Consider the following 57,671-nt stretch of genomic DNA (forward strand, 5'->3'; position numbering starts at 1 on the left):
CATTTGCACTCACCGATGGCAAATGTCTAGCGCGTGTCTAGTTTTCAAGAAGGTGCTACATCAGAGATATTTTCATATTGGTTTTGGATACCTTGAAAACCACTATCTACCTCAATTGGAATCTTATCAGGTATATTACCAACAACTTTTTCCTGGTCGTAAAACTTTTCGTGAATGTAACCTACCTTCTCGAGCCTGAGTTAATACTAGCTACTCGCTTGTTTTCATCTACTGCTACTAAATATTTTCGAGTATGACGCTTATTTTTTCCCCAATAATTTAGTTTTTGTTTCTCTGATTCAGAAGGAGAAATAGATAAAAATTGCGACCGTAGATAATGGTACTGGTATACCTCAAGAAATTCAAGAATGCTTCGAGCCTTTCTTGACAACTAAACCTGTTGGTAAAAAAACAGGAATGAGAATATATATCAGCTATCAAATTGTGACCGAAAGACATCAAGGTAAGTTGGAGTATTTTTCAAATATGGGAAAAGGAACAGAGTTTGTGATTTTAATTCCTGTGCAATAAACTGTTAATTATAATCAACTAACTTGAGCAAAATGTTGATCTTTTCTTTTATTTTTTAGTACGATGACGACTGCCTGAAGCACCAATTTTTGAGGAACTAGATTTACGAGTAGACTTACGTTGTCGTCTTTGAAGTTTGATTTGGGGGAGTAAGCCAGATAAACCTTTGGTTTGAAAGCGTTTGTAAGCAGAACTACTCCAGTCACTGAGGGAATGACTCATTGCACCAAATTCTATACCTACTAACAAAGCAATTACTTCTTGATAATGTTGGGAAAGCGATCGCCACAAACTTGCAACAAATCCTAAAGTTATCCCTTCTAAGCCCAATAATTCATCTATAATCAAACCCAATACTACCAAAACTGACAACCAAGTTAACAAGTATAGTAGTCGTAGTGCAGTACCAATTATTGGTCCATGAGATAAAAAAGACCGATGGTTAAGACTGGTTTGGTAGGGTCGCCAAAGCCACCTAAACCAACCCCAACGTTGGAATTGTCGAGAATTGATATCCAGATCTGGGCCGAACATTAGGCCACTAAATAAAAAGCCCCCAGACACAAATAAGGTTAAGTGGGTACTACGAACCAACCCAAAGCTTAAGCCAGTGACAATGGGCAAGCTCCACAAGGTTATCCGGTCATGGGTACTACCACTAGGCATAGGAGATTTAATGTAGGCCAAAAAATATATAATTTATATTTATCAAACTTAGCAGATAAAGGAAAATTTTTTTACTTGCATATTTAATAATATGTGTTATATTAATAAAAGTTGGGCGGTTAGCTCAGCGGTAGAGCGCCTGCCTTACAAGCAGGATGCCACTGGTTCAAATCCAGTACCGCCCATATAGTCAAATCTTTTAGTCGTATTAACTAGATATTGCTGATTAAATATCAAAGCCCTGACAGATAAATGTTAAACCATTTTTGTGTCGAAGAAATTCCAAGCTTTTTAGACCAAAAAGCTCAAAAAGTTAGTATTTAGGGCAGAAAAATCAAGGGACAATTATACCTCCTATATAATTCTGCTGACTCCTGAATCCTATTTTTACCATGCATTTTTCAGCAAATCTTAACTAGTGTTTAGTGATTAAATATAAAAACTTCTAGTATTTTTCATAGAAAAAAGTGCAAGCTTTTTATTTGCTAAACGTGAAAATGTGAGAATTTTTGGCAGACAAGGGCAAAAAAAATTCAGAGACAATTCTTCCTACCACATCCTCTCTAATTCTACTGAATCCTGACCCCTAAATCCTAGTCCCTTGTTCATTATATTATTCATCTGTTGTTTTTTCTTGAACTCCTTGAATAATTCTAGATAACTCACTTTTCTCATTAACTGTAATTCTAGTTGGAGAACCACTAATAATTCCTTCATAGCTACGGAAGGAGTCTTTTATCTTAGGACCTTGGGCTGTAACTGTATATTCTCTAATTCCTTTATCATGCCATGAACCACGCATTTTAAAGACGTTAATAGCCCGGGACATTTCCCCACGAATTTCGACATATTGTAGCATGAGAATAGTATCAGTAATAGTAGAAATATGGGAATCTGTAATAGAATTAGACCCCATAAATTGATCGGTAGTGTTAGTAAAAAAGCCTGTTATTTCTTCTTGCTTGGCGAAACCAGTTACCCCAATAACAAATTGTCTAAAAGCATTATTACTTACTCCTCTTGCCAAAGCAGATAAAGAGTCAATAGCTATTCTAGATGGTTTGAAATCGGCAATTTCTGATTTAATAATTTGTAGGTGGTCTTCTAAACCAGCTGATTCTGGGTAGCTACAGAGAATTCTTAATAGTCCTTTTTTTTCTAGATCTTCAAAATCTATACCCCAAGAAGAGGCATTACGGAATAATTGAGCCCGGGATTCTTCATAAGCAAAAAGCAACGCAGGTTCATTATTCATACAACCATTTTCTAAAAATTTACTTACTAAAAGAGTTTTTCCTGTACCTGTAGCCCCAGTTGCTAATATAATTGAATCTTTAAAGAAACCGCCACCACACATTTGATCGAGAATTTCATCCCCAGAAGAAACCCTAACATTAGAAGAACGTTGAGTTAATCGCATCGCTCCCAGCGGGAATATATTTACACCATCATTAGTAATAGTAAATGGATATTCACCCTTCATGTGGGTTGTACCCCTAAGTTTAAGAATTTCTATTGTCCGACGTCTACGTTCACCTTCAAGAGCATTACGCACAATAACAACATTATCAGATACAAATTCTTCTACTCCAAATCTGGCTACAGGGCCATATTCTTCTACTCTTTCTGTGGTCATAATAGTTGTTGCCCCAACTTGTTTCAGTCGTGCAACTAAACGAAATATTTCTCTTCTCACTACTGAAGCAGCATCATATTGTTGAAATACAGCAGTTACTGAATCAATAGAAACTCTTCTAGCTTTGTACTTACGAATCGCATATTGAATTCTTTCTATTAAAGCAGATAAGTCAAAATTACCTACTATGTCCTGTCCCTCTGGATCAGGAGAAGCGTCTAATATAAATAATTTCCCATCATCAACTAATTGCTGTAAATTCCAACCAAAACTATGGGCATTTTTAATAATATCCTGGGGAGATTCTTCAAAAGTTACAAATACTCCTGGCTCATCAAAATAAGTAATTCCATTATAAAGAAATTGAATAGCAAACAATGTTTTACCAGTTCCAGATGTACCACTCACTAGTGTTGTTCTGCCAACTGGCATCCCTCCATGACTGATGTCGTCAAAACCCTCAATCATGGTTTTAATTTTCTCAACTCCTACTGTTGCTATTCTGTCCTTTTTAATAGACTCACTATTTTCATTCATATCTTTAAAATCTTTAATATTAGAAAAATTTGGCTAGGGGTAAAAACAGAAGCTGAAATCTTACCTCAATATAATCAAACATACTTTTTTTCCAATTTTAAACCTCATCCTCGAAAGACGGGGTTTTTGTGGTAGATAGTCAAGCTTATGTTATTATAAAATCAGTAGCTAAAGTTCCCATTGGGTAAATTTGGGTAAGTTCAGCAGAACGGCTTCCTGATATATACCCTGAACATTTATATCACACAATACTAAAGTTAAAAGGCTAAATAATTTATAGATAAAGGCTTTTAGAGTTAATCAGCAAGCCCTATTTATACCAAATTCAAACAAAGATATTTACAGTAAAGTTTGGAAAAAAATCTTAAGAGATTTACTTGCAAGGTAGGCGCTATAAATTAAATTATGCTGTTTGCTAAAAAAAATCTTATACTTTAAAATATTATTTTTTCTTAAATTTTTGCTATATTTGACTATCATAAAAAGTAAATATTATGAATTATTATATCCTGAATTATGACTGCTGACTCCTACCAAAAAAGCTAGCTAACATAGCAACATTTTATGGAATTAGCATCATAACAGTTTGATAAATGTTTGGTACAAATAAAGCAGCGTCATAATAACTGCTGATTTTTTGTATAAAGTTATTGTCTGAATTGAGGTAAAAAATCCATCATTTTCCTTCCTTCTTTCTTACCTTCTTCCTTCTTATTTCTTCCTTATCTACATTATTTTTTCAAAAAACTATTATAGATCATATTCGTCTTCGTTGAGTTCTTCATAAAGTAGATCCAATCCAATTAATACCTTCTCTCGGTCTGAAAGATCACCAATGATTTTTCTTACAGGTGGAGGTAATATTTTTGACAAAGTTGGTGTAGCCAAGATTTTGTCTTCTTCTGCTAGCTGAGGATTTTTCAGTACATCTATTACTTTTAATGCATAAACCCCCTGAAATTCTTGTTCAAGAATTTCTTTGAGTGTTTTTAATGCCCGCACAGAATTAGGAGTATTTCCAGCAACGTATAACTTCAAAACATAGGTTTTCTTCAGAGGACTCATAGTTATTCTCAAGTAGTTTTTTTCAGCTTGTTTGAATAGTGTTTACTTGATTAGGTAATAGTTTTAATGATGTTTTAATCTTACTTCCAATAGAGTTTTATTTTAATTAAGGGATTAATTTTCTCATTAAATATATTGACAGATCAAAGTATTAAGTCTTCTTAATAAGAAATAATTAATATTTTAGGTACTAATATTACAATTTATATTACAAATAAAAATAAGGGTTATCTGTCGATCTTTTTAAATACTTTAGAAGTTCTTAATATAACAAATATTTACATTAACATTGCTTTATCAGAATATTTGGTTAGTTAATTTTTATTTTATAATTCAGGTATCAAGATTCTCTAGGAATAGAACGTCGGTACATTTCACACAGGTGTGCTATTGTATCTATAAGAGTTAATCGATAATCCAGCAACATTTCCTCACTACGTCCTTCTAACTTTAGTTGTTTAGCAAATTCATCCATTAAATCCATATGGATTTCTACAATTTGTGTCACAGGAATATCTGAGAAAAAACATAAGTTAACAAACTCATCTATTTTATTATTCAGGGAATTATCCTGAGAAAAATATTTGAGAACAATGTGACGATATTCTAACTTGAGTTGGTCTACAAACTTGCGGCGCTCCCCTGGAGCCATATTTCTAATAAAATTTGTGGGATTCCTTTTGTAGTACACACCTAGGTATCCTAATCTTTCCCTTAATTTTGTATATAGTCTGTGTTGCTGTTGATGAAGTATATTTTTAGTATTCTCATCAGTACCTTGAGTAGATTTCTGAGATTCATATGTTGAGGAACTAGCAGCAGAAAGTGTCAGAAATTTTTGAATTGCCTGCTCAATATAAATATCTATTTGGCTCAGTTGATTGATTAATAATGGAACTTCTGCTTGATGGTAAATAAAATTTTGATAGTTTTTCTGGGAATTATATTTAGTTAAATTATCATTAACTAACTCTTGAGTTTCCAGAGAATTTTCTGACTCAGATTGTTTGATAATTACAGCAGGTAATAAAATAGATTTATTGTGTAGCTGATGTATCAAAGAAGTTAGTTCAGAATACTCTTGGAAGAGGAGACAATCTATGTTAGTATTCTCCTCAATAAGCTGGACAAATTCTCGGCGAGAATTAGTCAGTGCCACAAGATAGCGCTCTCTACTCAGTAACTTGGTTACTGAAGTAGCAAATTTATCATCATGCAAATATATACAGATAGATAGTTGAGTAGACAAAATGTTAGATACAGTAGCTAAGTCTGGGTTAGGTTGAAAATCTGTAATCTGAGAAATCTCCATTACAAAATAATTTTATTACATTTAAGAATTCAACAAATAATGTAATAAATATTAACATAGACAACCTCTATAGTTTTAGTAAGGAGGATAGCATGAAGAATGTAGCTATATATGGATATAGATTCAGCAAAATTATTTTGAATTTTCTCAGAAGACCTCCAGCATAGCATCAGCCTACAGGAGGACTATTAATCCTAATATCTGTATACTGCCATAAATATTCAATTCTGTCATCATTAGGATCAATGTCAAAATTTTAGCTAACTATGAGCTTAACGGGATTTTCCTACTAGATGTTGAAGTAGTTATTGTTCATCATCTGTGGACAGATGTAGGGATAAGGGTTTCCGTTCTGAATGGCCTAAATTATAGTCTGGTTAGTCAATATACCCTTAATGAATATATTTCAGCTTATATACCCGAACTGTCATGTTAATGCCCTACAAGACTTTAAAAAAATTTATATCTTCTATACCAGTATGCTTACAAACAGAAAATTTGCAGGTAGTATGGTCAATTTTCTCTATAGAAAAATGTAACGAGTTAGTAGTAGTAAATCATCAATACCAACCATTAGGATTAATTTACTGGCATAGTTTAATTCCTTATATAAATAAGGTTTCTATTTCTTCAGAGAAACCAGAACTTCAAACTCCTATTGGAAATTGGCAGGAAACTGTATCTGAAGTAAGTTCTTTGACACTGGGTAGTCTGAGAATTTTACCAGCAGATTTAACTGTTGAAAATTTATGGCCATATCTCCAGCCAAAATCTGAAAAGCAGATTAATCAAAAATCTTCTAGTTTACCTATTGCTGTAGTAGATCGAGAGGGTAAATTTTTAGGATTGCTAGATAGTTTGCGTCTATTAGAATTTATTTCTACAACTGAAGACCTCAAGCTAAATATCTCTGAACCAGAAAATTCCCCAGAAACGCAGCAAACAGTGATAAAAGATTTGGTTAATCAAGGAAAAGTAGAGACCTCTTCCTATCTCTGTTCATTAATAAAGCTTTTAGAAAAATTGCCTCTACCTCTAATGTTACAGAGTAATGACGGCAAAGTAATAAATCAGAATCTGGCATGGCGTTCTCAGATCGAAAAAGAATCGGAATTAATAGAAATTGTAGATGCAGTTGTAGGTTTATCTGCTAAAAATATTAAACAACAGCCGACAGAAGTAAAAATACCAGACTCTTTAGGTGTGCTGAGAGATAGTGTTGAATTTTCATGTCCAGGGACAACTAATGAAAAAATTTTCCCTACTGCACTTTTACAAAAACAAGCCAAAATACCAAAGTCACATTCTGCTTCTAGTTGGTGTTATAATACTCAGCCAGATACCTACGTTTGTACTTGTCCTCAAAAAAATGGTCAAGAGCGAGTATGGCAGTTTAGTAGTCAGCAATTTTTTGACCTAACATTAGTTTTAGCTCAGGATGTCACAGAACAACACCTAGTGGCAAAGGAATTACAAGCTAAAAATGCCGATCTGATTCAGCTTAATCGACTTAAGGATGAATTCTTAGCTTGTATTAGCCATGAATTGAAAACACCGTTAACTGCTGTACTGGGTTTATCTAGTTTATTGAAAGAGCAGACTCTGGGGACTCTCAATGAACGTCAAACCCGTTATGCTCAACTTATTCATCAAAGTGGTCGTCATTTGATGGCTGTAGTTAATGATATTCTAGATTTAACTCGCATGGAAACTGGTCAAATGGAGTTGACTCCAGAATCAGTTGAGATTCGGAATGTTTGCGATCGCGCTTTTCAGGAAGCTTTACAACTTCAGCACAAGCATCCTCAAGGTCAATCTTCTGCTCTATTTCCTGATTCTCTGCGAACCAAATATACCCTGGAAATAGAGACTGGTTTAAATATTTTAATTGCAGACGAATTGCGTTTGCGCCAGATGTTGGTAAATTTATTATCCAATGCTTTGAAGTTTACTCCAGCAGATGGCAAGATGGGATTGAAAGTAGCTAGATGGGAAAAGTGGATAACGTTTACTGTTTGGGATTTTGGAATTGGTATACCACCAGACAAGCAACATTTAATTTTTCAGAAGTTTCAACAATTAGAAAATACTCTCAGTCGTCAGTTTGAAGGAACTGGTTTAGGTTTAGTATTAACTCAACGTTTAGCTCGTTTACATGGTGGCGATGTTACTTTCATTTCCCAGGAAGGTAAAGGAAGTGAGTTTACCTTAATTTTACCACCTACTCCACCTCCAAAAGATTTAGGAAATGAGGAATGGGAAACAAATGATTATCTCAAACAGCAAGGATTAATTCCTACTCAAGAAAATGAAGTCCGTACCAAAAAAGATAGTAAATTACCTGTTCAGAATTACCAATTATCTGTCACCAATTATTCATCTCGTTTAGTTCTAATTGTTGAAGCAGTTCCACGATTTATTGAAGATTTAACAAATAAATTAACAGGTTTAGGTTATCGAGTTGTTATTGCACGTTCTGGCACAGAAGCAGTCGAAAAGGCACGAAAGTTACAACCAAAATTAATATTTCTCAATCCATTATTGCCACTTTTATCAGGTTGGGATGTCTTAACTCTGCTAAAAACGGATACTGATACTTGTCAGATTCCTGTAGTAATAACTTCCACTAGAGGAGAGAAAGAACGAGGGATAATTAATGGAGCGAATAAATTTTTAACTTTACCTGTAGAAAAATCGGCATTAGAAAAAATGTTGACAGAATTTACTGATTCACTATCACAAAAACACCATTATCAAAAATTAGTAATTCTCCGTTTAATTCCTGGTAAGTATGACTTTCAGCAGCATACTACAGAAGACTCGATCTATGAGGATAAGTTTCTTTCACTTCCTATTGAATACAGAATGATAGAAGCAGATGATTTAGCTCAAGCTAATTTACTTGCTAAGATTTGGCAGCCTAATGTAATTCTGATAGAAAGAGTAACTAATTCAGTCATTCCAGTTGAATTTATTAAAAAGTTAAGTCAATATTCCACCTTGGCTTCTATTCCTTTAGTAACTCTGGATTCAGGAACTACTCAAGCTGCTAATCAAGTAAAACAATTGTCTGTATTTCCTTGTTTGGCTTTTGAGAAAAATGACAATAATCTAACAGAAACAAAACTTGATTATGAGTGTTTAACTTCGGCGTTGTGGCAAGTAATTTCTATTGCTGCGGGTATGAGTTGGCTACCAACTATATTAGTTATGGATGTGGCAAATATTAAAGATTTTACAGTACCTTTAACAAATGTTTTGTCTGAGGAAGCTACAGTCAATTCTTCAGATTTTCCTGAAGAAAAAATAGAGCTAGATTTTCCAGACAAAACTTTTAATTCTTCGATTTTTCCTGCTTTTATTCCTAATTTAGAAGTTGGTAATCAAAATTTGACAGATTGTGAACAAATAAAATTACCGATTGACAGTACACAGGTATTAGTTCAATATATTCAAACTTCTGGATTTAAAGGTTTAATTGCTAAATCTTGGGTTGAAGTTTTACAGCAGTTGGAAAATCAGAGTGTAGATTTATTATTAATTTGTTTGCGGGGAAATTTACCGCCTGGTTTGGATAAAGCATTATCTGATTTAGAGGAAATAGTTACAAAACCTTCTATATTAGTTTTGGAAAATTCTGATTATCAATTACCAAAAAATCTGACGGCGGAAAATCTAAATTTAGTCTTGAACAAGGTAGCTACAAAAATTTTGCCTTCCGATTTATCAATAGTCGATTTATTCGAGGAAATTAAGGGTCATTTGATTTTTGAGGGAGTAAGGAGTAGGGAGTAGGGAGTAGGGAGTAGGGAGTCAGAAGTAATCCTTGACAGAATTTGAGCATTGATAAATGTTGGTGGTCTATTTGCTATTCATATATCTAGGATTTAATAACTAAGACCTTGCAGTTAGATAAATTTTCCACTCCACAGAAAGTTCCTGATTCTGGCCGACTCTAAAATCTCATAACTTGATGAAAATTTTCTATTTCCCATAGGTCTAGAGTCAGAGTCGTTTCATTTGCTGAAGCTCCCGGAGGTAGATGATGAAACCCACATTCCGCACGTCAAGTTGTAACATTAAAAGTAGTATTTAAAAAACTATAGGTTGGTAGGTATTTATACTATATAGCTCCTGCATTTGACCTTTCTGAAGAGTCAGACGAGGGGAAAAATATTAAGCATAAATACTCAATTACTTACTCCTCTTGACCACTATAATTATCTCCTGTCTCCCCCTCCTGGGAGGGGTTAGGGGTGGGTTGTCTCCTGTCTCCTATTTTTGGCACTACATTTTATCGTACTAAATGTAATATGAAAATTTTCTCTTCTCCATAAGTAAACAGCAAAAATCGTCTGAAGTTATTGTCAGTTAAGTGAAGAATGCAAATAAATATTCTTTTGTAATGATTTACTGCCTATAGAAACAAACTATATAAAAATTTGTCTGCTAGGTTGTCTTGCAGGGTCTGATGAAAATTCAGTATTTATAAATTCCACAGGATTATAAGTATTAATCCATAAGTGAGCGCCACATTTTGCGGGTTTGTAAGGTTCATAGACGATTTGACAAGGACCTGGAATATATAACTCATAACCATAATCGTTGCGTTTGCCGTCCTTAACAGAAACGACTGGTTCCAATTTCTCTGGAGGCTTACCCTTATTACCTTTAATTTTGCTTTGATTAACATGAATCATTTTAGGTTCGCTGGGTTTTTCCTTGTGCCAGATACCTTTCGGACCGCGCCGAGCCGGAATTATTACAGGCATTCCACTTTCAGAAACTGGTATTTCCCAGAATCTACCATTTTTCTCAGCATCTTTGACTCTTCCTTGAGCTAGTAAAACTAATAAACGTTGACGAGAGATACCTAATAAAAAAGATGCTTCTCTAGTACCCATGATTTTTTCCTCAACTGTTGGACAATAGTAAATTTTTAATATAAAGGTAACTTTCTCTCTCATTACCTAAGAACAAATGTAAATGAGATTATTGATTTTGTTTTCCTCTAAAATTTCAGACAAAAGACATTTGATATCATGTCCGGTAGCATCGGTATTGTATAGAGAAGTTAAGGAAGAAGGAAGAAGGAAGAAGAAAAGGAAAAGCCTTACATAAGGTAAATATTTCCCCAACTTTTACACAAACGATACCAGCGGACATGATATGAGAAATGAGAAATTTTTCACCACAGGTAAGCGCCTCATTCTCAGCGACTCGCAAATTTCAGAACTCAGAGGAATTTTACTCAATATTCCTCTCAATATTCTTTTCCCCCAGTCACTTTTCTTGGTTCGTTTTTTCCTTGGTGTGTAGCGCCGACAAAAACCTTTGTAGGAGTTCTGTATAAGACAACTGAAATGACTCCTTTTTCCTCCCTTAATTCTGACTCCTGACTCCTGACTCCTTCATAAAGAGACTTTTCGGAACTTTACCTAATTGATAAGCACCACGAGTGTCTAAATATTTATATTGCCCTGGTTGTAATCCGACATGAATAAACTTTTGTGGGTAGCCAATTAGTATAATATTACCAGAAGGGTCTTTTGGCACAATTTTTTCTAGATATTCTCTGGCATTTGTAGCGCGTCGAAAAAATTCGACTCGTTGCCTAGTATAAAAAACTAAACTAGGTTTTTCAAAGCTAATCATAATTATTTCTTCTCCTGGTTGTCTAACTTCAAGAATAGTTTGAGCTAATTGCCGTAAGGGTAATTGACGTTCTTGATCTACTAAAAACATCATTGGATTAATAGTAAAAATTAAACAAGCTACTAATCCAATAAAATTAGCACTCCAAATCCAAGAATTTTGTTTTTTTCTCCAAAGAAATCCAATGAATATTGCCGTGCTTATCAAGATTAATCCACCACGAATTAATAAACCTGAATTTCTAATTATTTCTGGAAAATATGGCATAGCTGGGTCTCTATCTAGCCAGTTAAAACTGTAGATAATTCCTAGAGCTAAAATTAGCAAAAAAATTATATTGGCAATAACTGAGAAAGATAAAAATCGACCTTTTGATTTAGAAGTATTTCTGACCGATCTGGGAACAAGTTTAACAGAATCATTTGTAGGGTTGACAAATGATTGTAAATTTTCAGATTTATTAGTCTGACTAGACAGAGAGTCTACATTAATAATAATATCACTCCAAAATAATCCTACTAATATTGCTGCAGCGGGCATTAATGGTAAAACATAACTAGGTAATTTAGTAGCGGAGATAGAGAAGAAAATAAAGATACAAATAAACCAGAAAAAAGCAAATAAACCTAACTGTTGAGTTCTAGGTTTACTACGCCAATAAAGGGGTTGCCAAAATTTAGTTTTAGCGATCGCTACTGGTAGATAAATAGACCAAGGGGCAAAACCAATTAGTACGACTAAAAAGTAAAAATACCAGGGGGCTTGATGGTGATTAACAACACTGGTAAAACGTTCAAAATTGTGATAACCAAAAAAACTATCAATATATTCTTTTCCATTGACTAAAGTAACGATAAAATACCAAGGGAATGTAATAGTAAAAAAAATTAAAATGCCACGCCAAATATTTATTTCTTGCCAGATTTGAAAAAATCTACCTACATATAATAAAAAGGAACCAATAATCATTCCCGGTAAAACAATGCCAATCGGACCTTTTGCGAGAACTGCTAAAGATATTAGTATATAAAAAGCTAAATACCACTTGTTAAATTTAGCAGGTTTAGTAATTTTTGATGCTTGATTTTTATTGGGCGCAGATAAAACCTTTTGTCTAAGAATTTTGCTATTTTTTTGGTTAGGAATGTGAGTATTTTGTGTTTGTGAAGCATATCCCATAAAAAAAGCTAATAGTGCCGAACACATACAGCCTGTTAATAACATATCAGAAACCCCTATACGTCCCCAAGCAATAGTTTCTGGATTTAAAGCTATCATCGCAGCGCCAATCCATGCTATTAATAATCTCACCGTTAAAGACTTATTTTTAAAGGTATATATCTGATAATTCAGGTGATAATAACCATATCTGTAGAGGACGTAAAAACCAAAACACATTAAGGCAGTTGCAGATATTGCTGAAGGGAGACGTACAGACCATTCATTAACACCAAAAAGATGATAAGCGATCGCCATTAACCAATAAATTAAAGGTGGCTTATCAAAGCGAGTTTCTCCATTAAAATAAGGTGTAATCCAATCTCCAGTTTCTACCATTTGACGAGCAGCTTCGGCAAAAAGTGGTTCTGTTTCATCAATTAAACCAATATTACCAAGGTTACAAAAGAAAGCGAGCCAAGCAAGTAAGGAAAGCCATAAAATAGAAAGTCCTAATATTAAAAGATGACTTTTTGTTTGAATTTTCAACCAATTGATAATTTCTAACTGTTGTATTAGTTTCATTCAGATAAGTTATCCCCGTAAGTTTTAAAGTTTAAACCCTAATTTAGATGGAAATTAGCAGAGTGGCCATTGATATTTTTTTCATAGCCTTAAAATTAACTGCCATTCTAATGTTTCTTTATTCCAAATAGGAAAGCTTGTTTCTCCAACAACATAAGGCCCCCAATATAAACGAGAGCCATCTTGAGCAAAGACAACTAAAATATCTCCTGGTTTTAAGGTTAATTTTGCTTCTGGTAAAGAGAGTATTAACCCTCTACCACTACCTTCTCCTGGAGCAAAATCCCAGTGAGCAGATTTTTGGTAAGATTGTTCTGAGGATTTGGCTAGTAATGCTATGCGAACTGGACGATATGTACAGTTACTAACTCGAATAGCTCCTCTATTGGTTTTGACTATAGATGATTCAGAAGTAATTATGGGAAGATTACATTCTTGGGTTTGTTTTGTTGAAGATTTTGGTAGGGGTGTCGGAGTAGGAATGTTTGATAAAGGAGGTTTAAAATTTGGTGAATATTTTGATATTTGTAATGTTTCAGAATCATTTTTTGTCCAGGATATTGTTAACTGAAACCTGCCAATGATTAGTCCTAATAAAAAGAATATTAAAGCAATAATAACTTTTGAGTAAGGTAGAAATTTCATTATTTTGTTTAACATGAAATATTACAGCTTGCTATTGTCAAAGTCAAAAGTCAGAAATCAGAAGTCAGAAGTTAAATGATTGCTGTGACTATATTTGATAATTTGAAAATGTCCTAACAAGAATAGCGACTGCCATATTCTGCCATGTTAAACTACATAATGTGTCACTACGCGGAAGTTAAAAGCGAGTGCGTAATTCTGAGGTCTCCTACGGGGCGCCTACTGTGCGGAAGTAATTCCGCACACAGCCCCTCCAGAATTTAAGACGCACTCACGAAAGTCAAAAGAATTGCTAAGGCTTTTAGGATTGTGTAACTAATGGGTTATTTCCAGTAGGCTGCACTAAAGTATTTCTAATTTAAAAATTATAGAAATTAAAAATATATTTATCATTAATTTTATCTATGCAAAGTACCCGTCTTAATAGATTGCTGAATGTTATTTTTGAGAGGTTTAAACAATGGTTACTTAATCCTTGGCGTCGAATTTCTCTATTAATTATTAGTTTATTGTTTGGTAATTTTGCAGCAACTGCCGTTTCGACTATCGCTGGTCAAGAAGGTTATTTAGATGTTTTATATGCTTTAATTTGTTTGTTAATTACTGAAATATTAAATTGGTTGGTTTATGGCAGTAGAGGAAAAATTGCACGTTCTTTGGGAATAGATATTTTGAATAGTTTTAAAATTGGTTTCACTTATGGTCTATTTTTGGAAGCTTTCAAATTAGGTTCTTAAAATCGGAAGTAGGGGGTAGGGCGAAATAATTGATTATTTCTGCTGAGGAAAGAACATCAATCAAAAATCTTATTAGTATCTATAATTTTTATACAATTTTTTTATCTATTCAGTTATTGGTTATCAGTGCCTCAGTAACTTGAGAAACTTTATAGCATCTATAATTTTTATGCAATTTTCTAACTTATCTCTAGGACAAACTTTACAGATTTTGCAGCAAGGTAATTCTCTAGGAAAAAAAGAATTAGAAATCTTAGCAAATCAGGAATTAATAGAGCAAAAACGTGCCGATGTTTTTAACATTACTTCTGCAAATGTGAGAGAAGTAATTATGGAGCGAGCGCTTCTTTTTCAGTCTGTAATTACTGACTATGATAAATTTCCTCTCAGAGATAAGCATACTTTAGAAACTTTATGGAAATTATGGTTGCCTTTAGGAATAAAATTAGCTAATAAACGTCAAAATTTAGGTTGTCCATTAGTTCAAGGAATTTTAGGCGCACAAGGAACTGGTAAAACTACTCTGGCAAAAATTTTAGTCTTAATTTTAGACAAGCTTGGCTACAAAACTATTAGTATTTCTATTGATGATATTTATAAAACTTACACCGAACGTCAACTTTTACAAGAGCAAGATTCTAGATTAATTTGGCGCGGACCTCCAGGCACTCATGATGTTAGTTTAGGAATAGAAATTTTAGATAAGTTACGTCAATCTGAAAATCAAAGTTCTGATAATTTAATTGCCATTCCTAGATTTAATAAGTCTCTTTTTCATGGTGCTGGAGATAGAATTGAACCAGAAATGGTAAGTAAAATTGATATTGTTTTATTTGAAGGTTGGTTTGTTGGAGTTCGACCAATTCTAGAGGAAAATTTTGATTTTGCACCACCACCAATTATTACAGAAGTAGATAAAAAATTTTCCCGTGATATGAATAAAAAATTAACAGAATATTCACCTCTGTGGAATAGGTTAGATAGTTTAATTGTTTTGTATCCGACTGATTATCGTTTTTCTAAACAATGGCGAAAAAAAGCAGAACAACAAATGATTGCTTCGGGAAAGTCAGGCATGAGTGATGATGAAATTGAAAAGTTTGTGGATTATTTTTGGAAAGCATTGCATCCAGAATTGTTTATTAAACCACTGATACAAAATCCTGAATTGGTAGATTTAGTGATAGAAATTAATTCCGATCATTCCCTGGGGAATATTTATCATCCAAACTATTAAATGGGAATTCATTTCAGTTACCAGTTATCAGTACCTCCGACCAAAGTATCTGGCTTGAAATACTGAGTTGAATATTTTTCTTGGTCGATTGGATATGGCGTTAACGAAGTGGCTCTGAAAGAGCGGGAAACCTCGCCATATCATCCTAACGGACTGCTCCGCATTCATGTCGGCGACAGCCGTTAACGAAATTTTGCGTTAGCTAAACGATCGCTTTTTCATCCTCTTAAAAGGGGAGGCTTTTGACCTCCTAGTTTTGGTAAATATGTTCCTTTTTTTACTTAAGTAATCAAACCAACAAAAAGACATTAATCAATAAATATTTTAATACAATAGTTTCAATTTTGTTGTGTAATACCAATCACTAAAAGTAATTATACGCTTCAGCTAGACTTCAAAAGTTAAATATTAACCAAGATTTAAAGTCTTTTTTTAACAATTATTAATCAGTTAGTATTGATTGTTCATACTTTTACTTCTCCCCTACACTTTCAACCCAATTAGATATAGTATTATTTTTGAGAAATGGTATAATTTCTACCCTATTTATGCTATGTTTTAGATGAATTGATAGCTAAATTTTTATGATTAAGTAAGGATAAACATGGGGAAGAAAAAATTAATAATTTGGCTGGCAACTATATGTTTAACAGTGATAGCAGTTATAGTTACTGCTAATTTTAACAGACAAAATCAAGAAAATATAACGATCGCGATCGCTGCTCCCTTAAGTAATGCCGGAGAAGTAACAGAAAAATTAGGCAAATCAATGGTTAGAGCGGCACAACTCTACATCAATAAGGTAAATAAAGCTGGCGGAGTTCAAGGCAAGCAGTTGCAACTTGAAATTTATGACGACCAAGGGAAAATAGATGTAGCTGAGAAAGTAGCTAGAGAGATTGTCCAATCTCCAGCAGTTGCCGTTATTGGTCACAATTATAGTAAGACATCTCTGGCAGCGGGAAAAATTTATCAAGCCGCTGGCATTCCAGCAATCAGTGGTTCAGCAACTGCCGATGCAGTAACCGCCGACAATGAGTGGTACTTCCGCACAATTTTTAACGACAGCTTTCAAGGCAAATTTATCGCTACTTACTTAAGAAAAATTCTAGGATATTCAAAAATTAGTATTATCCGGGGCTACGATGTTTATGGTTTAAACTTAGGTAAAAATATTGAAACAACTTTTCAGGAATTAGGAGGAGAGATAGTAGCTCAGTGGCAACTACCAAAAAACCAGAACCAAGCTACAGATAGGGTAATTATTGAGGAATTGCTGGAACTCAAAGAGTCCGACCAATTTCCACAAGCAATTGCCTTAGCTATTAGTCGCGACCAAGTGGCAAACTTACTGCGCGAAATCAAAAATCGCAATCTGAATTTATCCCTATTTGGTGGTGACGGTATAGGCTATTTAGGTATTGCTCAATCCTTTATTGACTTTCCTGAAGAAAAAGAAAGTCCTGGTTTCTTTACCAACGGCCTTTACACCGTAGTACCAATTATTTATGACGTGGCTAATGATCAAACTCAACAATTTAAGAAAACATTTGAAGAGGTTTACAAAACTTCCCCTGGCTGGGCTGCTGCTTCTTACTATGATGCTACCATTGCAGTTGTCGAAGCTATTCATCGCACTCTGTTAACGGAAAAAGATTTAGCAAAATCAGCGTTTACTGGTAAAGATATTAAAAACGATCGTTATAGAGTTAGAGAAGGTTTGCTTCAGATCGACAGCCCCGATACTGCTATTGAGACAGGAGCAAGAATATTTTACTTTGATAGGAATAATATTGTTACCGTTCCTCCTAGTATTGGTCTCTTTGACCGTCGTCAGATTGTATCAGCTTTTACCCAACTACAAATAATTCCTAATATCAAGACAATTTTAAATTCAGAGGCAAAAATTGCTAGTGGAAATATTTTACAAGTGGGGCAGCAATACTGGAACAAAACCGACATTGTTTATGTAGGTCTTGACATCAATGAAGTTAACTATCTAGATGAGAAAACTTCAACCTATGTTGTCGATTTTTATTTGTGGTTTAGATATCAGGGTAATCTAAATCCCGATCAAATTGAGTTTAGCAACTATGGGATAGAACGTTTAGACTCTGGAGAAAAGTTAACTCTCGAAGAACCAATAAAAAGCGGGGAAGAAAATGGAGTTAAGTATAAAATATATAGGATTAAAGCTGATTTTCAGGAAAAGTTTGATTTTCAAAATTATCCATTTGATAAACAGCGTTTAAGTGTAAGGTTTCGACATACAGAGGTAACAAGAGATCGGTTGATTTATGCTATTGACTTAATTGGTATGCAAAATATTACTGGAAAGGAATTATTTAACCAGTGGAAACAAAAAGTTTTTAAAGAAATTACCTCTTGGACACCTACAAAAATCACTTTTTTCCAAAATACTTTAGTCAATAATTCTACACTAGGCTATCGGAAATTGATCGACACTAAGTCAAATTTAGAATACTCCCAGTTCAATGCTGTCATTGATATCAAAAGGGAAATAGTCAGTTTCAGTATCAAAAATTTACTGCCTCTGTGGTTTTTTGTTCTTGTAGCATATCAGTTATTGTTTTTACCTTTCGATAAACTATCTGCCGAATTATTTAGTGGTATATTACTAGCTATTGTATTTTACCATCTGAGTTTATTAGAAGCTTTGCCTGATGGAATTGGTTATGTTGTTGCCCTTGATTATGCTTTTTATTTAGTCTATTTTTTATGTGGGTTAGAATTAGCGTTAGTAACAGCAGGGTCCAGTAGCAGATTTAAAAATAATAAAGCACAGCTTAGACAATTAATTGTATCAGCGAGGGTGCTATTTCCAGTTATTCTATTGATTGGATCTATATGGCTTTGTTTAGTGTATTTATAGTGTCACCTGTAGGAAAAGTCTGGTGATTTCAGTTATCAGTTATTAATAAGTCCGACTAAAGCATCAAGATTGAAATATGTATGGCGAATATTTTTTTCATCTCCTTAAAAGGGGGAGACTTTAGACTTAACATGATATTAGTGGATTAGTACCATTCGCCCAAAGTAATTGTTACAAAAATTATCATATTTTTGTATTGAATTTGTATTAAAATTTCTCTGTTATTACTAATTTAAAAATTAATGAAAACCATATATTTACCAAGACCAAGAGAGGCCGAAGGCACTTATTTGAGAATAGTCTCAATAAATGATGTTTACGACATCAAAAACTATCCTTATGTTGAAACAGTTATTAAATCTCTAAAACAGACAGCAGAAGATGCAGTAGTAATAGCTGCCCTTAGCGGAGATTTTCTTTCTCCCTGTTTATTAACTTCCTTGGATGGTGGTAAGTCAATGTTAGATGTCCTAAATGTGGTGGATATTGATTACCTTTGCTTTGGCAACCATGAATTTGATGTGAATCTAGATGTTTTACAAGAACGTTTCCAGACCTACCAAGGTAAGTGTCTAAATAGCAATATTTCCAACTTACCTATTGTCGGTCCAGAAAGAAATCCTCTGCCAAAATATGATGTTATACAAGTAGGAAGCCATAAAGTTGCATTAGCTGGATTTTGCACTGATAATACCGATATTTTCAGACCTGGAACAAACTTAACCATTCAACCTATTTTTGAAGCCTTAAAATCTACTTGGTCTGAATGTGCAGACGAAGCAACAATACTTATTCCTCTAACTCACCAAACCATTGCAGAAGACAGGGAACTAGCGACACAGATTGACCAAAATGACGAACTAAAAGGCAAAATACCAGTAATTATTGGTGGTCACGAACACGAAATCTACATTGAAGAAATTGCTCAAAGTTTTATTGTCAAAGCTGGTTCTGATGCTAAGAATGTTTTAGTTACAGATATCTGGTGGTCTACAGACGAGCAAGTTCATTCTGCCGTTCATCTGTTGCCAGCTAGTCACTTCGATGCAGATCCTAATGCACAAATGTTTGTGGAAAAAACAGAAAAATTTCTCGGTTCTCTGATGGATGTGGAAATTTTTCAGGTTAAAGAAACTATGTCCTCCAAAAGAACCAGATTTGAGCCAGAAAAAGTCGCATCAACTTTATGCTCTTATATCAAGAGAAGTTTACAAAATATAGATATTGTGATGCTTCAGGGAGGATGTGTCAGAGGCAAGCGCGACTATGAACAAGATACCTCTTTTACTTATGGGGATCTAATGGAAGAACTGCCATTTGAAACAGAAATTGCCCTGATACAAGTACCAGGAAAAGTCTTACAGGAGGCGATCGCTATTACCCGCAGTACCCCAGAGCAGGAAGCACCGAATTATTTACACGCAGACCTTGATGTTATTATTGAAGACTATCCCAGTTTAAAAATTGTCAGCATTAACCACGCACCTTTCGACCCTAACAAGATGTATAAGGTGGGAATTTATCAATTCTTACTAACAGGTTTAAACGAAATTAAACCCCTTCTTGATTATATGAATGCTCATGGCAAGGTACCTCCTTTAGAGCAGTGTCTTCCAGCCAAAAACTTAATCGTTGAAACCTGCATGAAAGATGCGTGGCGAATTCTGGTTAATTTTGATGAATGGGATAGTAACCGCGATGGGCAAATTTCTCATACAGAACTGGAAGCAGCAGTAAAGAAAGCATTTGCATATCTGGATAAAAACCAAGATGGGCAGATTTCTCCAGCAGAGTTACAAGCAGTTCTGGCAGAGAGAACAGGTAACGCAGACAAAGGTTTACTGAATATGATGTTTCAATCTCTCGATGCCAATAACGATGGTATGGTCTCTATGGATGAGCTAGCATCCTTAGCTATCTAATATCATTAGGCTCGTAGTATTGCTCTAGCCCTAATAATTGTAAGGGCTAGAGCAATACTACAAACAAAAACTTTGACCCCGATCTTTAACTTTGTATTTTTTTAGGAGAAAAAATGGTTAATACTCAAAACTCCCATAGCCCAATTATTATTGATACAGATGGCGGTGTTGATGATGCTCTAGCAATTATTATGGCTCTGAATTACGATCGCTTCGATTTAAAAGCCGTTACGGTACTTGCAGGAAATATTGATGTCCATCAAGCAGCTAATAACGTCCTGCGAGTAATTGATATTGTACAACCTGAAAATCCTCCCTTAGTGGCTAAAGGCTGTGAAAAACCTCTGGTGCGTCCTCCTTTCAATGCTGCTGGTATCCACGGATCTGATGGTCTCGGAGAACTACATCGTTTCCAAAATCCTGACGGCACGCCTCGTTATCCCCAACTCACTGTACAACCTTCTTCTGAGAATGCCATAGAAGTGTTGCTCAAAGCGGCTGAGGAATATGGTAATGACCTAACAATCGTAGCTTTAGGTCCCTTAACGAATATTGCAACTGCACTACAAACCAATCGCGACACTATGCAAAAGGTAGGACGTATTGTGATTATGGGGGGGGCGGTGATGGTTCCAGGTAATATCTCAGCAGCAGCAGAATTCAACTTTTTTGTCGATCCAGATGCAGCTCAAATAGTTATGGAGTCAGGTATTCCCTTAACCCTAGTAGGATTAGACGTGGCAATGAAAGCTCCCCTATCCCGTCAAGCTGTTGAAGATAATGCCAAACAGCATCCATCTGCGGTTTCTCAGTTAATTGCTGACTGTACTGAGATTTATATGGCTTTTTACCGAGATAATGAAGGGTTCTCTGGTTGCTACCTGCACGATCCTTTAGCTCTTGGGGTGGCGATTGACCCAAGTATCGTCTCTACTGAGTCAGTTTACATGGTAGTAGAAACAGAAGGAAAATTTACCTCTGGTATGTCGTTGGCAGATCGACGCGATCGTCGGGATGAAACAGCAGCACCTCCTAATGTGGATGCTTGTCTAGATGTAGATACCGATCGCTTTATGAAGTTGTTCTATGAATTGATATAACTGTTGGTTAATTAATATCATGTCCGGTAGCATCGGTATTGTAAAAGGGTAAGAATTTAGAATTCAGAATTCAGAATTCAGAAATTTGAGATGAAGGTTTTATTTAAGGGTATTAACCCTGAAAAAACTTAAATTTCCTGTAGATATTCACCCTTTGGTTTACACGCTCCGATACCAGCGGACATGATATAACTACCTATACTTTGCCCTTGGAAAAGGACTGAAGAGGAAAAAGAGTCCCCCCCTTTCCTACAAGGAATAGAGTTTTTGTTTGTAGTTTTGTTCTAGTCCTTTAAATAATTGTTTTAGGGCTAGAGCAAAAATACAATCGGAATTATAATTGTTCTACCAAACATTATAATGTCTGGATAATCAGCGATAGAACTCGATTCGGCTGATGCCAATGACGCCAACAAAAAGTTTTTGTTAGTAGTAGGGCTTTAGCCCTATCTATAGCTTAGGGCTGAAGCCCTACTACTAACTCTAATTATAACTATTTAACCGGACATGATATTGGTCATAGAAAACCTACTACGACTTCTAACTTCTGACTTGCATTATAGGCTCTATCATCACAAAATATTCTAAATAAATTCAGGAATCATCTCTAATGACTGATAACCAACCTTCTATCACAAATGAAGAAAGTTCTCCTTTACATGAGTTACTCTCACGCCTTCTAGAATCTGAAAAAGTATCTAATAGACGTCTATTCCCAGTGATGGGAACTTTGCAAGACCTAAATCAAACTCTAGAGCATCAACCAGCACTAGATTTTGTTAATGTTACTTTCCGGGGTGTGGGACAGATCGGATTTGCCAACAATCCGATCAGTGGTTTCCTCTTCGTTATCGCAGTTTTCATTCAATCTCCCTGGGTAGCATTAATGTTGTTAGTAGGAGTTGTTGGTGCTACCCTAACCGCTTATCAGTTAGGTTTGGATCGACCCAGTATTCGCAACGGTATTTTTGGCTTTAACGGAGGTTTAATAGGATTAGCATTAGGTACTTTTGGTAGTTGGGGAAATGGTAGTGGAAATCCATTGTGGTTACTCGCAGTTGTTGTGTGTGCTGGTTTAAGTACAGTTTTGATGCAGCGTGTGGGTTTGTGGATGGCTGTGAAACTAAAACTGCCAGCTATGGGAGTACCATTCATAACTTTAACCCTAACTTTTCTGGCGATCGCTCTATACCTTCCCCAACCATTTTTTCAATTTGGTCCACCACCACCATTTCCCAATATTACTGAAAATCTCAATGGTATTAGTTTCTTTTTTGCTGTGATTTTTGGTATCAGTCAAGTCTTCTTCTCAAGCAAGCTGCTATCAGCAATTTTGATTTTTGTCGGATTAATACTGTACAGCCCCATGGGAAGTATTTTTGCCCTATTGGGTTCGGCAATTGGACTACTAACAGGAATGGCGTTGGGAATAGATCACAATGTGCTTTATTTTGGACTATGGGGATACAACTCGACATTGACAGCGATCGCCACTGGAGGAATCTTTTATGCTCCTAACTTGAGGAGTCTAGGGTCATCCTCTGGAGCAGCCTTACTAACAGCACTAATCTGTTGGATAATGAATGTAATTATGACACCCATTGGTTTACCCATTTTGTCAATCCCCTTTCAGTTGGGGGCTTACATTTGCTTTTTAAGCACAAAACGATTACTTCCTTCTTTAGTTCCTGTAGCACCTTATGCTATTGCTAGTCCGGAAGAACATCGATTTCGCTATATTACTGCCAAAGAGGTGATTTCCAGGTTCCGAAAGCAATTAAAAGAGGCAATCGAAGGCAGGCATCATCGGGTATTATTTACTAATGCTTCACAAGAACTAAAAGGAGATATACGCTATATTTTTGATGGAATTGACAGCAACAATAGTGGTAGTTTGTCCCTAAATGAACTAAGTTACCATTTTCAAAGAGCAGGAAACCCCTTAAAACAAGACGAGTTAAATCTTATCTTTTCAAGCATGGATGTGGATAGTAGTGGTGAGATTGACTTTGAAGAATTTGGCGAACTAATGTTACGGCATCGCTATTTGATGTCAAGGTTTGAAGAATTTTCCACTTACTTTATTCCCATTGATGCCGACAAAAATGGTGTTTTAGATATCCGTGAAATGAATGTAGTATTGGCAAGTGTTGATGAGTCTCCTTTTTCAGAGGAGGAAATTGCATTTCTATATCAAAAAACAAGAGAAAAAGACTTCACTTGGGAAAGGTTTATTGAAGTCTTATTAGTAATTTAATATCCAGTGTTGTTATTAACAACACTGGATATTAATCTTCCAATTCTGCTAAAGCAGTTTTCACTTTTTCCTCACCCTCAGAATTATCCTGTTCCTCAAACAGTTTTAAAGCTGTTTCAAAAAATCTTAATGCTTCTCTTTTACGTTCTCTACCTTGAAGAGCTAACCCCATTTTATAATGAGCATCTGCATTATCGGGACTTCTCTTAATGACTTGCCGATACATAATTATGGCTTGTAAATAATCCTGCTGTTCTAAAAGTATCTCTGCAGCAGCAAACCTAGCTTCCATTAAATCAGGATTAGCATAAGTAGCTTTTTGATAAAATTTCAAAGCAGCTTGAGTATTATTCTGTGCTTGATAAATTTCCGCAATTTGAAACTGAATATCTCCATTTCTCGGTGCTAGACTAGAGGCTAATTTCAGAGCAGCTAAACCGCCTTTAGTATCTCCAGTAGCTAATAAAGCAGTTCCCAACTTGATTTGTATCCCTGCATCTCTCGGTGATAATTGCACAGCTTGTTGCACTGCTGCTAATGCTTCAGGAAAGCGCTCTTGCTTCAATAATACTAAACCCATTGCAGCATGAGCTTCAGCATTCTGAGGATTAGACTGAATTGCTACTTGATATGCAACGATCGCCTCATTATATTTCTCTTGGCGAAACAATGTAGCACCCAAACCTAAATGAGCATTAATATTATTGCGATCTAGCAAAGAAGCACGGCGATAAGCTTCAATTGCAGCCTGATAATTTTCTAATCTGGCCATACTATATCCCAAACCATATTGAAAATCTGCATTATGAGGATCTATGGCGATCGCTTGTTGATAAAACTGAGCTGCTGCTTGGAAATTTTTCTGGAGTGCTTCCAAGTAGGCAATACCGGAATATATTTGTGCATTCTTGGGGTCTAAACGTGCTGCCTGTTGATATATTGTTATGGCAAGTTGATAATTTCCAGCATCGGCTAATTCCCGTCCCTGGCGTAGTAGTTTATCTAACTTTGAATTTGCAGTTTGATTACCTTGAGCCAATAGTTTGACCCCACAGCAAGGAACTCCATAAGCAATAGAAGGAATAGTGGCTGTTATTGTGGCCACCATTAGACTACTAAGTATTGATATTGTTTGTTTGTACACGGCCAGTCTGAAATTAATAGTGTTTATAGAAATGACTAATCATAGCACTTTGTTCAGGAATAATTGATTCAGTTTCTGTAGTATTTTTACAGAGAACAATAAGGCTGAGTCAAAAAAAACAGGAGATAATAATAAAGATGATTGTAACTACAACTGATATAATCGAAGGCGCTGAAGTTCAAGAATATTTAGGAATTGTCACTGCTGAAGTAGTTTATGGTAGTAATGCTCTGAGAGATTTCTTTGCTGGAATTAGAGATATTATCGGAGGTCGTACTGGCAGTTATGAAGAAGTATTTAAAAAGGGTCAGGAAGATGCGATCGCGGAACTCGAAAAGCGTGCTAGACGTATGGGTGCTGATGGAGTTGTTGGAATAGAAATAGATACAGGTACTATTAATGTGGATGAAAAAGGGGCTTTGCTATTAATCACTGCAACTGGAACAGCAGTTAAGTTGGCATAAGTTTTATCAGCTTATAGCGGTTTTCATAATTAGTAGAACATGATAGGGATGTTCCATGGAACATCCCTACAAGATTTTAGTTGTGATGTGAGGTCATGTATTAGCAAAAGCTGTTTAAATTGCATATTTAGGTAGGAACCTATATCTGAAATGTTTCTACCTTAATTATTGTAGCTAGTGTGGGCAAAAGGTATTTTATGGCCAACAATAGTCTAAGCTTCTCCACAAAATGCTTTTCTTCTAGCTAAAACGCTGAGTTATGATTGCCTGATTTTAATGACCAATTTTGGGGAATTTCCCAGTCTCTAATTTCCTCTTTTCTCCCATTGATTATGATCGAACTTTACCTTATGGCCTAAAAGCTGATTTATAAAATAAATATTAAGAAGCTAAGTTCTTTGCTAGACCTAAATTTGGTGAGTAACAGTCTCTGAGAACCAATATCCCTCAAAACTAGGTGAAATAATAATTTCAGCGAAGTTTATCAATCACCTCTAAGTAAATGCAACATTCGAGTGGATAAATTTCCGAGTTTTATGAAGTTTTGATGAAGTTGTTAGAAATTTGGCAAACTTGCAGAAACTCCATATAACATCCTAAATAAATTCATCTGAAACCCTTGACCAAAAAGAACTACAGAAATTTACAATAGCCTGGTCAATTTTTTGGCCTTTATATTTTTTACTTAAATATTGCTACAAATAATTAATTTTTAATCATAGCCTTTTTCCTTATTAATACTTGTGCATATCAATCAGATTATATATCAATAAAACTCTATACCCACAACATATAAAATTAAGTGCTCAATCATCTTTCCGTCTCATTATCCCCCAATTATTTGTGCTTATATACAATTAAAATCACTATTAATTAAATTACTCAAAGTTTTTTATGGTTCAATAAATTTATTTTTTTACCATATATAAATTTAATATCATCTTGATTTTATTTATTTTTAGGCAATAAAAAATGTTAATTATTTGTAGTTAATATTTTAAGATAATGAATATTATTAATCTTCAGAAGAATTATGAAGGTTTGATGAAGTTGCGTAGAAGTACTTGATCTTGAAACAATTTCAGGATTAATATCTGTTTATATATACAAGTTATTAAAAAATTAATAGCCTCAATTTCTTCTAGTTTACTTAGACTATTGAGGTATAACACCTATTGTATTTTGTGATTATTAGGGGTAGAAATGTTGATAGAAAATACTTTGATGAAGGGTGGTCGGTCTACTATTGAGCGTCAGCTTAGGAAGAAAAAACTCAAATTTATCTCAAAAATATTAATATTGACAATTTTGTCTGCAGATGTGTTATTCTTAGTAGGATTTATTGGGTATCATTTATATGGTAAATGGGTTGAAGCTAATAAGAGTATATATCCTGTAGTAGTTCAAGAGAAGCAAAAGATATCTCCTACGTCAATTCCTTGGATTAAAAACAAAGCACAATGTTTACGCTCTAATAGAACGTGGGAAGATGATAAATGCTATGACTCCGAATGGAGCCATTTATTTTAAAGAATGCTATGACTCCGAATGGAGTCGTTTATTTTAAATATTGAAGCTATTTATCTATAATTATTAAATATAAATTATAATTATATTATATACATCTTTTTTAATCATCTTGTATAGAATTCCAAATAACTCTACACATTCTTTCATTTGGAATTGGAAGAACCGCAAAATTGATTGGCATTTATCCACCCTCTCTTTGAAAGGACATGATGATTAGGAGATAAGATAGGTAGCACAATTTTTTGTATTTCATAATTATCACTTGGCACAGAAAAAATTTATGTAACAGAGTCAGTCAAGATAGCCAACAGCATTTCTAACAGAAAATGGAAAGCTCTATCGGTTGTTAGCATTGTTCTGTGAGCAAATTTCAAGCTAATACTCAGCAGTTGTAGATTTATAGAAACAGAAAAATCTGCCACAATAGACTGTTTGTAAAAGGAATATTAAATCCAGGCTTAGGGTGGTTTAGCAAGGCAAACGCATCTAAATTCTGGAAACTTGTGCCGTTAAGCTTTAGAGAGATAATGAGTATAAATACTTAGAAGTCTGATATCCTTGCCCTGTCATAACTTCAAAATAAGATGCGTTTGCCCTGGGTGGTTTAGGCAGCAATACTTATGAATCGCCAACCAAAATCTTAACTGTCCGACGTAACCCACCGAACATACCGAAAATTAAGCACTCTAGCTATCTTAATCTTTGCTTGTGCATTCACTCTCTTAGAGCCTAAACCTGGCTTATTTCTCCTTGTCCTTCTTACTTACTTTGTCATCCTCCAAAATCAAACAGAACTGCTGCGAGAATAGAGAGGGTAGTTTTCAACCAATCTTTAGATAAAACTAAAAAAATTGTTGGTTTGTCAAGACTATTTTAGCTCAAATTTTCTTTTAGCCTCCTTCGTATTTTATGTGGTGCGATCGCTCCTTTCAATTAACTCATAATTTGGGTAGTAGCAAATTTTACGAGACTGACTCCTTCAAAAACAAATTTCTCTAATTGTTCTGCTCTTCCTGAGATGATTCCCAAAACTTATAAATAGGGCTTGCTGAAAAAGTCTTTTAGTAGGGGTAGGAGACAGGATACAGGAGATAAGATACAGGAGTAACGGGGAATTTAGATAAGGTAGAATTCAAGAATTGAGAATTGAGAATTAAGAATTACCTCTTCTTTTCAAGGAGAGGATTGACGAACAGGAAAATTTTGATTTATTATCCCCTTAAAACGGGAGGCTTTAAACCACAATATTTCGGTAAGAATTATCCATTGATTTTTCTGCCCAACTATGCGCCTAAAATACTAACTTTTTGAGCGTTTTAGACTGAAACAGGCGCACTTTTTTTGACCCAAAAAAGGCACTTGTCTTTATATCTCAATGCTTTTAAATTTAATCAGCCAGCCCTAGATATATTGAAGGAAATCTTGCCTTACCTAGTGGACAATCTTTGTTTTATGTTAGGATATTAACTATACCCTATTAAAGATTCATACCTATACGAGCAGAGTCGATCAAAATAATTGGCTGATTAATCCCACCCTTTAAGACGAAATGTTTTTGCAGGGTTGCTCACCCATCCACATCAAAAAAACAACTTCTGAATTCCTTAATATGTGGGACTTCAGAAAAAATAACTTTAAACCTCGCTTTTCCCTAAAATTATTCTGATAGTGCATTTCCTAATGACTATAGATACAATAGATACAATTATCAATATCCTCAGCCAATATCCTAGTATATTAGGTTTCCTCAAATAAGGACTATCCTTATATCATAAAATATTGGGAAAGTCAACCGAGTAAATGTCCAACTACCAAAAAAATAAATGAACTCAGCTTCAAAACAGTTTTCTTTTATTCAAAATATTTTATATAGTGGAGTGATAGCCACAACAGCAGCTTTATCTTTATTAACCCCTAGCTTGAGTAAGCCTGCTGAGGCAAATTTAGAAAATAGTCCCAAAGTAGTTTTGGACGAAGCATGGCAAATTGTTAACCGCGAGTATGTTGATGGTAGCTTTAATCATACAGATTGGCAAGCTACTAGGAAAAGTTTATTAGAGAGAAACTATACATCCCAAAAACAAGCTTACAAGGCATTACGTGAAGCTCTAGATAAACTGAATGACCCTTATACTCGTTTCTTAGACCCAGAACAGTTTAAAGCTCTAACAAATCAAACATCAGGGGAAATGTCTGGAGTGGGAATGCAACTAAAGCAGGAAGAACTTACCAAGGCGATCGCCGTGGTGGACGTTGTGGAAAACTCTCCAGCGATGAAGGCCGGTTTATTACCAGGAGACAAAATTGAAGCAATTGATGGTAAATCTACTGCTGGCTTAAGCGTATCAGCAGCAGCCAAGCTGATTCGAGGTGATGTAGGTACAAAGGTAGTGCTGCGAGTTATTCGCTCAGGAGATCAAGAGTTTGATGTGACTTTGACAAGGGCAAGAATTGAATTACAAGCAGTTCGTTATGACCTCAAGCGAGAAGGAAATCAGCGTATTGGATATATCCGTTTACAAGAATTTAGCGCCCATGCTGGAGAACAGATGGAAAAGGCGATAGAAGACCTGGATAATCAAAATCCTGATGGCTATGTTTTAGACTTGCGGGGTAACCCAGGGGGGTTATTGCGTATTAGTATAGATATTGCTCGGATGTGGATGGATAAAGGTGCTATTGTCAGCACAGTTGACCGAGATGGAGATAGACAAGAACTGCGGGCAAACCGTTCAGCTTTGACTGATAAACCGACAGTGGTTTTGGTAGATGGTGACTCAGCGAGTGCTAGTGAAATTCTGGCAGGAGCGCTAAAAGATAATGGTCGTGCCGTAATTATGGGAGACCAGACTTTTGGGAAAGCTTTGGTACAGTCAGTACATTCTTTATCAGATGGTTCTGGTTTGGCAGTAACTATTGCTCATTACTACACTCCGAAAGGAACTGATATTAGTAAAAAAGGTGTTACTCCTGATGTGGTTCTCAATTTGACAGACTCTCAAAAACGAAGGTTGTATCGCAAACCAGAAGCGATCGCTACTACATCAGATCCATATTACGCCCAAGCTGTTAATCTTTTGAAAAATAAAGTATTGTTGCGCCCTTTAGTATTAAAGGAACAAGAAAATTAAATCAATGAGTAACGAACAGGCAAGATGCACATTCTATAAATTTAGTCACACTCAGAATTTAACTTCTGACTTCAGCTATAAGTGGGATGGGCATCCTACCTATCTAACAAATATAATTAATAGGCATCTTTGCCTATTCTACAAAACTATTTTAACTTTTACGAAGTTGCAAAACTAAGTGAACTAATTCTGGTAATATTCGCTTTTCTACAGCAAGCCTGACAGCGTTAGTAGAACCTGGAAGTGAAAATACTAGTGCAGGATGACGGATTCTATAATAGAAGGATTGGCTAAAAGTAATTTTTTTATTTTTTTCCCTGAATGGAGAAACTTTATATCTTAATTTTTTGGTAAAGAATTAATCTGTTCAACTAGAGATTGTCAGAGCTGCTGTTATATTTAGGAGAAGTTAACAGTAAATTATTTGTTTTCTGTTTTAGGGAAGTCCACGGAAATAGCTAGACATCCCCAGGCTCAAAATCTACTAGCCTGGGGGAATCATCAAGCCTTATTAAATTCTAAACCATACTCTTTAGCATAACGCTCCATAAAACGCATAAAACGCTCCCATTCTTCCAGAGACTTCATAACATGATATCCCTCAAGGAATTTAGGCTCGCCATTGACAAATCTAGCCTTAACTTCGCGACTAGTAATTTGGCCTTCTTCATCAATCAGATACATCCCTGTAATTTCTTGAGTCACATCTTGGCCTAAAGCCTTGGGATTCTCAAAAATCAATGTGGCTGTTCCCTGATTACCACTACGAGAACGAGTTAGACGTACTTCTGGTATAGCCTCTTCATCCATACCTTGAATAAACTGAATTGCACTCATTAGTATTTTTTTAATCCTTAATAAATCCTTAAAATATTATTATAAACACAATCTTCATCAGACCAAAAGTTAAGTAGCTAAAATCTTTACTTGAAAATATGCTAAAAAATAATCAGTATAGAAACTGGGTTTGTATTAGAAGCCCTACTATATTGATATCTATCTCTCATAAACCTGGTTTCTTAAATACTCCAAAGCAAGCGTACTTGATATCATGTCCGGTAGCATTGGTATTGTATAGAGAAGGTAAGGAAGAAGGAAGAAGGAAGAAGCTTTGAGAGAAGAAAAAACCTTAAATATGGTGGATATTTTCCCGGCTTTTACACAAATGATACCAACGGACATGATATGATATGAAAACAGACAAAATCAGATTTAGCAAATAGTTCTTAACTATTTGTATTTGTAGGAATACCAAATTTTGAATATTTACTGACCGAATAAACGTTCTACATCATCTGTAGAAGAACTGCCACGACTAGAATTAACTCTTAAAGATGCTCTATCTTTAGATAAACTGTAAGTCAAAGGTTTAGTTTCAGAAATAAGTGCTCCACCTTCTTCTGCTAAAGATGTAGCTGGAAACTTGACCATCAAATCTTTAAAAGCTTCGATACGCTTAGGTACAGTAGGATGAGTTGTGTCAAATTCGGCACTTGGTGTTTGCCCGAAAACTTTCATTGCTCTTAAACAACCTTCTGCCTCAAAACCTGCCTTTGCTGAATATAAGTATCCCACTTCGTCAGCTTCAAATTCTCTTTGACGAGCTTCTTCAGCAAGAGTTTGTTCCAACTCTTCTTTTTTCTGGGCGACAATTTCATCTATTCTTTCTTGAGCTACCTTCGAGCGTTGACGACTAGCATTACCCAATATAGCAGCACCAAATCTTCCTACTCTTCCACCAAATATTCTTGCTGCACTACGTCCAATAGACATACCAGTTGCCTGTGCTTGAGCATTCTGCTTTTTTGCCAAAGCTTCTCGTTGAGCTTCTTGTTGAATTTGCTCAATTAAGGCCACTTTTTCCGAAGGAGATAAAGCTATATGCTTTTTAATATGATGACCCATTTCATGGGCAACTATACAAGCTATTGCTGAAGCATCCCCGGTAAGTTGCTCTAGAATACCATTGTAGATAGCAATCAGGTTAACGTCGGTAGCAAAAGCATTAATGTTGTACTCTGGAACAATTACGATCCGCCAAGGTTTTTCATCAAGTTTATTGGCCCTGGCAATGCGTTCCAGGATTCGATATAGTGCATAAAAGTCTTCAGGTAGTTCTTCTTTGGCCTGTTGGTATATACTTTTTGGTTGTTCCGTTGGGGGAGAATTTTCTGATGATGTGGGGTTTGCCTTAACCGATGGTTGATTGGTGGGTAGGAGAAGCGCTATTGCTGCTAATATACCTAGTATAGTTTTGATTTTCAACATGATATTTCAACCGAAAGTTAAACTAATTTTTTTCTGCCTCAAGATAGTTGGCATCTGGAGAAATTTTGGTTAAGACAATCATTGATAGTAAGCTTGAGATTGGTGTTGAAAAATACACAATAGTGAAAATTTATTCAATTAAATTATAAGTTATTATTTTTGTAAAATCAAAATAGTAGATGATTGGAAATATAAAAAGGAATTTTATTAAAAGTATGTTAATATTTAGTACCAATAATTGATAGGAAGATCGGGATATTCATAAGTAGCATCATATTTCATATTAGATATATAGGCAATGATTGGATAAAATAATTGTTATGGTTAAACAATTAATGATTTTTATGTTTGTGACAGCTATTTGTGTAGTATCACCAACTAAATACAATGAATAATTAATAATTAACTCTTATGGAATATAAGGATTGGTTAGAAAGAATTTATTTTCTTCTCTTGATAGTATATAGCCCAGAAAAAGTTGGTTAAGACATAGATTGATCATGCATCAGGTTATAAAATATTTTCCCAATACTCCCTGTTGTTTAGTTTACTTTAAATTATGTCTTGTTTAGTATCGAGCATCTATTCTCAAATCTCAAATATTCTTATTTGAAAACAAATTGTTTTTTAGAAATGTTTTGAGGCTGATTTCAGATTAAATTACTTTCTTTCACTCGCTATCAATTGCAGCAGACATAGTTATATTTAATTATACTTAGTGCCGGATGACGGAAATATGTTACCAGTGACAAAATACTCAAAGCCTTACCAATCAAAACTTCTAAATTCCCCTCCCAGGAGGGGTTAGGGGTGGGTTAACTCCTGAATTCAGACTTCCGCGTAGCGGTACTAGCTACTTAACTACGACTATCTTGTTTAATTTACTATAAAGTTTCCCAACCTTTGTGAGGTAAAGTTATTGTTCTTCTTTTCTGTATCCCTATTTCCTAAAAGTGATAAATTATTGTACCTCACCAGTACAATAATAGTTATATTAGAAATTAGAAATTAATTTTTAGGAATATAAATTTATAATGATTGAAGTTGAGAAGTTAAGCAAAATTTATGGTTCAACCTCAGCGTTGAAGGAAGTTTCTTTTGCTGTACAACAGGGAGAAATACTGGGTTTTTTGGGTCCTAATGGTGCAGGTAAAACTACAACAATGCGAATCTTAGCTGGATATTTGCCTGCTACAAGTGGTACGGCTAAAATTGCTGGTTATGATGTCCATGAAGATTCGATGGCAGTAAGACAATTGATTGGTTATTTGCCAGAAATACCACCATTATATTCAGAAATGACGGTGGAAGGATTTTTATTTTTTGTAACTAGAATTAAACAAGTTCCTGCAGGTGATCGCTCTGCTAGAGTTAAGTTGGCAATCAGAAGATGTGGGTTATTAGATAAGCAAAAAGTTTTGATTAGAAAACTATCAAAGGGATATAAACAAAGGGTTGGTATTGCTCAAGCTTTGGTACACGATCCCCAGGTAATTATATTAGATGAACCTACTGTTGGTCTTGATCCTAGACAAATTATTGAAGTAAGAAATTTAATTAAAAGTTTAGCTAATGACCATACAATTATTTTATCTACTCATATTTTGCCAGAAGTTAGTATGACTTGTAATCGAGTAGCGATTATTAATCAAGGTGAAATTGTAGCTACGGGTACTCCTGAAGAAATGAGTAATAAGTTAGCAAGTGGGTGGGGATATGAAGTAGAAATAGAAGGAGAAACTCAGCAGATAGAAACAGGGTTAAAATTATTAGCTGAAGTTCCGGGAATTGAATCTCTAGAAAAAATCAAGTCAGATAATGAAAGTCGCCTCAGATTACAAATAAAATGTAAACCTGAATTGGAACCAGGAAAAGAAATTTCTAATACTATTGTTACTGCTGGTTTGGGTTTATGTGAACTACGTCGAGTTCGTGCTAGTTTAGAAGATGTTTTCTTAGGTTTAACTACAGGTGAAGTTGCTATAAATTCAATGGTTAAAGTATCGACAAATTCTGTTATAGATGAGGAAAAATCTGAGAGAAATATTAAGCTAACAAAGGATAAAAGTCAATTACCTGACCCTTGGGAAAATTGAAGTGTATGATAAAATATTGTATTATATTCAGGTAATTAGGGCTGGCTGATTAATTATGAAAGTATTCACAGATAAAGACTTTAGGATTTTTTAGCCTTTAAAAAGTACCAGCTTTTTGGTGGATAGAGCTGCAAAAAGTTAGTATGCATGAGATGATTATGGCAGAAAAATTGAGGAATAATTTTTCGAGTACCTTCCCTATAATTCCCATTTATCCTGTCTCCTGTCTCCTGTCTCCTGACTCCTACCCTTACCCATAAAACTTTTGAGCGCAAACCCTAATTAGTAATAGATTCTTTTTGTTTGTAGTAAAGCTCTAGCTGATGAAATGTATCTTCTTGTTCAAGGAAAACTACTAGCTTCTAAATTATAACTATTCAAACGGATAAAATATTACAACCTATTTAGGTTTGCTATATCAGGAATTCAACTAATGCTAATAATAATAAGTAACATTATCGCAATTTACAGAAAAGAATTACAAGGATATTTTGCCTCACCATTAGCTTATTCAATTACAGGAATATTTTGGCTATTGGGAGGATATTTTTTAGTAGCTATTTTATTAGGACCAGATGGAATTATTCAACAAATTGCGACTAGAGACCAATTAGGAATTACAGAGCCTCCAGTCGATGCACCCTACGAATTTTTGAAAGCTTATCTAGGGATTATGGGTTCTCTATCTTTATTTTTATTGCCTATGTTATCCATGAATTTATATGCAGAAGAAAGAAAACGAGGTACTTTAGAATTATTAGCAACCTCACCCCTAACAAACTGGTCAGTAGCAACAGGAAAATTATTAGCTGTATTAACATTTTATATTTCGATGGTCTTGCCATTGTTAGGATTAGAAGCAATCGCTATTAATGCAGCAGAACCACCTATTTCGCCAGTGTTACTTTTGTTAGGACATGGAGGATTAATATTACTTGCTGCGGCAGTATTATCATTAGGAATGTTTGTTTCTTCTTTGACAGATAGTGCAATTTTATCTGCCATTTTGACATTTGCTTTAGTATTATTTTTGTGGGTAATTGATGTTGTCGCAAATAATGTTAGTGGTGTTTTAGCAGAGATATTGAAACATTTATCAATGCTGACACATTACACTAATATTATTCAGGGACTTGTAGATACTAGCAGCATAATTATGTTATTGAGTTATGTTGTTTTAGGAGTATTTTTAACTGCTCAATCAATTGATGCTTTACGATTCCAACGTTCCTAAGCTATAGGTTAAAATAACAATATAGTTTCTCATACAGATCAAGTAATTATTAGGTTCCCTTTCCTATTAACTGTTCCCTAAAAGTTACAATTTTTTCCAAAATTGAACTGGGAAAGGTCAGAGAATTTTCCAGAGAATGTCTGGAGGAAAGCATAATTTTTTATTCTGCTAGAAATTCCTGTGATTATTTGTGAATTTTACCGAATAATTAAATAATTCAGGGAAAAAGTAGTCGTTTTGCTGGCGTACAACTTAGTACTTCGGCTTTCGTCTATATGAAAAACTTTTACGATAGCATTCTGTAAGGAAAGTTTCGCGTAGGTTGAGATGGCGAAGTTTCCAGCTCTTACAGAGCCGCTCCACAATTCAGTCGCTCGGCGTTTTTCATGTCGGCGACAACCGTTAACGAAGTTGTGCGGATCGCTAAACGCCATATCCAATCTCCCCTCGAGAAAAGTGCTATGATATTTCCTTATCTTCAATCCTCTCGCTTTTAACAAGAGGTAATTATCCATTGTCCATTATCTATTAATGAATGTTTCCTCAACCATATAATTGTCTCTTCATCTTTTCAAGAAGATGGTTTTCTCCAAAATTTAACTGTGGGAATATCAGAGAATTTCCAGGAAACTATTTGTGGGAAAAGGTAAATTTTTCTCCTGCCATAAATTCCTGTAATTATCATTCATAATAACTATATTTAATTATGGAGAGCAAAAAAATAATTGGAGACAAAAATTATATTTAATAATGAAGAAGACAGAAAAAAAAGGATATAATGTTCAATTGCTTAAAGATCGATCCCTCAAGTAATTACAGACAACTCAATCAATATTATTTTAGCCAACGTATTATACCAAAATTCCCGAAAAAAAACTTGCGGGGAGGCAGAAAATTAAGACTTAATTTGACTATAACAAGAGAAAAAATATCTTCTTAATTTATCCTTTTTCCTTTGAGCTTCTAGGGGAATTAAGTAAATCATTGATTGCAGAAATCCCTGAATTTATTTATAATACTGCTTCTCCCTTATTCCTGATTTCCTATTCAAGACAATTTACAAATAGAAAAAAAGATAATATGAAAATTATCAAAGGTACTTGGAGTTATTTATTTTGGCTAGGACCAATTTTAACTATTATCGGTGTATCAGCAGGTTTTGTTTCAGGAACTTGGCAACCCATACCATTAGCTTTGATAACTGCTAGCATAGTAATAATTGGTTTATGGATTTTTTATCAAGCTTATTCTGTCGAACAAAACTCAACCAGAAATTGGTGGAGCGGTCGAGCAACTGAAGCTGGCACAAATGCAATTTTTTCTACTATTTCCGTACTGATAATTTTGGCACTAATTAACTTTCTAGCAGTTCGTTATCAAACTAGAATAGACTTTACTGAAAACCAAAAATTTACACTATCACCACAAACTATAGAAGTATTAGAAAATCTCGAACAACCAGTCAAACTTTGGATATTTGATAGAGGCGAGAATCCCCAATATACTCAACTAATAAAAAACTATCAAAGACAAGCAAATGGTAAATTTAGGTTTGAGTTAGTAGACCCTCAAACACAACCGGGAAAAGCCAATCAATTTGGAGTTAAACAGTTAGGAGAAATTCATCTCGAAGTGGGAGATAAAAAAGAAGTTATTATTAGCAGACAACTAGAACTTCTAACCGAATCTAAACTTACAAATAGTATCGAAAAAATACTTGGTACTAGAACTTTAAAAATATATTTTCTTCAAGGTCACGGGGAACGAGAATTAAAAGAAGGCCAAAAAGGTTTTTCTGAAGCTGTTAATGCTCTTGAAAATAAAAATTACATAGTAGAATCTATCAACTTGGCAAGTATTTCTCAAGTACCAGAAGATGCAGATGTTGTGATTATTGCTGGTGCTCAAAGAGAATTTTTAGAAGCAGAAATTACTGCTTTACAAGAATATTTAGACCAAGGTGGCGGTGTATTGATAATGTTAGACCCAAGCACCGACCCAGGATTAAATGATTTATTTGAAGAGTGGGGTGTATTAGTTGACGATCGCTTGGCAATAGATGACCCAAAAATTGGTCGATTAGTAGGTCTTGACCCCTGGGTGGTATTAGTTACCCGGTATGGAGAACATCCTATTACTCAAGATTTTGGTAATGGTATCTCTTTATATCCCTTTGCTCGCCCCATAGAAAGTGAGGCCATAGATGGGATAGAGGAAAGTCCTCTAATTTGGACTAATGACCAAAGTTGGGCAGAAACAGATTTAAGGGGTCAGTTAAGGTTTAATGAAGGCCGCGATCGCATTGGGCCATTATCTTTAGGTGTAGCTTTAACTCGTTCTCCTGTTCCGGAAAAAAGTCAGGAAACGGAATTAGACCTTACTCCTATTCCTCCACTTCCTGGTCAACCACCTGATGAACCTGTGACAACTTCTACTTCAAAATTAGAAGCCGAAAAAGAAACAACTTCAGCAGAGGTTATTACCCCACTTCCTGGTCAACCTCCAGATGAATTAGACTCTAGTAAAATAGAGGAAAAATCAGAAAATAAATCGGAAGAAGCACGTTTAATAGTGTTAGGAAATTCTCAGTTTGCTACAAATGGTTGGTTTCAACAACAACTGAATGGAGATGTTTTTCTTAACTCAGTTTCTTGGTTAAGTAAACCAGAACAACAAACACTTTCTATTAGTCCGAAAAAAACCACAAATCGTCGTATTGCAATGACTTTAGTCCAAGCCAGATTTTTAAGTTGGATGGCAATTATAATTTTACCAATTTTAGCTTTGGCAATTGGTGGAATAATCTGGTGGCAGCGACGTTAATGAATTTAGAATTTAGAATTCAGAATTCAGAATTTAGAACAGGACTTACGCAAGGGCACTAATTGTAGTGACAATATCCAGAATAATGCTGAAACTATACACCATATATAGTGGTACTACGTAAGTCCTGTAGAATTCAGAAGTTAGATTTTTACTTTGTTATTTTGATTAAACTAGAAAAAATATTTAGCTGATAACTGATTAACAAGAAACCTAGTTTATTACCTTGATTATTATTTTTCCGAAATTTTGCCTATAAACCCGGTTTTTGGGTAAGTCTTAAGACTTTGATGATAGAACAGATTCCAGCTTAATATGGTACAACGAACAAAATAAACATTATTTGCCTATTCCCTATTAGACATTTCCAATAATAAAAAATAGAATCAATTATCCGATAGAAAAAATTCATTATTTCTCCCTGCTCCTCTACTCCATCTTTTCTGGAGAGGTCTATTTTCCTGCTCGCCGCTCCCTACTCCCTAAAACCATAAATAATATGAAAATCAAGAAAACAACTTTAACATTAATGTTAACAGCACTTGCTTTAGGAGGATTTGTTTACTTATATGAAATTCGAGGTAAACAACAACAAGCAGAAATAAAAGAACAACAAAAAGAAGTATTTGATTTTGAGTTAGAACAAATTCAGACTATTACTATTAAACAAGATCCAGAAACATTAACCTTAAAAATAGACGAAGAAGCAGAAGAAAAAAACTGGAATATAACTACACCTGTAGAAAAAGAAGCTGATTTACAAACAGTAGAATTTTTGCTAACCGAACTAACAAACTTAAAAAGCGATCGCTTCATCACTACTTCAGCTTCTCAGTTATCAGAATATGGTTTAGAAAAACCAGAAATAACTGTAGAAATTCAACTCAAAGATGGTAAAACAAGTCGTCTATTTTTAGGTCAACCAGACTTTAATGGTAATTTTATATATTCTCAATTGGAACCGGAGGGAGAACCGCCGGAAGAGGTATCTGTTTTGTTGTTATCTGTCAATTTCAAAAATGTCTTAACTAAACCAGTTTCCGAATGGGAAAAACAAGAAAATTCAGATGAATCATTGGATAAAATAGAAGAATCTACCAATAAAAAAGAACAAGGAGAAACAACTGAAAATTCATCTAGTAATCCAGAAGTTTCTCCCTCACCCACCGATGACTATTTATTGACAGAATAGCTATATTTATAGATAGAAAAATCAGCAAAAAAAATTATAGCAATTCCCAAAGGAGTAGAGAGTAGTAATTCTGGTTCGGTGGGAATAGAAAAGAAGAAAGAAAAGAAGAAAAATAATATTTATCTAGTTAATTGGGCTGCCTTTACTTAAATTTGTAAAGTGTAATAGCCGGAACTGCTAAAATACTAGAAAATATAATACTTAAATTAGTTGAAAACCCAATTTCCCAAGTATATTCCTCACTCAAGACATAATAATTATGACTCAAACTGCACTGAATATTGGGACGAGCGTAACCAAAACCCAAAACGACGTCGAACTGCGTAAGGTATTCAAAGTATTTGAAGGCCATACAGCAGTAAGGGGTGTGGACTTCAATATTCGTCAAGGAGAATTTTTTAGTATTCTAGGGCCTTCTGGCTGTGGAAAAACTACCACATTACGCTTAATAGCTGGATTTGAAACCCCATCAGCAGGTGAAATAATGATTCGAGGCCAATCTATGAGCCAAACTCCTGCTTATCGTCGTCCAGTAAATACTGTTTTCCAAAGCTATGCTTTATTTAACCATCTGAGCGTTAAAGATAATATTGCTTTTGGACTACGAATCAAACGTTTAGGAAAAACCGAAACTGAGGAAAAAGTAGCACAAGCTTTGCAGTTGGTGAAAATGGATAAATTTGCCGATCGCTATCCTAATCAAATATCTGGTGGGCAACAACAACGGGTGGCTTTAGCAAGGGCTTTAGTAAACCGTCCAGCAGTATTATTATTAGATGAACCTCTCGGCGCCCTAGACTTGAAACTACGCAAACAAATGCAAATGGAATTGTCCAATTTACATCGAGATTTGGGGGTTACATTTGTGATGGTAACTCACGACCAAGAAGAGGCCATGAGTATGTCTGACCGTATTGCTGTGATGCACGAGGGTAGAATAGAACAAATAGGCTCTCCTCAAGAAATTTACGAGCGTCCCGAAAGTCCATTTGTGGCAGATTTTATTGGAGATACAAATTTATTTCAAGGTCGGGTTGAATATAGTAATAATTCCAGTATGGTTGTTAAAACAGATAGTGGTCTAAAGATATCTGTAGAACAATCAAAAGTGAGTGATAAGGAACAAAATGGAGAAATCTATGGAGGTGCTTCAGTTGTTGTAAGTGTGCGACCAGAAAAAGTTAATCTGAGTTTATATTCTCCAGATGTATCAGAAAATTGTTTTGAAGGCAGGTTGACAAATGTAATGTATATGGGAACTCATGTACATTATCAAGTAAATCTGTTGTCAGGCGATCAGATGATGGTAAGGCAGCCAAATACAGAAGGAACTTTACCCAACCAAGATACTCCTATCTATGTTTACTGGGCAAAACAAAATTGTTTGGCTTTAAGTGAATCAAGAACATAAAAATAGTTAAACACAATTAAAAAACTTCATTAATTGATAATGGATAATGAAGAATGAATAATTATCAATTATTAGGAGAGACTTTAAACTAACTAGATTAATTATCAATTATCAATTATCCATTGGTAAACTTACTTTTGACTTTAAACTTTTTGTAACTACTGTGCCTCCAACTAATTTACAGAAATACCAGCGAAATAATGTAGCGAAATTGAGTTCTCAGCAAGATACTCCTACTTCTAGACGTAGATTTCTGAAAGCGTCAGCAGCTACCATCGCAGTTTCAACCCTTTCTAGTTGTGGTTGGAGATTAGCCGAAGTGAAATCTAACCCCAGAATGCAGGGTAATTCAGATTTACTCTATATATATACTTGGGCAGGGTATACAGATCAAGATTTGCTAGATCGCTTCTACGATGAAACTGGTATCAAAGTAGTTGCAGATGTCTTTGACTCTAATGAGTCAATGCTAGCTAGAGTACAAGCAGGGGGAGGAGGAGCATATAGCATTATTTATCCATCTGATTATATGGTGCAAAAAATGGCTGCCCTAAATTTGCTGACAGAGTTAGATCACTCTTTAATTATTGGTTTAGACGATCTGTTTCCCCAATTTCAAGACCCCATATATGATCCAGGTAATGTTTATAGCGTACCCATAAGTTGGGGAACTACTGGTTTAATTTACAATAGTAAACTGTTACCAACAGCGCCTAATGATTGGGATTATCTCTGGGAAAATCGAGATTTAGTATTGAAGCGGATGACTTTAGTGAATGACGTGCGCGAGGTAATGGGCTGTGCTTTAAGAAAATTAGGATATTCTTACAACTCTACCAATGTAGAAAATATTAAGCAAGCTTACGAAGAGTTACTCATACTCAGACCAGCGATCGCTTCCTTTACTACAGATGGTTGGCGGTCTCAAATTTTGGTAGAAGATTTGTTGATTGCTATGTGTTATTCTTCTGATGCAGCAGAAATTAAACCAGAAAATGAAGATTTAGAATATATTACCCCACGCAGTGGATCCTCCCTGTGGACAGATACATTAGTAATTCCAAAAAATGCTCCTAACCCAGATGGTGCTTATCAGTGGATTAACTTTATGTTACAGCCAGATATAGCAGCTGAAATTGTAGAAAGACTCAGTTTTACGACAGCTTCTCGTGAAGCTTATCAAATATTACCAGAAGAACTAAAAGAAGACCCTACTTTATTTCCTCCAGAGTCAATTATTGAAAGGTGTGAAAGTTTAGCTCCACTAGGTAAATATGAAGAAGTTTATGAAAGGTACTGGACTAAATTAAGAAGTGGATAATTTTCATTAATTGATAATTGATAATGAATAATGGATAATTACTCCTGGTTAAAACCATAAGGGAATTGAATACAAGGATATCTCCTAGCACTTTTTTTCTGCTTTAAAGGAGAGGCTTTAAAGCTAATATAGCAATTATCAATTATCCATTGGTAAAGGAGGAATAAGGAAGAAGACAAATTCCTGAGTTTATTTATGGAATTTTTCTACTAACTTTTTTAATTCATTGAATTTTCAGTAAAAGTTAATAAATTTCCTGGTTCCTGAAAATATAGAACCGAATATTACTCGATCAATTTTTAAACTTTTATAGCACTACAAAAAAGTGTTTAGGACATTGATAAAATTAAAATCATTATACAGTCATTAGTTTTGATTTAAGCTGATAACTGATAACTGATAACTGATAACTGATATGAATACACCTACTAAACCATCTGCTCCAGCTTTCCCTAATTCTCAGTCAAAACATGGTATAAGTCAAATATTTTCTAAACTTTTGGGTCCTGTAGTTTTACTAGGTCCAGCAGGTTTATGGTTACTGTTTCTATTAGTATTGCCAACTTTAGTAATTTTTGAGCTGAGTTTAGTAGAAAATATTCGACCAGGAGATTTAGTAATTCCTGACGGTATAGGTAACTATTTACGAGTATTTGACCCCTTGAATTTAAAGGTAATTTGGCGTTCAATATATTTTGCTATAGGTACAACAATTTTATGTTTATTGTTAGGGTTTCCTGTAGCTTATTGGATTGCTTTGATGTCACCGAAACAGTGGCGAAATCTACTTTTATTGGGTTTTATTCTGCCACTTTGGACTTCATCTTTGTTACGTTCTTATGCTTGGATTACAATTTTACGCCCTACTGGTGTATTAAACTCAATTATTGGAATTATCGGATTACCACCTTTGGAATTATTGAATAGAACTCCGGCAGTTTTGATTGGCATGAGTTATAGTTATTTACCTTATATTGTGACAGTTCTTTATGCTTCTTTAGAAAAATTAGATCGTAGATTATTAGAAGCATCATCCGATCTAGGTGCTACTCCTATACAAACTTTTTGGAAAGTAACAGTTCCTCAAAGTTTACCTGGTATTGCTGCAGGTTCTTTGTTAGTTTTTATTAGTTCTTTAGGAGATTTTGTTGACCCAGAATTATTAGGTGGTGCTTCGAGTATGACCGCTGCTCGATTAATTTATAACCAGTTTTTAGGAGCTACTCAAAATTGGGGTTTTGGTTCATCTTTGAGTATGGTTTTGATTTTTGGGGTGAGTATAGCGATCGCTCTTTTACTAAAATATGGTGATGGTAGACCATCCAAGTAAAGTCAAAAGTTAGAAGTCAAAAGTCAAAAGTCAAAAGTAATATAGCAGTTATTTAATCTATGAGGTACAGTTTTATATCCTCCCCCTTTATACTATCCCTTACCCATAAGTCTTATAAGCATTCCAGGGTGGGGAGTTTGGGGAGTTTGGGGAGATGGTTTAAGTAGCTAGTCAGAGTTCGCAAATGGTGAACTTGCCTTATTCACTTTTAGTAACCTCTGTCCTAGATATGAGAAATGGCAGATTTGTCTTCTCTTCCCCCTCTTCCCCCTCTCCTGTCAGGAATTCGATCTTATGTGAATAAAGCATAGCCCCTTTGTAAGGAGGGAGCCAACAAAAAGTCCCCCTTACAAAAAGGGATTTAGGGGGATTGTAATTACGCTTCATAACTGTGGGAATTGATATATAGTTTTTTTCATATTAACTATCACCATAAATTCAAAAGTTAGAAATCAAAAATGCTACTCCCTACTCCCTATTTTGAACAAAAAATCAAGATTAACGAACAAGTTAAAGATGACAAATACAGTAACAACTCAAGAAGATAATATCCCAATAGATATGTCTAAATCTCAGATAAAACCTCAACTTTCTTGGCAGGTAATATTGACAATTTTAATGTTCCTGTTTATGTACTTGCCAATTTTTGTATTGACTTTTTATAGCTTCAATAAATCTAAATACAGTGCTGGATGGGAAGGTTTTACTCTACAATGGTATGTCAAACTTTTTCAGGATACTAGGATTTTAGCTGCTCTCCAAAATAGTTTAACTGTAGCTTTTTTTGCTGTGGCTGTTTCAGCAGTTATTGGTACTTTAATGGCAGTAGGTTTGGCAAAATATAAGTTTCGTGGTAAGTCCTTATATCTGGGTATTTCTTATCTACCATTAATTATTCCTGATATAGCGATCGCTGTGGCTACTTTAGTATTTTTAGCTGCATTGGCAATTCGATTAAGTTTATGGACAATTATTGCAGCTCATATTGTTTTTTGTTTGGCTTATGTAGGCTTAGTTGTCTCTACAAGATTAGCAGATTTAGACCCCAATTTAGAGGAAGCGGCTCTTGATTTAGGAGCAACGCCAGTAGAAGCTTTTATTCAAGTATTATTACCCCAATTAATACCAGGAATTTTGTCTGGTTGTCTGCTAGCTTTTGTACTAAGTATGGATGATTTTTTAATTGCTAGTTTTACTTCTGGGAGTGGAGCAACAACATTGCCAATGGAAATTTTTAGTCGGATTCGTACAGGGGTAAAACCAGATATTAATGCTCTCAGTGTAATTTTAATTATAGGTTCAGGAGCAGTTGCTATTGTTGGGGAATTTTTGCGGAATAATGGTGAAGCAAAGAAGAAAAATCAGTAATCGGATATCAAATTCGGGTAGTTATAATTTGCCTAATCAATCTGAAATATCGGCAAATCATCCTTTAATAAATGTTTAGAGATTGAGTCTTTTTTGTGATGTAAAATTTGATTTATTGACGACATTTTTACTCTTTCATTAAGCAACTTTAATCGAGATTTAGTCAGATTATTGATAGTTACATAATCTTTAAATACTTACCAAGAGCTAATTTTGATGCCAAATAATTCTTATCATTAATTTTTATAGTTATCAGACCTTTGAACGAAGTCAGGAGTCAAAAGTTGTTTTTGTCACTAGGAATTAGATCGACCCTCCAAAAACATATAGCCTTATAATAAATTCATGCCTAGATAGTTATAGTAAAATGATGAAAAAACTGTTATTAAATTTCCTGCCGATGTAGAGGCAAAAATCAAATTAGAGTTGTTGGGATAAAAAACAATTTATTATGGTTATCAGACAGTTTTTAGTCAAAAATTAAACATTTTTACTCTCAGAAAAAATAAATATTATAAATTCTTACCTCCTGACTCCTGACTCCTAAGAACAAAGCTACTATAGTAATATTTTATGGAATTGGTATTAAAAGGCAGGCTTTTAGACCCAATTATTTTGATAATTATTAAATATATAGAATATATATAAAGTTCACCCTAAACACTAAAATAGAAACTGAAAATGGTTCTACAAATACCAGCTACCCCAGCAACCAAATCAGAACCAAGCGTAACTTGGACAGGACTACCAGCAGATTATATCTTACCAGATGACCCAGTGGAAAATATTCAGCAACCTGTCTTAGCAGCAGCACTTACTGATGCTTTAGGTGCGGCAAAATTCATTCAACCGCAAATCTTAATTGGTTCCAATTTCGGATTAGTAGCTACAGTCAACAAAAAAATAGTAGTCAAAGCTCCTGATTGGTTTTATGTCCCTCAAGTGCAACCTGTGGAAGAAGGAGTTATTCGTTGTAGTTACACTCCTAATCTAGAAGGGAAACCCATAGCTGTAGTTATGGAATTCCTTTCGGAAACAGAATATGGCGAACTATCAGTACGTTCCACTCCACCTTATGGGAAACTTTATTTTTATGAGCAAATTCTCAAAGTACCTACTTATGTAACTTACGACCCTTATGAATTAAGTATAGAAGTCCGTAGGCTGCAGGATGGAAGGTATAAATTAGAGTCAGCTAACGAAAAAGGGTATTTTTGGATACCAGAATTAGAGTTATTTTTGGGAATATGGCCAGGAGAAAGACTAGGGCAAAATATTAACTGGCTGAGATGGTGGGATAAGTCAGGAAATTTGTTGTTGTGGAGCAGCGAACAAGCCGAACAGGAAAAACAACGAGCTGAACAGGAAAAGCAAAGAGCCGAAAAATTAGCTGCTAAGTTACGGGATTTGGGTATAGATCCTGATTCTCTATGAGCAACTTAACTAAAGAATAGGGACTAACATGATATTCGATAGTATATGCCTAACAAAAACGGTTAATATTATAGCAGTTTTCATTAATATAGAGTACAGAGATTTGGGTTTAAAGGAAGAAGGAAGAAGGAAGAAATTTTGTAGTCTACCTTTGTGAAAACCGCTATAAATTACTTTAGTTGACTGTAATATCAGCAATGGGTTTTGAGAAGAAACCCTTACTGACTCCCAATTTATACACGGAGGTTATATGTAACATTCCAAAAAAGTTAATTTGCTCGACATGACATAACACAAGATAACAAGATAATTTATATGCCAGAACATCCCACCATTCGTAGAAACAAGAAAATTAGAAAAATACTACTGTTGATATTTTTGCCCATAGTTTCTGGTGTGTTAGTGTGGTTTGTGGGAAATACTATTTTGCTAAACTCAGCAGCAAAAGCTCCTGTTGATGCTTACTTGGTTTTGGGTGGTAGTATTAAACGGGAAATTTATATTGCTCAAGTGGCTAAACAATATCCTCAGATACCTATATTAATTTCTGCTGGTTCTAAAGATCCTTGTATTGTGGGATTATTTCAACGGGTAAATGCTCCTGTAGAACAGGTTTGGTTAGAACATTGCGCTAAATCTACTTTTGGTAACTTCTTTTTTGCTATGCCAATTTTGGAAAAATGGGGAGCGCGACATATTAAATTAGTCACATCTCCTAGTCATTTACCCAGAGCAAAGTGGTTGGCACAAATTATTCTAGGTTCTCATGGAATCTGGGTTGAAACTGATATTGTTAAGGAAATAGGTAGACCAGGAAATCAAGAATCTCACCTCAAGACAGGTTTAGATGTTATTCGTGGTTTGATATGGGCGGTGGAAAGTCAGGTAATAGAACCAAAATGTACGGATGTGGTAAAACTATCACAGGTCAATATGACACAATGGTGTAATGATGGTTTTCGTTGTGAGCATCAAGCCAAATTGAAGCAAGAGTCAATTTGTGGGAAAAAGGGAATAGGGAATAGGGAACAGAAGTAATGTCCTAAAGTATTTGCGTAGCGCTATAAAACTTCAACTATGAATTCCAAGTTTGAAAAAAGTAATGTTACAAAAAGGTGCATCTTAATCAGAGATACTTGAACTTATCCCACTATTCTAAAAATGCTTTATTTACTTAAGTAAAGTATTCGTGAAAAGCTGGATTTTTCGTTTTTATTTTAAGAGAAAATAGAATATTCTATCCCACATTTCCGAAGCTTTCCTACGGAATGGTGCGCAAACAGCTAGGAGTACTGATAACTGAAATGACTCCTGACTTCCCTATATCTGCTTGAGATATTCAATTTCAGTTGAATTTAGGTATCGCCACTCACCAGGCTTTAGTTCCCCAAGACGAAGATGAGCGATCGCTATTCTAACTAACCGCAGTGTGGGAAAACCTACTGCTGCTGTCATCCTTCGCACTTGACGGTTACGACCCTCTGTGAGGGTGATTTGTAACCATGCAGTGGGTACAGTTTTGCGAAATCGAATTGGTGGGTTGCGGGGTGGTAGAGAGGGTTCTGCAGATAACAATTTAACTTTTGCGGGTCGTGTTTGATAATTTTTGATCGTTACACCTTCCTGTAGTTGCTTCAATGCTTTTGTATCTGGTATTCGTTCTACTTGTACCCAATAAGTACGAGGATGAGCAAATTTAGGATCGGTTAGTCGATGTTGAAGTTGTCCGTGGTTTGTTAATAGTAAAAGACCTTCACTATCTTGGTCTAATCTGCCAACTGGATAAACTGAATCAACTGAAATATACTCTTTTAGAGTATGATGTTGATGGTTACTATCACGATTGTGAGTAAACTGACTCAAGACATTATAGGGTTTATTAAATAAAATATACCGATAAACCATAAATTTTAGTTATTATATACCAATCCTAAATAGGTTGTGACAAATCAAAAAGTAGATAAAAAAACTGAAACTCCCGTCTGTTGGCTGTTGGCTGTTGGCTGTTGCCTAAAAGTGGTAAGATTTTTATACACAAATACAATAGGATTGCCATAGATATAATATAACAGCTATCTCTATCATTATTGACCTTCTTCCTTCTTCCTTCTTCCTTCTTCCTTCTTCCTTCTTCTCAAAAAGTTTGAAGAATTGTTCGATCCCTTCCTTCTGCTTTTGCTTGATAGAGAGCTTCATCTGCTATTTTAATCAATTTTCCCCAGGAAGAGTCTAGTAAAGGAATAGTGCTTGCTACACCTAAACTCATGCTAACAAATTTTGATATTTGAGAACCAGCATTAACTAACTTTAAATCTAAAAGTCGCTTACGAATTAATTCTGCTACATGAAATCCTCCTGTACTATCTGTTTGAGGTAAGACAACTACAAATTCTTCCCCGCCGTAACGTGCTACTAAATCTGCTGGTCGCTTAACTTCTGCTTTAATCACATTAGCAACTGCTTGCAGACACCTATCTCCTGCTGGATGACCATAAGTATCATTGTAGCGCTTGAAATAGTCAACATCACATAGAATCAAAGCTATTGGTGCTTTTTCCCTTGCCATTCGTCGCCACTCCCTGTCCATATATTCCTCAAACATACGACGGTTAGCAATCTTAGTTAAACTATCAAAGTTAGCAAGTTCAACTAACTTTTGATTCGCAGTTACTAATTTTTGATATAGTTCTGACTGTTGTATAGCGATCGCTAACTGTCCAGCTAAACCTTCAAGAAATTCAATTTCTGAGGATTGCCATTTTCTTGGTTTTGAACAGTGGTGGACAATTAATAATCCCCACAATTGTTCTTGAGTATAATCAAAATTTTCATTAGATGTTTGTTCTGTATTAATCTTTGATATTGGTACTACTAAATTAGCTTTTACTTGAAACTGAGTCAGAAATTTAACATGATATGGAATTAAATCTGCTATAGGTATATGTTCTTGATTAGCAGATTTATCTTGTGCATTGTCACTCAATTCCTTCATACTTTCTACAACAGATTCTTGACTAGAAGTAACAGATTCCATAACTACTTCTCCGGTTCCATCTAGCTTAAATTTATATATCAGTACCCTGTCCGTTTTGAGAAATTTTCGGATTTCATCTACTGTAGTTTTGAGAATATCATTGAGGTTTAATGATTGACGTATCCGTTCTTGAAGAAATGTCATAAATCTGGCAGTTTCTGTTTGCTCTTTTAATTCTTTTGCAAGTTGATTAATTTGCAAAATTCGACGGACTCGCTGACGTAAAACAGGTACTTTAATTGGTTTAGTAATATAATCCATCGCACCAACAGCGAAGGCTAGATCAACAGATTCTTTGTCTTCAAGAGAAGTAATTATTAATAATGGAGTCTGATAAAGTAAAGGATTAGTATCTAGGTTATTATCTGGAAAAAATTTATTTGATAAATTCTGACTAAAAAGCTCTTGTAATTTAACACAACAAGTAAAGCCATCAATTTCTGGCATTATTGCATCTATTAAAATTAAATCTGGTATCTTAAGACTACATTTTTCTAAGCATTCTTTGCCACTTTTTGCTTCTATTATTTGATATCCTTCTGATTCTAATGCTTTACGCAGCAGATAACGTATAGGTTGTTCGTCATCTACTATCATTATTACAGAGGAATTATTCTGCGATTTTTGGGTATTCATAAAAATTTTAATTAAAAAATACTATTAGTTAACAATCTATTAGCTTTCAGCTATCAACAAGAGAAGCGTTCAAATTCGCCTTGTAGATGTCAAAAAATGTCTCTAATACTAACGAATGACTACTATTTAAATGGTAAATTATTAGAATATTTTATCCAATATATTGTACAGTTGCAATTGTTTAATTGGTTTATTTAGTAAGGCTGCTAAATTTAGTTTTTGGAGCTGATTTTTTGTAGGGGATTTACCAATAGGAGTTAACATAACTAATGGCAGATATTTATACTTAGGTATTTCTCTAATAGCAATAGCAATTGCGACTCCATTCATTTCTGACATTTCCATACCAATGATTATTAGATCAAAATTTTGATGTTGGTCAGCAGTTCCATTTTTGAGCATATTTATTGCTGCAATACCTGATGTTGCAGTATGAGATAAAATTCCCCATTGGTTAAGTTGGTGAGTTAAAATTTTTAAACAAGAAGGATGATCGTCTACAATTAATAATCGTTTATCAGCTAAGTTACTGATAGGATTAAATTGAATAGTCATATTTTTATTAACTTTTGCTGTTAGGGTAAAATGGAATGTAGACCCTATTCCTTCTTGACTTTCAACCCACATTTTACCACCCATCATCTCACATAAACGTTTACTGATAACTAATCCTAATCCTGTTCCTCCATATTGTCTAGTTGTGGAACTATCTACTTGACTGAATGGTTGAAATAATTTGTGCATTTTGTCTCGAGGAATCCCAATTCCAGTATCTTTTACAGCAAATTTTATTTCATACAAATTATTTGCTATATTCTGTTGAGAATCGCTGCTATATTCGGGAATTTTTAAGACTTCTGAATTTGGAGAATTAATAATATTTTCTGACCATGGTATTTGTTGAGCTGAAACATTAACTAAAACTTCCCCTTTGGCTGTAAATTTAACAGCATTAGTAATTAAATTAACTAAAATTTGACGTAATCTTGTTTCATCCCCTAAGATTATGTTTGGTGTATTATCTTCAATAAAATAAGCTAATTCAATTTTCTTGTTAACTGCTTGAATAGCAAGTAAATCAATACACTCTTCCAGACATAATCTTAAATTAAAAGGTCTTTCCTCAAAATCCAATTTATTAGACTCAATTTTAGAGAAGTCAAGAATATCATTAATAATTCTTAGAAGTGCAATGCTACTAGTATGGATATCATTGACATACTCTTCTTGTTCTGAATTCAAATTAGTATCAATTAATAAAGAATTCATACCAATTATTCCATTCATTGGAGTCCGTATTTCATGGCTCATAGTAGCCAAGAATTGACTCTTCGCTTTATTCGCTACTTCTGCTGCTTGTCTTGCTTCTTGAAGAGCAATATTTTGTGTAACAAGCTGTTGATGTTGGCGAGTTTCTTGCTCTAATAAATGAGCATGGGCAAGAGCAATTCCTACTTGTTGAGCAACAGCTTCTAAGAGTTCAATTTCATCTTTTTTCCAACTACGATAGCGATCGCATTGATGCAAACAAATAATTCCATTTGGTTTATCTTGATATGAAGTACGAACTACTAACATAGATTTTAATTCTCTGCGAAGACAACTTGATGCAGAAACTTTGGTTTGTACTAGGGGATCTGTATAAATATTGTCTGAAGCGATCGCTCGATCCTGTGCTAACAGTTGCTCTATATGAGGGTTGTCAATTATTGGAGACTCTAAATTCATAATTGATTCATATCCAGTTTCTAAATATTCTGCTACTAATGGTAGTTTTGGCACTGGCCCTGTTTGATAGGAATGAATTACACAACGGTTGACTAGAAAGGCTTGACCTATTTGTTGTGCAGTAGTATCAAATATCCTTTGTGTATCTAAGCTTTGGCGAATCTCTTGAGTAATTTTTCCCAACAGAAGACTACGTTGTAATTGTTTTTGTAGAGCTAAGTGAGTTAAATTTTGTTCAATGGCACTAGCGAGAACATTTGTTACTGCTTGTAAAAAGTGAACATCATCTTGAGTGAAAGTATGTTTTTTTCTGGTATAAGTGGCTAATATTCCTGTAGGTTGATGGTTCCCTGGAATAATTAAACTGCTAGCGCTCACAATACCTTGATCTAACAATGGTTTCAAACCTGGAAACTCAGTAATTTTAGTGCTAAAGTCTTCAATTACAACTGGTTTGTGAGCAGCTAAAGTATACGTAATTAAAGAGTCAAACCCTTTACTAACTACTGGTAGAGTCATTAAAGTTTGGGGGTTACTGACACTGGCTTTAATTTGCCAAGTTTGAGTATCTGATGGCTGCAAAATCTGACAATAGTCGAGTTGTAAAGTCTGACATACCAAGGAAACTGCTTCTGACATGAGTTTCGGTATCGATATACTTTCAAGAGCGCATTGACTTAATTTTGCTACTGCTGCTGCTGCTAGGGCTTGAGTAGCTAATTTTTGCTCTGCTTGTTTGCGTTCGCTAATATCGCGCAAAATCATTGTAAACACAGTTTCATCTTTTAATTCTATTTGTGAAATTGATGCCTCTGCTGGAAATTCTGTACCATCTTTTCGCCTCCCAATAATTACAGCAAGTTTATGTTTTGTCTTATGATTTTTTCCCTCTACAGAGTTGTTGAATTTTGACTCCTGCCAAACAACTAACTGACTAAATGACTGCCCCACAACCTGATGACTTTGATAACCAAATATTTTTTCTGCCCCTTGGTTAAAAAGTTGAATAATTCTATTTTGATCCACTGAGATAATTGCATCTTCAGCCATATCTAAAATACTTGCTAAACGAGCCTCTGATTTTTTTAGAGCTTCATAAAATGCTATCCGTTCAGATATTTCATTTTCTAGCTTTTGATTTAACTCTCTTAACTCAGTAGTTCTTTGTTGTACCCTAACTTCCAAATTTGCATTTAGAAGACAAATTTTTTCTTCAGCTAAAATACGTTCTCTAATTTGTTTTTGTAGTGCCTGATTAGTTGCTTCTAGTTCGATAAGATTAGGTATTGCTAGAAATTTCCGAGCTAAACGAACAAGAAATATTAATGTTAATATAGAAACTATGACTGTGATACCCTTAACTAATCCTAATAGCCAATAATAATGATGCCCTAGTGTCCAAAGTTCTTGAGTCTGAGAGATACCACTAAAAATTATCAAAACTGCCAACATCCAAAAAGTTAGATTGAACGGCATATTTGGTCGTCTAATCAGACAGTAAATAAGTATTAGTGCGATAAAACAATAGGTTAGTGCTATAAATAAATCTGATGTGAGATGAAATAAGATTAACCCTGACTGTAGTAGATAATAACTTCCATGAGGAACAAATACACTTACACCTATAGTAGATTGAAATAACCCTAACATATAAGACCTCCCACTATTTCCTATTGTCTGTTGTCTTAAGTATTTAATGATATGTTTATATCACAAATGTAAATGTTATATAATTATGATTATTGTCTGAAAAAAACATATCAAATTAAATTGAAATGCTCAATAGTCCTATTCAAGTAGCAATTACCTTAGGAACTCGCCCCGAAGCTATTAAACTAGCACCAGTTATCCAACTTTTTCAAAATTCTCCTGATTTTAATACCCTAGTAATTTTAACTGGTCAACATAGGGAAATGGTTGCCCAAGTAATGAAATTATTTGATATTAACCCCAACCAGGATTTAGCAATTATGCAAACTAGGCAAACATTGACAGACATTATCTGCCGAAGTTTGCAAGGATTAGAAGAATTGTTTCTACAGTTACAGCCCCAATTAGTATTAGTCCAAGGAGATACTAGCACCGCTTTTGCTGCTGCCCTAGCTGCATTTTATCAAAAAATTCCTGTTGGTCATGTGGAAGCAGGTTTACGGACGAATGATTTGTTTAATCCTTATCCCGAAGAGGCAAACCGCCGTTTAATTTCTCAAATAGCTCAACTGCATTTTGCTCCTACAACTTTAGCTATGGAAAATTTACAAAAATCTGGAGTAGTGGGGGAAGTTCATCAAACAGGAAATACGGTAATTGATGCCTTGCTAAAGGTAGCAGAATCTCAACCTCAATGTCATATTAATGGTTTAGATTGGGTCAAATATCGGGTCATATTAGCAACAGTTCATCGGCGGGAAAATTGGGGAAAACCTTTAGAAAAAATTGCTCAAGGATTTCTGCAAATTTTAGATAAGTTTCCTGATACTGCTTTGGTTTTACCTTTGCATAAAAATCCTACAGTTAGGGAACCTTTAACAGCAATTTTAGGCAGTCATTCAAGAATATTTTTACAGGAACCTTTTGATTATAGTGAGTTAGTAGGAGCTATTCAAAATTGTTATTTAATCTTAACTGATTCTGGGGGGTTACAAGAAGAAGCTCCGAGTCTAGGTAAGCCTGTATTAGTATTACGAGAAACAACGGAAAGACCAGAAGCAATAATGGCAGGAACTGCTAAACTTGTTGGTACTAATACGAGTAATATTGTGGCTGCTACAGGAGAATTATTAAGTGATATTAGTAAGTATAAAAAAATGGCAATGGCAATTAATCCTTTCGGTGATGGTTATGCCTCGGAAAGAATTATCAAAATTGTACAAAGTTATTTAAGTTAAGGGCATAGGGAATAGGGAATAGGAAAGAGAAAAAAATTGTATCTTATATGAAATACAAAAAATTGTACAAATCTACAAATCTCCCCATCCCTCAATCTCCTTATCAATTGATTTTGTAATGTGAATACTCAAATTTTGGTAGTCGTAAAAACGAAACCCACCCACGAATACTCTAATTTATCTTTAACTCTCTGAGGTCATCTAGAGCTTGTTGATATAACTCTTGATTTCCTTGTTTCTTATATAACTTAACAGCTTTTTCCAAATCTTTAATAGCTTGTTTTGTATTCCCTTGTTCCTGGTAAACCGCACCCCTATTATTGTAAGCATCAGCATCCTGGGGATTAATTTCAATTACTTGAGTCAAATCAGCGATCGCCTGTTTATATTTTCCTTGCTCAAAATATGCTAAACTCCTAATATGGTAAGCTTTTGCATAAGTGGGATTGATTTCGATTACTCGGCTAAAATCAGCGATCGCCTGTTTATATTTTTTTTGCATATCGTAGATAAAACCCCTGTTATAGTAAGCATCAAGGTAGTTAGAGTTTAGTTTAATGGCTTGGTTATAGTCGGCGATCGCCTGTTTATATTTTTTTTGCTCCGAGTAACTATTACCCCGATTATAGTAAGCTTCAGCATAATTAGGATTGAGTTTAATGGCTTGGTTATAGTCGGCGATCGCCTTTTGATGCTTTCTTTGGTTAGAGTAAATATTACCCCGGTTATAGTAGGCTACAGGATCGTTGGGATTAAGTTCAATAACTTGGTTGTAATCAGCCAGTGCTTTTTTATAGTCTCCTTGGCTATTGTAGATACTACCCCGGTTATTGTAAACTTGGGTTAAATTGGGTTCAAGTAGAATGGCTTGGTTGTAATCAGCTAGTGCTTTTTTATGTTCTCCTTGGTGAGAGTAGACATTACCCCGATTTGTATAGGCATTAGCACCTTTGGGATTAATTGAAATTGCTTTGTTGAAAGTAGCTATCGCCTTTTGATACTTTCCTTGAATTTCGTAGACAACGCCCCGGTTGTTGTGGAAATCAGAGTCATGGGGATTAAGTAGAATGGCTTGGTTATAATTAGCAATTGCCTGTTGATACTTTCCCTGAATATAGTAAATAACACCCTGATCATTATATACAGCAGCATCTTGGGGATTAAGTTCAATAGCTTTATCGTAATCAGCCAGTGCCTGCTCATACTTCCCTTGGTTATAGTAAGCAATACCCCGATTGTAGTAAGCACGAGCATCATTAGGATTAAGTTTAATAGCTTTGTCGTAATCAGCCATTTCCTCAAAAGAAGTCATAGTTAAACACCACCTTGATTTAGAAAAATATAAATAATAATACTTAGTCTAACCTAAAAAATTAATGACAAACTACATTACAGATTTACTTTTGATTAAATCTGCTTCTAAGAGCCATTTATATTGAGCAAATGTCAGGGAAATTGTGTATAATTATTATACCTATTTAAAATAAACCATGAATAAACCAGAGCAAAATTGGCAGATTTCTAGGGAAAATCCACGATGGGGCGAACGTTTTACCATCACTCAAGGTGATATTATCTATCAACAAGTCGAGGCGATAGTCAATCCTACTGACAATAATCTGCGCAGCTACGGGTTATGTAGCAAAATTCATCAAGCAGCAGGAGAAGGACTCAGATACGCCACCAGACAAATAGAATGGCTTGAAACTAGCCAAGCCAAAATTACCAACGGTTATCAACTTCCCGCCTCATACATAATTCATACTTGCGCCCCGGTTTGGGATAAAACTAATAGCCAGATATCCAGCAAACAGCTAGCCAAATGTTACCGCAACTGTCTCCGTTTAGCAGCAGAAAACCAAATTCATAGTCTCGCCTTTCCCTGTATTAGTACAGGAATGCGTGGATTTCCCAAAGATTGGGGTGCCAAAATAGCTCTAACAGAAGCTTTGACATTTTTGCAAAATAACTCTCTCCCGTGGAGAATAATTTTTGTCTGTTGCGAACTAGATGATTACGAACAATATCAGATCAACCTACCAAATTTTATCACTTCCCCCGCTTCCTCAGAAAAACCTGAAGCACAAATAGCTAAACAGTTAGTTGCTAAAATTTCATCTGAGCATCGAGTTGCAATTATTGGCAGTACCTCATTTTGGGGCATGAATACTGAGGCAATATGTAATGCTACTGGCAGAAAACTTGCTACTTTAGGAGAAAATTTAGCTCTATTAACAGGTGGAGTTACTGGTATACCAGAAGCAGTATCCTATAGTTTTTGGCAAGAATGTAGCCAGCAAAATCAACCTGCCTCAGTTTACCACATTCAGCCAGAAGGATTTGAACCCTGGGAATATGGTACAAATCTGTATGGAGGCAAAACTTTATTTGAGCGTCGAGAAATTTTAGCTCACATGGCATCAGTATATATGCTCATAGAAGGAGGCCCAGGAGCAAAACAAGAAGCAGAAGTTGCAATAGAAGCGGGGGCGATGGTAATCCCAGTGGGAGTGACAGGAGGTTTTGCCAAGGAACTTTATCAACAAATGTCTCGTCCTTACTATATACCATCTGAGTTGTGGCAACAATTAGGGCAAGAAAATATTTCATCAGAAATAGTCGGGGAGACGATCGCGCAAATTCTTCAAAAAATATGGCAACGTCCAAAAGATGTGATATTTGAGCCAGAGAAAAAAATTGTTA

General features: G+C 34.9%; 38 protein-coding genes, 1 tRNA gene and 1 pseudogene (1 of these 40 running past the window's edge). 25 read left to right on the forward strand and 15 right to left on the reverse strand.

Annotation, left to right across the window (positions count from 1 at the left end; all coding sequences use genetic code 11):
* The coding region (locus ACP6PL_RS13100; protein WP_426545705.1) for a hypothetical protein at window positions 1-199 on the forward strand (199 nt) is incomplete at its 5' end.
* Window positions 200-321: 122 nt separating this feature from the next.
* A complete protein-coding gene (locus tag ACP6PL_RS13105; protein ID WP_426545743.1) occupies window positions 322-531 on the forward strand; it encodes an ATP-binding protein in 210 nt (69 codons plus the stop codon).
* A 48-nt stretch (window positions 532-579) separates the two neighbouring features.
* Here the strand turns inward: ACP6PL_RS13105 and ACP6PL_RS13110 are convergent, their stop codons facing one another.
* Window positions 580-1,197, reverse strand: coding sequence for a metal-binding protein (locus ACP6PL_RS13110; protein WP_426545744.1), 618 nt, complete (start codon window positions 1,195-1,197; stop codon window positions 580-582).
* Window positions 1,198-1,310: 113 nt separating this feature from the next.
* On the opposite strand from ACP6PL_RS13110, the gene ACP6PL_RS13115 reads away from it, so the two are divergent.
* Window positions 1,311-1,382 (forward strand) — tRNA-Val (locus ACP6PL_RS13115).
* Between the two features lie 428 nt (window positions 1,383-1,810).
* Here ACP6PL_RS13115 and kaiC read toward each other — a convergent pair.
* The 3 genes from kaiC to ACP6PL_RS13130 all read right to left on the reverse strand — a co-directional run bounded on the left by kaiC (window position 1,811) and on the right by ACP6PL_RS13130 (window position 5,747).
* Window positions 1,811-3,370: a circadian clock protein KaiC gene (gene kaiC, locus ACP6PL_RS13120; protein WP_426545706.1), complete on the reverse strand. Its 1,560-nt coding sequence runs from the start codon at window positions 3,368-3,370 to the stop codon at window positions 1,811-1,813.
* Between the two features lie 750 nt (window positions 3,371-4,120).
* Window positions 4,121-4,435: a circadian clock protein KaiB gene (gene kaiB / locus ACP6PL_RS13125; RefSeq protein ID WP_426545707.1), complete on the reverse strand. Its 315-nt coding sequence runs from the start codon at window positions 4,433-4,435 to the stop codon at window positions 4,121-4,123.
* A gap of 340 nt (window positions 4,436-4,775) precedes the next feature.
* On the reverse strand, window positions 4,776-5,747 hold the full coding sequence (locus ACP6PL_RS13130; RefSeq protein ID WP_426545708.1) for a circadian clock protein KaiA: 972 nt from the start codon (window positions 5,745-5,747) through the stop codon (window positions 4,776-4,778).
* Window positions 5,748-6,176: 429 nt separating this feature from the next.
* On the opposite strand from ACP6PL_RS13130, the gene ACP6PL_RS13135 reads away from it, so the two are divergent.
* Window positions 6,177-9,542 carry an ATP-binding response regulator gene (locus ACP6PL_RS13135; protein ID WP_426545709.1) on the forward strand — a complete coding sequence of 1,122 codons (3,366 nt, stop codon included), beginning with the start codon at window positions 6,177-6,179 and terminating at the stop codon, window positions 9,540-9,542.
* A gap of 635 nt (window positions 9,543-10,177) precedes the next feature.
* Here the strand turns inward: ACP6PL_RS13135 and ACP6PL_RS13140 are convergent.
* The 3 genes from ACP6PL_RS13140 to ACP6PL_RS13150 all read right to left on the reverse strand — a co-directional run bounded on the left by ACP6PL_RS13140 (window position 10,178) and on the right by ACP6PL_RS13150 (window position 13,790).
* Window positions 10,178-10,651 (reverse strand): hypothetical protein, encoded by a 474-nt coding sequence (locus tag ACP6PL_RS13140; protein ID WP_426545710.1) that lies wholly within the window; start codon window positions 10,649-10,651, stop codon window positions 10,178-10,180.
* A 478-nt stretch (window positions 10,652-11,129) separates the two neighbouring features.
* Complete coding sequence (locus ACP6PL_RS13145; RefSeq protein ID WP_426545711.1) at window positions 11,130-13,145, reverse strand: ArnT family glycosyltransferase; 2,016 nt, start codon at window positions 13,143-13,145, stop codon at window positions 11,130-11,132.
* Window positions 13,146-13,226: 81 nt separating this feature from the next.
* Window positions 13,227-13,790 carry a hypothetical protein gene (locus ACP6PL_RS13150; RefSeq protein WP_426545712.1) on the reverse strand — a complete coding sequence of 188 codons (564 nt, stop codon included), beginning with the start codon at window positions 13,788-13,790 and terminating at the stop codon, window positions 13,227-13,229.
* Window positions 13,791-14,194: 404 nt separating this feature from the next.
* On the opposite strand from ACP6PL_RS13150, the gene ACP6PL_RS13155 reads away from it, so the two are divergent.
* From ACP6PL_RS13155 to ACP6PL_RS13180, 6 genes are all read left to right on the forward strand, one after another.
* On the forward strand, window positions 14,195-14,527 hold the full coding sequence (locus tag ACP6PL_RS13155; RefSeq protein WP_426545713.1) for a DUF565 domain-containing protein: 333 nt from the start codon (window positions 14,195-14,197) through the stop codon (window positions 14,525-14,527).
* 169 nt (window positions 14,528-14,696) lie between these two features.
* Entirely contained in the window at window positions 14,697-15,764 is a 1,068-nt protein-coding gene (locus ACP6PL_RS13160; RefSeq protein ID WP_426545714.1) for a glycerate kinase, read from the forward strand.
* Between the two features lie 604 nt (window positions 15,765-16,368).
* Window positions 16,369-18,657, forward strand: a complete 2,289-nt coding sequence (locus ACP6PL_RS13165; protein WP_426545715.1) for an ABC transporter substrate-binding protein — start codon at window positions 16,369-16,371, stop codon at window positions 18,655-18,657.
* Window positions 18,658-18,899: 242 nt separating this feature from the next.
* Window positions 18,900-20,579 (forward strand): EF-hand domain-containing protein, encoded by a 1,680-nt coding sequence (locus tag ACP6PL_RS13170; RefSeq protein WP_426545716.1) that lies wholly within the window; start codon window positions 18,900-18,902, stop codon window positions 20,577-20,579.
* A 113-nt stretch (window positions 20,580-20,692) separates the two neighbouring features.
* A complete protein-coding gene (locus ACP6PL_RS13175) occupies window positions 20,693-21,679 on the forward strand; it encodes a nucleoside hydrolase (RefSeq protein WP_426545717.1) in 987 nt (328 codons plus the stop codon).
* 610 nt (window positions 21,680-22,289) lie between these two features.
* Window positions 22,290-23,936 (forward strand): urea transporter, encoded by a 1,647-nt coding sequence (locus ACP6PL_RS13180; RefSeq protein WP_426545718.1) that lies wholly within the window; start codon window positions 22,290-22,292, stop codon window positions 23,934-23,936.
* Between the two features lie 31 nt (window positions 23,937-23,967).
* Here ACP6PL_RS13180 and ACP6PL_RS13185 read toward each other — a convergent pair whose 3' ends face one another.
* Window positions 23,968-25,080 carry a tetratricopeptide repeat protein gene (locus ACP6PL_RS13185; RefSeq protein ID WP_426545719.1) on the reverse strand — a complete coding sequence of 371 codons (1,113 nt, stop codon included), beginning with the start codon at window positions 25,078-25,080 and terminating at the stop codon, window positions 23,968-23,970.
* 137 nt (window positions 25,081-25,217) lie between these two features.
* Between ACP6PL_RS13185 and ACP6PL_RS13190 the strand changes: the two genes are divergently transcribed.
* The 3 genes from ACP6PL_RS13190 to ctpB all read left to right on the forward strand — a co-directional run bounded on the left by ACP6PL_RS13190 (window position 25,218) and on the right by ctpB (window position 30,205).
* Window positions 25,218-25,544: a YbjQ family protein gene (locus tag ACP6PL_RS13190; RefSeq protein ID WP_426545720.1), complete on the forward strand. Its 327-nt coding sequence runs from the start codon at window positions 25,218-25,220 to the stop codon at window positions 25,542-25,544.
* A gap of 1,203 nt (window positions 25,545-26,747) precedes the next feature.
* On the forward strand, window positions 26,748-27,074 hold the full coding sequence (locus ACP6PL_RS13195) for a hypothetical protein (RefSeq protein ID WP_426545721.1): 327 nt from the start codon (window positions 26,748-26,750) through the stop codon (window positions 27,072-27,074).
* A gap of 1,823 nt (window positions 27,075-28,897) precedes the next feature.
* On the forward strand, window positions 28,898-30,205 hold the full coding sequence (gene ctpB / locus ACP6PL_RS13200; protein WP_426545722.1) for a carboxyl-terminal processing protease CtpB: 1,308 nt from the start codon (window positions 28,898-28,900) through the stop codon (window positions 30,203-30,205).
* 151 nt (window positions 30,206-30,356) lie between these two features.
* Here the strand turns inward: ctpB and ACP6PL_RS13205 are convergent.
* From ACP6PL_RS13205 to ACP6PL_RS13215, 3 genes and pseudogenes are all read right to left on the reverse strand, one after another.
* A pseudogene (locus tag ACP6PL_RS13205) lies at window positions 30,357-30,461 on the reverse strand (molybdenum cofactor biosynthesis protein); the annotation flags it as partial.
* Window positions 30,462-30,706: 245 nt separating this feature from the next.
* Complete coding sequence (gene psb28, locus ACP6PL_RS13210; protein WP_426545723.1) at window positions 30,707-31,042, reverse strand: photosystem II reaction center protein Psb28; 336 nt, start codon at window positions 31,040-31,042, stop codon at window positions 30,707-30,709.
* Between the two features lie 429 nt (window positions 31,043-31,471).
* Entirely contained in the window at window positions 31,472-32,473 is a 1,002-nt protein-coding gene (locus ACP6PL_RS13215; protein WP_426545724.1) for a M48 family metallopeptidase, read from the reverse strand.
* A 1,034-nt stretch (window positions 32,474-33,507) separates the two neighbouring features.
* Here ACP6PL_RS13215 and ACP6PL_RS13220 point away from each other — a divergent pair.
* The 10 genes from ACP6PL_RS13220 to ACP6PL_RS13265 all read left to right on the forward strand — a co-directional run bounded on the left by ACP6PL_RS13220 (window position 33,508) and on the right by ACP6PL_RS13265 (window position 47,720).
* Window positions 33,508-34,569 (forward strand): ABC transporter ATP-binding protein, encoded by a 1,062-nt coding sequence (locus ACP6PL_RS13220; protein ID WP_426545725.1) that lies wholly within the window; start codon window positions 33,508-33,510, stop codon window positions 34,567-34,569.
* Window positions 34,570-35,002: 433 nt separating this feature from the next.
* On the forward strand, window positions 35,003-35,803 hold the full coding sequence (locus ACP6PL_RS13225; RefSeq protein WP_426545726.1) for an ABC transporter permease: 801 nt from the start codon (window positions 35,003-35,005) through the stop codon (window positions 35,801-35,803).
* Window positions 35,804-36,883: 1,080 nt separating this feature from the next.
* A complete protein-coding gene (locus ACP6PL_RS13230) occupies window positions 36,884-38,626 on the forward strand; it encodes a GldG family protein (RefSeq protein ID WP_426545727.1) in 1,743 nt (580 codons plus the stop codon).
* Between the two features lie 499 nt (window positions 38,627-39,125).
* Entirely contained in the window at window positions 39,126-39,818 is a 693-nt protein-coding gene (locus ACP6PL_RS13235; protein ID WP_426545728.1) for a DUF4340 domain-containing protein, read from the forward strand.
* Window positions 39,819-40,077: 259 nt separating this feature from the next.
* A complete protein-coding gene (locus tag ACP6PL_RS13240) occupies window positions 40,078-41,229 on the forward strand; it encodes an ABC transporter ATP-binding protein (RefSeq protein WP_426545729.1) in 1,152 nt (383 codons plus the stop codon).
* Window positions 41,230-41,440: 211 nt separating this feature from the next.
* Window positions 41,441-42,550 carry an ABC transporter substrate-binding protein gene (locus ACP6PL_RS13245; RefSeq protein WP_426545745.1) on the forward strand — a complete coding sequence of 370 codons (1,110 nt, stop codon included), beginning with the start codon at window positions 41,441-41,443 and terminating at the stop codon, window positions 42,548-42,550.
* A gap of 415 nt (window positions 42,551-42,965) precedes the next feature.
* Window positions 42,966-43,880, forward strand: a complete 915-nt coding sequence (locus ACP6PL_RS13250) for an ABC transporter permease (protein WP_426545730.1) — start codon at window positions 42,966-42,968, stop codon at window positions 43,878-43,880.
* A 516-nt stretch (window positions 43,881-44,396) separates the two neighbouring features.
* Window positions 44,397-45,248, forward strand: coding sequence for an ABC transporter permease (locus ACP6PL_RS13255; protein ID WP_426545731.1), 852 nt, complete (start codon window positions 44,397-44,399; stop codon window positions 45,246-45,248).
* Between the two features lie 681 nt (window positions 45,249-45,929).
* Window positions 45,930-46,682, forward strand: a complete 753-nt coding sequence (locus ACP6PL_RS13260; protein WP_426545732.1) for a Uma2 family endonuclease — start codon at window positions 45,930-45,932, stop codon at window positions 46,680-46,682.
* A 315-nt stretch (window positions 46,683-46,997) separates the two neighbouring features.
* Window positions 46,998-47,720 (forward strand): YdcF family protein, encoded by a 723-nt coding sequence (locus ACP6PL_RS13265; protein ID WP_426545733.1) that lies wholly within the window; start codon window positions 46,998-47,000, stop codon window positions 47,718-47,720.
* A 282-nt stretch (window positions 47,721-48,002) separates the two neighbouring features.
* Here ACP6PL_RS13265 and ACP6PL_RS13270 read toward each other — a convergent pair whose 3' ends face one another.
* From ACP6PL_RS13270 to ACP6PL_RS13280, 3 genes are all read right to left on the reverse strand, one after another.
* Window positions 48,003-48,587: a pseudouridine synthase gene (locus tag ACP6PL_RS13270; RefSeq protein ID WP_426545734.1), complete on the reverse strand. Its 585-nt coding sequence runs from the start codon at window positions 48,585-48,587 to the stop codon at window positions 48,003-48,005.
* 229 nt (window positions 48,588-48,816) lie between these two features.
* Window positions 48,817-50,352 carry a GGDEF domain-containing response regulator gene (locus tag ACP6PL_RS13275; protein ID WP_426545735.1) on the reverse strand — a complete coding sequence of 512 codons (1,536 nt, stop codon included), beginning with the start codon at window positions 50,350-50,352 and terminating at the stop codon, window positions 48,817-48,819.
* Window positions 50,353-50,493: 141 nt separating this feature from the next.
* On the reverse strand, window positions 50,494-53,730 hold the full coding sequence (locus ACP6PL_RS13280; protein WP_426545736.1) for an ATP-binding protein: 3,237 nt from the start codon (window positions 53,728-53,730) through the stop codon (window positions 50,494-50,496).
* A gap of 125 nt (window positions 53,731-53,855) precedes the next feature.
* Between ACP6PL_RS13280 and wecB the strand changes: the two genes are divergently transcribed.
* On the forward strand, window positions 53,856-54,968 hold the full coding sequence (gene wecB, locus ACP6PL_RS13285; RefSeq protein ID WP_426545737.1) for a non-hydrolyzing UDP-N-acetylglucosamine 2-epimerase: 1,113 nt from the start codon (window positions 53,856-53,858) through the stop codon (window positions 54,966-54,968).
* A 172-nt stretch (window positions 54,969-55,140) separates the two neighbouring features.
* Here the strand turns inward: wecB and ACP6PL_RS13290 are convergent, their stop codons facing one another.
* Window positions 55,141-56,280, reverse strand: coding sequence for a tetratricopeptide repeat protein (locus tag ACP6PL_RS13290; RefSeq protein WP_426545738.1), 1,140 nt, complete (start codon window positions 56,278-56,280; stop codon window positions 55,141-55,143).
* Window positions 56,281-56,458: 178 nt separating this feature from the next.
* Here ACP6PL_RS13290 and ACP6PL_RS13295 point away from each other — a divergent pair, with 178 nt between their 5' ends.
* Window positions 56,459-57,671, forward strand: the beginning of a protein-coding gene (locus ACP6PL_RS13295; RefSeq protein ID WP_426545739.1) for a macro domain-containing protein. It continues 1,325 nt past the right edge of the window; only the first 1,213 of its 2,538 coding nucleotides appear in the window; the start codon lies at window positions 56,459-56,461; its stop codon lies off the right edge, out of view.

This window comes from Dapis purpurea BLCC-M126 (assembly GCF_050015975.1).
Classification (GTDB): domain Bacteria; phylum Cyanobacteriota; class Cyanobacteriia; order Cyanobacteriales; family Microcoleaceae; genus Trichodesmium.

Bases quoted from the DNA above. Each gene is read 5' to 3' on its own strand.
- ACP6PL_RS13110 (WP_426545744.1), bottom strand. From the start codon at position 1,197: ATGCCTAGTGGTAGTACCCATGACCGGATAACCTTGTGGAGCTTGCCC.
- kaiC (WP_426545706.1), bottom strand. From the start codon at position 3,370: ATGAATGAAAATAGTGAGTCTATTAAAAAGGACAGAATAGCAACAGTA.
- kaiB (WP_426545707.1), bottom strand. From the start codon at position 4,435: ATGAGTCCTCTGAAGAAAACCTATGTTTTGAAGTTATACGTTGCTGGA.
- ACP6PL_RS13130 (WP_426545708.1), bottom strand. From the start codon at position 5,747: ATGGAGATTTCTCAGATTACAGATTTTCAACCTAACCCAGACTTAGCT.
- ACP6PL_RS13135 (WP_426545709.1), top strand. From the start codon at position 6,177: ATGTTAATGCCCTACAAGACTTTAAAAAAATTTATATCTTCTATACCA.
- ACP6PL_RS13140 (WP_426545710.1), bottom strand. From the start codon at position 10,651: ATGGGTACTAGAGAAGCATCTTTTTTATTAGGTATCTCTCGTCAACGT.
- ACP6PL_RS13145 (WP_426545711.1), bottom strand. From the start codon at position 13,145: ATGAAACTAATACAACAGTTAGAAATTATCAATTGGTTGAAAATTCAA.
- ACP6PL_RS13150 (WP_426545712.1), bottom strand. From the start codon at position 13,790: ATGAAATTTCTACCTTACTCAAAAGTTATTATTGCTTTAATATTCTTT.
- ACP6PL_RS13155 (WP_426545713.1), top strand. From the start codon at position 14,195: ATGCAAAGTACCCGTCTTAATAGATTGCTGAATGTTATTTTTGAGAGG.
- ACP6PL_RS13160 (WP_426545714.1), top strand. From the start codon at position 14,697: ATGCAATTTTCTAACTTATCTCTAGGACAAACTTTACAGATTTTGCAG.
- ACP6PL_RS13165 (WP_426545715.1), top strand. From the start codon at position 16,369: ATGGGGAAGAAAAAATTAATAATTTGGCTGGCAACTATATGTTTAACA.
- ACP6PL_RS13170 (WP_426545716.1), top strand. From the start codon at position 18,900: ATGAAAACCATATATTTACCAAGACCAAGAGAGGCCGAAGGCACTTAT.
- ACP6PL_RS13175 (WP_426545717.1), top strand. From the start codon at position 20,693: ATGGTTAATACTCAAAACTCCCATAGCCCAATTATTATTGATACAGAT.
- ACP6PL_RS13180 (WP_426545718.1), top strand. From the start codon at position 22,290: ATGACTGATAACCAACCTTCTATCACAAATGAAGAAAGTTCTCCTTTA.
- ACP6PL_RS13190 (WP_426545720.1), top strand. From the start codon at position 25,218: ATGATTGTAACTACAACTGATATAATCGAAGGCGCTGAAGTTCAAGAA.
- ACP6PL_RS13195 (WP_426545721.1), top strand. From the start codon at position 26,748: ATGTTGATAGAAAATACTTTGATGAAGGGTGGTCGGTCTACTATTGAG.
- ctpB (WP_426545722.1), top strand. From the start codon at position 28,898: ATGAACTCAGCTTCAAAACAGTTTTCTTTTATTCAAAATATTTTATAT.
- psb28 (WP_426545723.1), bottom strand. From the start codon at position 31,042: ATGAGTGCAATTCAGTTTATTCAAGGTATGGATGAAGAGGCTATACCA.
- ACP6PL_RS13215 (WP_426545724.1), bottom strand. From the start codon at position 32,473: ATGTTGAAAATCAAAACTATACTAGGTATATTAGCAGCAATAGCGCTT.
- ACP6PL_RS13220 (WP_426545725.1), top strand. From the start codon at position 33,508: ATGATTGAAGTTGAGAAGTTAAGCAAAATTTATGGTTCAACCTCAGCG.
- ACP6PL_RS13225 (WP_426545726.1), top strand. From the start codon at position 35,003: ATGCTAATAATAATAAGTAACATTATCGCAATTTACAGAAAAGAATTA.
- ACP6PL_RS13230 (WP_426545727.1), top strand. From the start codon at position 36,884: ATGAAAATTATCAAAGGTACTTGGAGTTATTTATTTTGGCTAGGACCA.
- ACP6PL_RS13235 (WP_426545728.1), top strand. From the start codon at position 39,126: ATGAAAATCAAGAAAACAACTTTAACATTAATGTTAACAGCACTTGCT.
- ACP6PL_RS13240 (WP_426545729.1), top strand. From the start codon at position 40,078: ATGACTCAAACTGCACTGAATATTGGGACGAGCGTAACCAAAACCCAA.
- ACP6PL_RS13250 (WP_426545730.1), top strand. From the start codon at position 42,966: ATGAATACACCTACTAAACCATCTGCTCCAGCTTTCCCTAATTCTCAG.
- ACP6PL_RS13255 (WP_426545731.1), top strand. From the start codon at position 44,397: ATGACAAATACAGTAACAACTCAAGAAGATAATATCCCAATAGATATG.
- ACP6PL_RS13260 (WP_426545732.1), top strand. From the start codon at position 45,930: ATGGTTCTACAAATACCAGCTACCCCAGCAACCAAATCAGAACCAAGC.
- ACP6PL_RS13265 (WP_426545733.1), top strand. From the start codon at position 46,998: ATGCCAGAACATCCCACCATTCGTAGAAACAAGAAAATTAGAAAAATA.
- ACP6PL_RS13270 (WP_426545734.1), bottom strand. From the start codon at position 48,587: ATGGTTTATCGGTATATTTTATTTAATAAACCCTATAATGTCTTGAGT.
- ACP6PL_RS13275 (WP_426545735.1), bottom strand. From the start codon at position 50,352: ATGAATACCCAAAAATCGCAGAATAATTCCTCTGTAATAATGATAGTA.
- ACP6PL_RS13280 (WP_426545736.1), bottom strand. From the start codon at position 53,730: ATGTTAGGGTTATTTCAATCTACTATAGGTGTAAGTGTATTTGTTCCT.
- wecB (WP_426545737.1), top strand. From the start codon at position 53,856: ATGCTCAATAGTCCTATTCAAGTAGCAATTACCTTAGGAACTCGCCCC.
- ACP6PL_RS13290 (WP_426545738.1), bottom strand. From the start codon at position 56,280: ATGACTTCTTTTGAGGAAATGGCTGATTACGACAAAGCTATTAAACTT.